At 64.0% G+C, this 52,807-nt stretch carries 64 protein-coding genes and 1 riboswitch (1 of these 65 only partly in view); of the genes, 31 read left to right on the top strand and 33 right to left on the bottom strand.

All coding sequences use genetic code 11. The annotated features are described in order from the left end of the window. Window positions 1–221: 221 nt before the first annotated feature. Window positions 222–845, top strand: coding sequence for an outer membrane protein (locus ACWAT4_RS35065; RefSeq protein ID WP_212297080.1), 624 nt, complete (start codon window positions 222–224; stop codon window positions 843–845). Window positions 846–931: 86 nt separating this feature from the next. On the opposite strand, the gene ACWAT4_RS35060 is transcribed toward ACWAT4_RS35065, so the two are convergent. From ACWAT4_RS35060 to ACWAT4_RS35045, 4 genes are all read right to left on the bottom strand, one after another. Next, window positions 932–1,147: a cold-shock protein gene (locus tag ACWAT4_RS35060; protein ID WP_008544396.1), complete on the bottom strand. Its 216-nt coding sequence runs from the start codon at window positions 1,145–1,147 to the stop codon at window positions 932–934. A gap of 250 nt (window positions 1,148–1,397) precedes the next feature. After that, window positions 1,398–2,258 (bottom strand): 23S rRNA (adenine(2030)-N(6))-methyltransferase RlmJ, encoded by an 861-nt coding sequence (locus ACWAT4_RS35055; RefSeq protein WP_212297079.1) that lies wholly within the window; start codon window positions 2,256–2,258, stop codon window positions 1,398–1,400. Window positions 2,259–2,416: 158 nt separating this feature from the next. Further along, complete coding sequence (locus tag ACWAT4_RS35050; RefSeq protein ID WP_212297078.1) at window positions 2,417–3,118, bottom strand: ribonuclease T2 family protein; 702 nt, start codon at window positions 3,116–3,118, stop codon at window positions 2,417–2,419. A 133-nt stretch (window positions 3,119–3,251) separates the two neighbouring features. Beyond that, on the bottom strand, window positions 3,252–3,716 hold the full coding sequence (locus ACWAT4_RS35045) for a hypothetical protein (protein WP_212297077.1): 465 nt from the start codon (window positions 3,714–3,716) through the stop codon (window positions 3,252–3,254). 182 nt (window positions 3,717–3,898) lie between these two features. Between ACWAT4_RS35045 and ACWAT4_RS35040 the strand changes: the two genes are divergently transcribed. Both ACWAT4_RS35040 and ACWAT4_RS35035 read left to right on the top strand, forming a co-directional pair. Beyond that, window positions 3,899–4,204, top strand: coding sequence for a hypothetical protein (locus tag ACWAT4_RS35040; RefSeq protein ID WP_200513004.1), 306 nt, complete (start codon window positions 3,899–3,901; stop codon window positions 4,202–4,204). Window positions 4,205–4,259: 55 nt separating this feature from the next. Then, window positions 4,260–4,790, top strand: a complete 531-nt coding sequence (locus ACWAT4_RS35035) for a DUF3617 domain-containing protein (RefSeq protein WP_212297075.1) — start codon at window positions 4,260–4,262, stop codon at window positions 4,788–4,790. A 179-nt stretch (window positions 4,791–4,969) separates the two neighbouring features. Here the strand turns inward: ACWAT4_RS35035 and ACWAT4_RS35030 are convergent, their stop codons facing one another. The 3 genes from ACWAT4_RS35030 to ACWAT4_RS35020 are packed head-to-tail and all read right to left on the bottom strand — an operon-like array spanning window position 4,970 to window position 7,645. Continuing rightward, the gene (locus tag ACWAT4_RS35030) at window positions 4,970–6,355 is read right to left on the bottom strand and encodes an ATP-binding protein (RefSeq protein ID WP_212297074.1); all 1,386 of its coding nucleotides are present in this window, start codon (window positions 6,353–6,355) and stop codon (window positions 4,970–4,972) included. A 19-nt stretch (window positions 6,356–6,374) separates the two neighbouring features. After that, complete coding sequence (locus ACWAT4_RS35025; protein WP_212447458.1) at window positions 6,375–7,106, bottom strand: response regulator; 732 nt, start codon at window positions 7,104–7,106, stop codon at window positions 6,375–6,377. After that, window positions 7,103–7,645: a MarR family winged helix-turn-helix transcriptional regulator gene (locus ACWAT4_RS35020; protein WP_212297072.1), complete on the bottom strand. Its 543-nt coding sequence runs from the start codon at window positions 7,643–7,645 to the stop codon at window positions 7,103–7,105. The genes ACWAT4_RS35025 and ACWAT4_RS35020 overlap by 4 nt, the downstream gene beginning before the upstream one ends. 339 nt (window positions 7,646–7,984) lie before the next feature. Here ACWAT4_RS35020 and ACWAT4_RS35015 point away from each other — a divergent pair, with 339 nt between their 5' ends. The 4 genes from ACWAT4_RS35015 (at window position 7,985) to ACWAT4_RS35000 (ending at window position 11,743) form a co-directional block, all read left to right on the top strand. Further along, the gene (locus ACWAT4_RS35015) at window positions 7,985–9,067 is read left to right on the top strand and encodes a branched-chain amino acid aminotransferase (protein WP_212297070.1); all 1,083 of its coding nucleotides are present in this window, start codon (window positions 7,985–7,987) and stop codon (window positions 9,065–9,067) included. Between the two features lie 234 nt (window positions 9,068–9,301). Continuing rightward, a complete protein-coding gene (gene hisS / locus ACWAT4_RS35010) occupies window positions 9,302–10,894 on the top strand; it encodes a histidine--tRNA ligase (RefSeq protein WP_449729221.1) in 1,593 nt (530 codons plus the stop codon). Window positions 10,895–11,013: 119 nt separating this feature from the next. Beyond that, window positions 11,014–11,217 carry a tautomerase family protein gene (locus ACWAT4_RS35005; RefSeq protein WP_008144861.1) on the top strand — a complete coding sequence of 68 codons (204 nt, stop codon included), beginning with the start codon at window positions 11,014–11,016 and terminating at the stop codon, window positions 11,215–11,217. A 133-nt stretch (window positions 11,218–11,350) separates the two neighbouring features. Then, window positions 11,351–11,743, top strand: coding sequence for a thioesterase family protein (locus ACWAT4_RS35000; RefSeq protein ID WP_212427295.1), 393 nt, complete (start codon window positions 11,351–11,353; stop codon window positions 11,741–11,743). A gap of 3 nt (window positions 11,744–11,746) precedes the next feature. Here the strand turns inward: ACWAT4_RS35000 and proC are convergent, their stop codons facing one another. Both proC and ACWAT4_RS34990 read right to left on the bottom strand, forming a co-directional pair. Next, a complete protein-coding gene (proC, locus tag ACWAT4_RS34995; protein ID WP_449729220.1) occupies window positions 11,747–12,571 on the bottom strand; it encodes a pyrroline-5-carboxylate reductase in 825 nt (274 codons plus the stop codon). A gap of 179 nt (window positions 12,572–12,750) precedes the next feature. Then, window positions 12,751–13,251, bottom strand: a complete 501-nt coding sequence (locus ACWAT4_RS34990; protein ID WP_212297066.1) for a type III secretion system chaperone family protein — start codon at window positions 13,249–13,251, stop codon at window positions 12,751–12,753. Between the two features lie 401 nt (window positions 13,252–13,652). Continuing rightward, a riboswitch (FMN riboswitch) is annotated at window positions 13,653–13,812 on the top strand. Between the two features lie 74 nt (window positions 13,813–13,886). Here ACWAT4_RS34990 and ACWAT4_RS34985 point away from each other — a divergent pair. The 11 genes from ACWAT4_RS34985 (at window position 13,887) to ACWAT4_RS34935 (ending at window position 25,323) form a co-directional block, all read left to right on the top strand. Next, a complete protein-coding gene (locus tag ACWAT4_RS34985) occupies window positions 13,887–14,456 on the top strand; it encodes a 6,7-dimethyl-8-ribityllumazine synthase (RefSeq protein ID WP_212297065.1) in 570 nt (189 codons plus the stop codon). A 146-nt stretch (window positions 14,457–14,602) separates the two neighbouring features. Continuing rightward, the gene (locus tag ACWAT4_RS34980) at window positions 14,603–15,799 is read left to right on the top strand and encodes an MHYT domain-containing protein (RefSeq protein ID WP_449731306.1); all 1,197 of its coding nucleotides are present in this window, start codon (window positions 14,603–14,605) and stop codon (window positions 15,797–15,799) included. A 330-nt stretch (window positions 15,800–16,129) separates the two neighbouring features. Further along, entirely contained in the window at window positions 16,130–16,993 is an 864-nt protein-coding gene (locus tag ACWAT4_RS34975; RefSeq protein WP_212427298.1) for an FAD binding domain-containing protein, read from the top strand. Between the two features lie 11 nt (window positions 16,994–17,004). After that, complete coding sequence (locus tag ACWAT4_RS34970; RefSeq protein ID WP_449729219.1) at window positions 17,005–17,505, top strand: (2Fe-2S)-binding protein; 501 nt, start codon at window positions 17,005–17,007, stop codon at window positions 17,503–17,505. Further along, window positions 17,502–19,922 carry an aerobic carbon-monoxide dehydrogenase large subunit gene (locus tag ACWAT4_RS34965; RefSeq protein WP_449729218.1) on the top strand — a complete coding sequence of 807 codons (2,421 nt, stop codon included), beginning with the start codon at window positions 17,502–17,504 and terminating at the stop codon, window positions 19,920–19,922. Before ACWAT4_RS34970 ends, ACWAT4_RS34965 begins: the two co-directional genes overlap by 4 nt. 108 nt (window positions 19,923–20,030) lie before the next feature. After that, entirely contained in the window at window positions 20,031–20,897 is an 867-nt protein-coding gene (locus ACWAT4_RS34960) for an AAA family ATPase (RefSeq protein WP_212297061.1), read from the top strand. Next, window positions 20,894–22,102, top strand: a complete 1,209-nt coding sequence (locus ACWAT4_RS34955; protein ID WP_449729217.1) for a vWA domain-containing protein — start codon at window positions 20,894–20,896, stop codon at window positions 22,100–22,102. Before ACWAT4_RS34960 ends, ACWAT4_RS34955 begins: the two co-directional genes overlap by 4 nt. Window positions 22,103–22,113: 11 nt before the next feature. Then, window positions 22,114–22,953, top strand: coding sequence for an XdhC family protein (locus ACWAT4_RS34950; protein WP_449729216.1), 840 nt, complete (start codon window positions 22,114–22,116; stop codon window positions 22,951–22,953). A gap of 6 nt (window positions 22,954–22,959) precedes the next feature. Further along, on the top strand, window positions 22,960–23,472 hold the full coding sequence (locus ACWAT4_RS34945) for an SRPBCC family protein (RefSeq protein WP_212297058.1): 513 nt from the start codon (window positions 22,960–22,962) through the stop codon (window positions 23,470–23,472). A gap of 20 nt (window positions 23,473–23,492) precedes the next feature. After that, window positions 23,493–23,825, top strand: coding sequence for a hypothetical protein (locus ACWAT4_RS34940; protein WP_212297057.1), 333 nt, complete (start codon window positions 23,493–23,495; stop codon window positions 23,823–23,825). A gap of 28 nt (window positions 23,826–23,853) precedes the next feature. Then, window positions 23,854–25,323 (top strand): methyl-accepting chemotaxis protein, encoded by a 1,470-nt coding sequence (locus ACWAT4_RS34935; RefSeq protein ID WP_212297056.1) that lies wholly within the window; start codon window positions 23,854–23,856, stop codon window positions 25,321–25,323. 49 nt (window positions 25,324–25,372) lie between these two features. On the opposite strand, the gene ACWAT4_RS34930 is transcribed toward ACWAT4_RS34935, so the two are convergent. The 8 genes from ACWAT4_RS34930 to ACWAT4_RS34895 form a co-directional block, all read right to left on the bottom strand. Continuing rightward, entirely contained in the window at window positions 25,373–26,407 is a 1,035-nt protein-coding gene (locus tag ACWAT4_RS34930) for a D-alanine--D-alanine ligase family protein (protein ID WP_212297055.1), read from the bottom strand. Continuing rightward, window positions 26,404–27,432, bottom strand: a complete 1,029-nt coding sequence (locus tag ACWAT4_RS34925; protein WP_212297054.1) for a putative zinc-binding metallopeptidase — start codon at window positions 27,430–27,432, stop codon at window positions 26,404–26,406. Before ACWAT4_RS34925 ends, ACWAT4_RS34930 begins: the two co-directional genes overlap by 4 nt. 274 nt (window positions 27,433–27,706) lie before the next feature. Continuing rightward, window positions 27,707–28,660 (bottom strand): ribose-phosphate pyrophosphokinase, encoded by a 954-nt coding sequence (locus ACWAT4_RS34920; RefSeq protein ID WP_212297053.1) that lies wholly within the window; start codon window positions 28,658–28,660, stop codon window positions 27,707–27,709. A 194-nt stretch (window positions 28,661–28,854) separates the two neighbouring features. After that, window positions 28,855–29,475, bottom strand: coding sequence for a hypothetical protein (locus tag ACWAT4_RS34915; protein WP_212427303.1), 621 nt, complete (start codon window positions 29,473–29,475; stop codon window positions 28,855–28,857). A 183-nt stretch (window positions 29,476–29,658) separates the two neighbouring features. Further along, window positions 29,659–30,426 (bottom strand): peptidoglycan editing factor PgeF, encoded by a 768-nt coding sequence (gene pgeF, locus ACWAT4_RS34910; RefSeq protein ID WP_212427304.1) that lies wholly within the window; start codon window positions 30,424–30,426, stop codon window positions 29,659–29,661. Further along, window positions 30,426–31,544, bottom strand: a complete 1,119-nt coding sequence (locus ACWAT4_RS34905; protein WP_212427305.1) for a class I SAM-dependent methyltransferase — start codon at window positions 31,542–31,544, stop codon at window positions 30,426–30,428. The genes pgeF and ACWAT4_RS34905 overlap by 1 nt, the downstream gene beginning before the upstream one ends. Before the next feature lie 21 nt (window positions 31,545–31,565). Continuing rightward, window positions 31,566–32,408 (bottom strand): prolipoprotein diacylglyceryl transferase, encoded by an 843-nt coding sequence (lgt, locus tag ACWAT4_RS34900; RefSeq protein WP_212297049.1) that lies wholly within the window; start codon window positions 32,406–32,408, stop codon window positions 31,566–31,568. Window positions 32,409–32,614: 206 nt separating this feature from the next. After that, window positions 32,615–33,346, bottom strand: a complete 732-nt coding sequence (locus tag ACWAT4_RS34895; RefSeq protein WP_212446537.1) for a dienelactone hydrolase family protein — start codon at window positions 33,344–33,346, stop codon at window positions 32,615–32,617. Window positions 33,347–33,541: 195 nt separating this feature from the next. Between ACWAT4_RS34895 and ACWAT4_RS34890 the strand changes: the two genes are divergently transcribed. The 4 genes from ACWAT4_RS34890 (at window position 33,542) to ychF (ending at window position 36,544) form a co-directional block, all read left to right on the top strand. After that, the gene (locus ACWAT4_RS34890; protein WP_027534243.1) at window positions 33,542–33,793 is read left to right on the top strand and encodes an accessory factor UbiK family protein; all 252 of its coding nucleotides are present in this window, start codon (window positions 33,542–33,544) and stop codon (window positions 33,791–33,793) included. Between the two features lie 258 nt (window positions 33,794–34,051). Further along, entirely contained in the window at window positions 34,052–34,777 is a 726-nt protein-coding gene (locus ACWAT4_RS34885) for a 50S ribosomal protein L25/general stress protein Ctc (protein WP_212297046.1), read from the top strand. Between the two features lie 58 nt (window positions 34,778–34,835). Next, a complete protein-coding gene (gene pth / locus ACWAT4_RS34880; protein ID WP_212297045.1) occupies window positions 34,836–35,441 on the top strand; it encodes an aminoacyl-tRNA hydrolase in 606 nt (201 codons plus the stop codon). Window positions 35,442–35,446: 5 nt separating this feature from the next. Beyond that, on the top strand, window positions 35,447–36,544 hold the full coding sequence (gene ychF / locus ACWAT4_RS34875) for a redox-regulated ATPase YchF (RefSeq protein WP_212297044.1): 1,098 nt from the start codon (window positions 35,447–35,449) through the stop codon (window positions 36,542–36,544). 31 nt (window positions 36,545–36,575) lie between these two features. Here the strand turns inward: ychF and ACWAT4_RS34870 are convergent, their stop codons facing one another. Further along, on the bottom strand, window positions 36,576–37,136 hold the full coding sequence (locus ACWAT4_RS34870; RefSeq protein WP_349629535.1) for an acyltransferase: 561 nt from the start codon (window positions 37,134–37,136) through the stop codon (window positions 36,576–36,578). Between the two features lie 120 nt (window positions 37,137–37,256). Then, a complete protein-coding gene (locus ACWAT4_RS34865; RefSeq protein ID WP_092230128.1) occupies window positions 37,257–37,553 on the bottom strand; it encodes a DUF4282 domain-containing protein in 297 nt (98 codons plus the stop codon). Window positions 37,554–37,712: 159 nt separating this feature from the next. Between ACWAT4_RS34865 and ACWAT4_RS34860 the strand changes: the two genes are divergently transcribed. The 3 genes from ACWAT4_RS34860 (at window position 37,713) to ACWAT4_RS34850 (ending at window position 38,991) form a co-directional block, all read left to right on the top strand. Beyond that, entirely contained in the window at window positions 37,713–38,165 is a 453-nt protein-coding gene (locus ACWAT4_RS34860; RefSeq protein ID WP_212297420.1) for a MaoC family dehydratase, read from the top strand. Continuing rightward, window positions 38,165–38,644, top strand: coding sequence for a MaoC family dehydratase (locus ACWAT4_RS34855; protein ID WP_212427309.1), 480 nt, complete (start codon window positions 38,165–38,167; stop codon window positions 38,642–38,644). The genes ACWAT4_RS34860 and ACWAT4_RS34855 overlap by 1 nt, the downstream gene beginning before the upstream one ends. A gap of 200 nt (window positions 38,645–38,844) precedes the next feature. Next, complete coding sequence (locus tag ACWAT4_RS34850; protein ID WP_167561217.1) at window positions 38,845–38,991, top strand: hypothetical protein; 147 nt, start codon at window positions 38,845–38,847, stop codon at window positions 38,989–38,991. A 43-nt stretch (window positions 38,992–39,034) separates the two neighbouring features. On the opposite strand, the gene ACWAT4_RS34845 is transcribed toward ACWAT4_RS34850, so the two are convergent. The 6 genes from ACWAT4_RS34845 to ACWAT4_RS34820 all read right to left on the bottom strand — a co-directional run bounded on the left by ACWAT4_RS34845 (window position 39,035) and on the right by ACWAT4_RS34820 (window position 42,823). Beyond that, entirely contained in the window at window positions 39,035–39,172 is a 138-nt protein-coding gene (locus ACWAT4_RS34845) for a hypothetical protein (RefSeq protein ID WP_212297040.1), read from the bottom strand. Between the two features lie 314 nt (window positions 39,173–39,486). Further along, window positions 39,487–39,915, bottom strand: a complete 429-nt coding sequence (locus ACWAT4_RS34840; protein WP_212297039.1) for a hypothetical protein — start codon at window positions 39,913–39,915, stop codon at window positions 39,487–39,489. 172 nt (window positions 39,916–40,087) lie between these two features. Beyond that, a complete protein-coding gene (locus ACWAT4_RS34835; RefSeq protein ID WP_449729215.1) occupies window positions 40,088–41,014 on the bottom strand; it encodes a hypothetical protein in 927 nt (308 codons plus the stop codon). A 223-nt stretch (window positions 41,015–41,237) separates the two neighbouring features. Beyond that, a complete protein-coding gene (locus ACWAT4_RS34830; protein ID WP_212297037.1) occupies window positions 41,238–41,678 on the bottom strand; it encodes a nuclear transport factor 2 family protein in 441 nt (146 codons plus the stop codon). 187 nt (window positions 41,679–41,865) lie between these two features. Next, window positions 41,866–42,144, bottom strand: coding sequence for a hypothetical protein (locus ACWAT4_RS34825; protein WP_212297036.1), 279 nt, complete (start codon window positions 42,142–42,144; stop codon window positions 41,866–41,868). A gap of 229 nt (window positions 42,145–42,373) precedes the next feature. After that, entirely contained in the window at window positions 42,374–42,823 is a 450-nt protein-coding gene (locus ACWAT4_RS34820; RefSeq protein ID WP_449729214.1) for a nuclear transport factor 2 family protein, read from the bottom strand. A gap of 184 nt (window positions 42,824–43,007) precedes the next feature. On the opposite strand from ACWAT4_RS34820, the gene ACWAT4_RS34815 reads away from it, so the two are divergent. The 3 genes from ACWAT4_RS34815 (at window position 43,008) to ACWAT4_RS34805 (ending at window position 44,286) form a co-directional block, all read left to right on the top strand. Continuing rightward, on the top strand, window positions 43,008–43,253 hold the full coding sequence (locus ACWAT4_RS34815; protein WP_212297034.1) for a hypothetical protein: 246 nt from the start codon (window positions 43,008–43,010) through the stop codon (window positions 43,251–43,253). Window positions 43,254–43,531: 278 nt separating this feature from the next. Beyond that, window positions 43,532–43,918, top strand: coding sequence for a hypothetical protein (locus tag ACWAT4_RS34810; protein ID WP_449729213.1), 387 nt, complete (start codon window positions 43,532–43,534; stop codon window positions 43,916–43,918). A gap of 5 nt (window positions 43,919–43,923) precedes the next feature. Then, window positions 43,924–44,286 carry a hypothetical protein gene (locus tag ACWAT4_RS34805; RefSeq protein ID WP_449729212.1) on the top strand — a complete coding sequence of 121 codons (363 nt, stop codon included), beginning with the start codon at window positions 43,924–43,926 and terminating at the stop codon, window positions 44,284–44,286. Window positions 44,287–44,393: 107 nt separating this feature from the next. Here ACWAT4_RS34805 and ACWAT4_RS34800 read toward each other — a convergent pair whose 3' ends face one another. The 6 genes from ACWAT4_RS34800 to ACWAT4_RS34775 form a co-directional block, all read right to left on the bottom strand. After that, window positions 44,394–44,675, bottom strand: coding sequence for a hypothetical protein (locus ACWAT4_RS34800; protein WP_449729211.1), 282 nt, complete (start codon window positions 44,673–44,675; stop codon window positions 44,394–44,396). Window positions 44,676–44,683: 8 nt separating this feature from the next. Continuing rightward, the gene (locus ACWAT4_RS34795) at window positions 44,684–44,878 is read right to left on the bottom strand and encodes a hypothetical protein (protein ID WP_449731305.1); all 195 of its coding nucleotides are present in this window, start codon (window positions 44,876–44,878) and stop codon (window positions 44,684–44,686) included. Window positions 44,879–44,950: 72 nt separating this feature from the next. Continuing rightward, window positions 44,951–47,890: an excinuclease ABC subunit UvrB gene (gene uvrB / locus ACWAT4_RS34790; protein WP_212427315.1), complete on the bottom strand. Its 2,940-nt coding sequence runs from the start codon at window positions 47,888–47,890 to the stop codon at window positions 44,951–44,953. 92 nt (window positions 47,891–47,982) lie between these two features. Next, window positions 47,983–48,213, bottom strand: coding sequence for a hypothetical protein (locus tag ACWAT4_RS34785; RefSeq protein WP_212427316.1), 231 nt, complete (start codon window positions 48,211–48,213; stop codon window positions 47,983–47,985). Between the two features lie 90 nt (window positions 48,214–48,303). After that, window positions 48,304–48,531 (bottom strand): hypothetical protein, encoded by a 228-nt coding sequence (locus tag ACWAT4_RS34780; protein WP_212297027.1) that lies wholly within the window; start codon window positions 48,529–48,531, stop codon window positions 48,304–48,306. A 173-nt stretch (window positions 48,532–48,704) separates the two neighbouring features. Then, the gene (locus tag ACWAT4_RS34775; RefSeq protein ID WP_212446525.1) at window positions 48,705–49,619 is read right to left on the bottom strand and encodes a LysR substrate-binding domain-containing protein; all 915 of its coding nucleotides are present in this window, start codon (window positions 49,617–49,619) and stop codon (window positions 48,705–48,707) included. A 311-nt stretch (window positions 49,620–49,930) separates the two neighbouring features. Here ACWAT4_RS34775 and ACWAT4_RS34770 point away from each other — a divergent pair, with 311 nt between their 5' ends. The 3 genes from ACWAT4_RS34770 (at window position 49,931) to ACWAT4_RS34760 (ending at window position 51,757) form a co-directional block, all read left to right on the top strand. After that, entirely contained in the window at window positions 49,931–50,710 is a 780-nt protein-coding gene (locus ACWAT4_RS34770) for a TSUP family transporter (protein ID WP_212297025.1), read from the top strand. Next, a complete protein-coding gene (locus ACWAT4_RS34765; protein WP_212427317.1) occupies window positions 50,707–50,937 on the top strand; it encodes a hypothetical protein in 231 nt (76 codons plus the stop codon). Before ACWAT4_RS34770 ends, ACWAT4_RS34765 begins: the two co-directional genes overlap by 4 nt. Before the next feature lie 121 nt (window positions 50,938–51,058). Continuing rightward, window positions 51,059–51,757 carry a glutathione S-transferase family protein gene (locus ACWAT4_RS34760; protein WP_449729210.1) on the top strand — a complete coding sequence of 233 codons (699 nt, stop codon included), beginning with the start codon at window positions 51,059–51,061 and terminating at the stop codon, window positions 51,755–51,757. Window positions 51,758–51,773: 16 nt separating this feature from the next. Here the strand turns inward: ACWAT4_RS34760 and ACWAT4_RS34755 are convergent, their stop codons facing one another. Continuing rightward, a complete protein-coding gene (locus ACWAT4_RS34755) occupies window positions 51,774–52,253 on the bottom strand; it encodes a hypothetical protein (protein ID WP_449729209.1) in 480 nt (159 codons plus the stop codon). After that, window positions 52,250–52,807: the 3' portion of a hypothetical protein gene (locus ACWAT4_RS34750; RefSeq protein ID WP_249154535.1), read on the bottom strand. 12 nt of this gene lie beyond the right edge of the window; only the last 558 of its 570 coding nucleotides appear in the window; its start codon lies beyond the right edge, outside the window; its stop codon occupies window positions 52,250–52,252. The genes ACWAT4_RS34755 and ACWAT4_RS34750 overlap by 4 nt, the downstream gene beginning before the upstream one ends.

Here is a 52,807-nt window from a genome sequence, read left to right as displayed (position 1 = left end):
AGTTCCGGCGGTACTGCGCGCACAGGCTGGCGCCCGCAGTTCCCGGTAACGCTTCCTTAAGTCTGTTAACAGCGCGGTAACGGGTCTTAACAGGCCTTTAACTTAAAACTCTCGATAAATCTTACGCGAAAAAGTGGTGGTTCCGTAACCATGCGGTCCGGCCTGGCGCGGCGGCGCAGCCATGGCACCCGGGTTACGGCAAGTTGCGTTGGAGAGTACCGATGAGGGGGTTCGTTGTGGGCGCGGCTGCGCTGGTCGCAGCCGGCTGGACAGCTTCGGCAGAGGCCGCCGATCTCAATTACGGCCAGCGTGCGCCCTATACCGTCAATCAGCCGCTCAATGCCTATAGCTGGGCCGGCCCGTATCTCGGTGCCAATCTCGGCTATGAATGGGGCTCGGTGAGCAACACCTCTGTGAAGCCCTCCGGCTTCGTCGGTGGCGTGCAGGCCGGCTACAATTTCCAGAACGGCCCATGGGTGTTCGGCGTCGAGGGCGACATCCAGGCTGCCGGCGCCGACGATACCTTCGCGCCGTGGAAGTTCTCCAATCCCTGGTTCGGCACGCTGCGCGGCCGCGCCGGCTATGCCTTCAGCAACGTCCTGTTCTACGGCACCGCCGGCCTCGCCTTCGGTGAGTTGCGTGCGCAGACATTCGGCTGGACGGAGTCGCACACCACGGCCGGCTGGACCGCCGGCGTCGGCGCCGAAGTCGGCTTCGCGCCGAACTGGAGCGCGAAGCTCGAATATCTCTACATCGATCTGTCGTCGAGCCAGTTCGCAATTACAGGCGTGTCAAACGGCTATAGCGCCAGCGTTGTTCGCGCAGGCGTGAACTATCACTTCTGATAGCCAAATAAGAGAATACCGGACTAGAGCCTCCCGGCCGCTTGCGGCCGGGATTTTTTTTGCGGCAGGTTGTCGGGTCAGGTCAGCTACGAAAGGATCACTAAATTGACCGCCTTCGGCCCCTTCCCCTTCTTGTCCGGTTCGACTTCGAATGTGATACGCTGTCCTTCGGCAAGGTCCTTCAGTCCTGCCCGCTCCACAGCGGTGATGTGAACGAAGACATCGCGACCGCCGTCATCCGGCTTGATGAAGCCGTAGCCGCGCTCGCCGTTGAAGAACTTAACCGTTCCCGTCATGGCCATCGGGAAACTCCCCCTCATTGCTCCTCCGTCGCGACGCAGACGCACGTCACGACATGACCGGGCATCACGAAGCCCGGGAGCTGGCCATCCTTGGGCAGACCATTCGGTCCGACCGGATCTTTATTAGGCCTTCACTCCGCCGCAACCATTCGCGGAAGCGGAACGCAAAGCCAGTCACAGAAACAGCATAATACGGTTCTCTGCAGATTGACTACCGCTCCTGCATATTTTTCCCAAGAATGCCGGAGTGTTACGGCCTCGGCACCTCTAATCGGAATCTGGCAGCACCACCCTGGCCGAGCGGCATTTCCAGCTCCGGCAGGATCGTCTTGAGCTCGCTTTGCAGCGTGTACGGCGGATTGACGATCAGCAGTCCAGTCGAGGTGAGTGCTGCACCGTCGACTTGCGGCGCGACGCTGAATTCAAGCCGCAGGCATTTGCCCTGCGGTTTTGCTGCAGCTGCGGCCCGCGCCACAAGTTGCGCCAGCGTGTCCGTGGCGCGTCGGCTCTTGGCTGGGTACCAGATTACATAGATACCGGTCGGCCATTTTGCGAAGGCCGTGGAGAAGGCCTCGCCCAGTCGTTCGAACTCGTCTTTCGCCTCGAACGGCGGATCGATCAGCACCAGCCCGCGCCGCTCCTTAGGCGGCACGAAAGCTGGCAGCGCCATCCAACCGTCGAGATCGACCACGCGGGCCTGTTCGTCGCGCCGCAGCACGTCGATCAGTGCCTTGCGCGCCTTCGGCTCGAGCTCGCAGGCCACGAGCCGGTCCTGCGGCCGCATCAAGCCGCGCGCGATCAGCGGCGAGCCCGGGTAAGCCTTGAGTTCACCCTTGGGATTGAAGGCGCGGACGATGTCGAGATAGGGCTTGGTCAGCGCGACGCTCTCATTGGAAAGGCGCGCCTGCATCAGCCGCGCGATCCCGGTCAGCCACTCGCCGCTGCGGCGCGCTTCGTCGCTATCGAGATCATAGAGGCCGGCGCCGGCATGGGTGTCGATGACGCGGAAGGCGGCTGGCTTGTCCTGCAAATAAGTGAGGATGCGCGCCAGCACGATGTGCTTGATGACATCGGCGAAGTTGCCGGCGTGAAAGGCGTGGCGATAATTCATGGCGGAGAGTTACGACATCGCGCATGAAAAGTAACTGTCATCATTCCGGGCCGGTGCGCTAGCACCGAACCTGGAATCCATTTCGCCACCGAGAATGCCGAGCGATGGATTCCGGGCTCGCACTTTGCGCGCCCCGGAATGACGACCTCGAGGGCGTACTAACCACCCCTGATCGGCGGCATCGTCACCTGGTCGCGGCGGCAGGCGCGGCGTTCGATCTCGTCGCAATCGCGGAATTGCAGGTCCTTGCTCAGGCAGATGCGGACTTCCGACAGGCGTGTCCGGTTGCAGGTGACCGAGACGGCCGCGTTGCTCAGGCCGGGATTGGCCTTGATGAAGGCTTCTTCCACCTCACCCGGCGCCACGGTCTTGGCCTGCGACAGGTCGAGATATTCGGCCGGTATCTTGATTGCGGCGCGCGCCTTGCGGATCGTTTCGAAGTAATTGCGGCCGTCGAGCCCGGAACAGGTGCCGTGCTTGTCCCATTCGTTGAAGATCAGCCCCGGCGCCGGCATCAAATCGAGCATCGAGGAGACGATGTTGCGGTTCAGCCGCGGCGACGGCCGCTGGCAATATTCCGGAAAGCCGCTCTCATATTGCGGCCACAGCCCGTGCACCACGAAGGAATAGGGCCGTCCCTCGCACTGGATGTTCGAGCTCTTGCTGCTACGACCGCGCTCGGCCGCTTCCTCGCAGAAGGATGGCGACCACGACAGCGACAGCACGTAGAAATCGAATTCCCCAGGTGCGTTCTGTCGCTTGTCCTGCGCCTTCGCGCCGCCGGCCAGGGAGATCAGACCTGCGGTAAGAGTCAGCGAGATCACGAGACGGGCGAACGAATGCAATCTAAAATGAAACATGGCAACGCCTCTCAACTAGACTGTGCAAAGAGCCTAGCAGGCAATAAGAACATTTCAAGAACAAAATTCGGGCGATGCCGGTTGACCGCTTGATCGATCCGAATCGGGGCTCTTCAGATCAGGGCTTGTCAGATCAAGGCTTGGCGGCGCGGCAGGCCGGATTGTAGGCCCAGTTGCGGTCGAGACCGACCACGCACCATTCCACGCCCTGATCGTAACCCGCGAAGCCGCCATCCTCGATGATCGAGAAGTGCACCTTGCGTACCTTGCCGTCATTGAGCATGGCCTCGCCGGTGCAGTAACGGCGCGGAATATTGTCGGACGCCCAGGGCCGGAAGGCGGTCTCGCGAACGGCCGCGAAGCCCGTGATCTTCAACGGCGAATTCCAGAACGAGCTTTCCTTCTCGCCGAACTGGTAGGCGATCGTCGGCAGCGCCTTGTCGCAATCGGCAACCCTGCCGTCATAGCGCGGCCCGCTCAGCCAGAAGTTCATCTCGAGCGGATTGGCGGCCCTGGCCTCACCGAGCGACAGCGCCCCGAACATGAGGCCGAGACCGGCGGCAAAACCGAGCGATTTCAGGGAGGTCGAGGCGCGCATGGGCAATCCAGACAGAATGATCTGCGAGGTTCGGACGGTGCCGCGAAGGGCGGGGGAGGTCAAGTGCAGCGCGGCAACACTTGGCCAGGAGTTGATCACAACGTCGCAGTCAGCCGGTCTTCCGTTCTTTTCACCGCCGCGCCGGCACCGTAAACTGATGCCAACCAATCGGAGTGACGGGAATGCGAATCATTGCGGCCGCGGGCCTTCTTGCCAGCCTGGTTGTCTCGGGGATGATGGCGAGCCAATCAGCGCGCGCCGACATCCTGCCGGTGCCGCCTTTCAAGGGCAACGACACCGGCGGCATCATCGCCTATTCCATGGCAACACAGACCGATGCGCGCCAGGTCGCGGTCGATCACTGCGCGCGCTACGGCAAGGTGGTGAAATTCCTCGCGGTGCAGGCCTATGAGGGCGGCTACATTTCGTTTGCCTGCCGCTGGGTGCCCTACGGTGCGGCCGACCGGCCGATCCGCACGCTCTACTGAGGCGTTTCGGAACGCCAAGATCAAGGCCACGACATCTCAGCGGGGAGTCTCTCCTATGACGCGCAAGCTTGCTTTGCTCGGATCGGTCGTTTGCCTCGCGTTGTCGACGGGATATGCCGTCGCTGACGATCTGCCGGTGCGTAAGGCTGGTCTCTGGGAATTGAAGATGGTCAGGACCGGCTCGGCGATGCCGGAAATGACCATGCAGCATTGCACCGACGAGGCCGTCGACAAGGAGATGAACAACAACGTCTCGCCGATGGCCAAGCAGGTCTGCTCCAAGCAGGACGTCAAGAAGACGGCGACCGGCTATGTCAGCGATTCCGAGTGCAACGTCGCCGGCATGTCCACCACCTCGCATGCCGAGATCACCGGCGACTTCAATTCGGCCTACACGGTGAAGACCACCTCGCATGCGCAAGGCGGCGTCGCCGGCGCCGCGGGGCGCGACACCACCATGACGCTGGAAGCGAAATGGCTCGGCGCCTGCAAGCCGGAGCAGAAGCCCGGCGATATCGTGATGCCCGGCGGCTTCAAGATGAACGTGCGCGACGTCGACAAGCTGAAGGCGCTGCTGCCGAAGTAGGCGCCGTCGTTGCGGGGAAATCGGTGCGCCCCCTCGCCCCGTTCTTACGGGCCGCGAGCTTCGCTCGCGCTGAAAGGGCTGGGGTGAGGGGCATCTCTCCGCGCATGAGATTGTCGCGAGACCTGTACCCCGTCACCCGAATTCGATCTCTCCCCGCGAGCGGGGCGAGGTAAGGAAAGCTAGACCGGAATCCGCACGCTCGCCCTCAGTCCGCCCATCGGGCTGTCGCCGAGCGTGATGTCGCCGCCATGCGAGCGGGCGATGTCGCGGGCGATGGCGAGTCCCAAGCCCGTGCCGCCTTCATCCTGGTTGCGGGCGTTGTCCAGCCGCAGGAACGGCTTGAACACCTCTTCGCGCAAATGCGCGGGAATGCCGGGACCGTCGTCGTCGACCGTGACGGTGAGATAGCGGTGATCGCGCTGGCCGGAGATGGCGATGGCCTTGCCGTAGCGCGCGGCGTTGGTGACGAGGTTGGCGAGGCAGCGCTTGAACGAGGCCGGCTTCACCGTCACCACAGGCAGGCCGCTGAAGGTCACCGTCGCGGTGTGGCCGTGGCGCTCGGCGTCGCTGCGCAGCTCCTCGAGCGCCTGCGCCATGTCGGTCGGCTGCGATTGCTCGCCGGAATCGCCGCGGGCAAAGGCGAGGTAATCCTCCAGCATCATCGACATCTCGTCGACGTCCTTGCGCATCCCCTCGAGCTCGGGGCTGTCGCCGATCAGCGCCAACTCGAGCTTGAAGCGGGTCAGGATGGTGCGCAGATCGTGGCTGACGCCGGCGAGCATCGCCGTGCGCTGCTCCATGGTGCGCTCGATGCGCGACTTCATCTCGAGGAAGGCGCCCGCCGCGCGCCGCACCTCGCGCGCGCCGCGGGGGCGGAAGTTCGGCGCCTCGCGGCCCTTGCCGAAACTTTCGGCGGCATCCGCAAGCCGCAGGATCGGCTTGATCTGGTTGCGTAGGAACAGCACCGACACGATCAGCAGGATCGAGGACGTGCCGACCATCCAGAACAGGAAGATCTCCGAATTCGAAGCGTAGGCGGCACTGCGCGGCGCGAAAATGCGCATCACGGCATCGTCGACCTGAACGCGGATCTCGACCTGATTGGAATTGCCGACAGTGTCGATCCAGAACGGGCGATTGAGCTGTCGTCTCAATTGTACTGAGAGCGTCTGGTCGAGCAGCGAGAAGAACGGCTTTGGTCCGGGCGGCGGCATGTCGCCGGGAGGAAGGAAATCGACCACGAACTGCATGCGTACGGCGATGCGGCGTAGTTCCGTGCGGTCCTTGTCCTGGGGATATCCCTTGTAGACATCGACGAGACTGCCGACGTCCTGCGCCACTGCTTGCGACAGCCGCCGCGTCACCGTGTTCCAGTGCCGCTCCATGAACACGAAGGCGACCACGGTCTGCAGGATCACCATCGGCACGATCATGATCAGCAGCGCGCGGGCATAGAGGCCGGTCGGCATCCAGCCCTTGAACGCATTGCCCATCCAGCCATTGACGGCAGAGACGCGCCCGGCGGCGCTCTTCAAAAGCGTCAAGCCGGTATCGATCGTGCTCATCGGTCGCGCTTCACTGTTCTTACGGCGAGGCCACGAGCCGGTAGCCGATGCCGCGCACCGCCTGCAGGAACAGCGGATTGGCGGGATCGGTCTCGATCTTGCGCCTGAGGCGATTGATCTGCACGTCGACGGCGCGCTCGTTGACGCTGCCATTGCCGGTCAGTGCGCTGCGCGGCACGGTCTCGCCCGGCGCCTCCGAGAGAATCCGCAGCATCTCGCGCTCGCGGTCGGTAAGGTGGATGACCTCCTCGCCCTGGCGGAGCTCGCCGCGATCGAGATGGTAGACGTAGGGACCGAATGCGATCTTCTCCACCGCCGGGGCCTGGATCGGCGGCGCGGCGCGCTTGAGGATGTTGTTGATGCGCAGCGCCAGCTCGCGCGGCTCGAACGGCTTTGCGACGTAATCGTCGGCACCGATCTGCAAGCCCTCGATGCGGGCCTCGGCCTCGTGGCGCGCCGTCAGCATCACGATCGGCACCGAGGAGGATGTGCGGATGAACCGGGCGAGATCGAAGCCGGTCTCGCCGGGCATCATGACGTCGAGGATCAGCAAATCGAAATGCAAGCCAAGTAATTTTGCGCGGGCATCGCCGGCGCTGGCGGCGGTGGTGACGCGATAGCCTTCGGCCGCGAGAAAGCGCGACAAGAGATCGCGGATGCGGCGATCATCGTCGACCAGCAAGAGATGCGGGGCGTCGTCAGCCGGTTGCACCGGCGGGCGGGCGAGCGTGGCAGCGAGCGGCACGGTCACTCCTTTGAGTCTTGATGGACGGTGGCGAAGATCGTCTCCAGCACCTTGTCCGGATCGTCGCGGTCGATCATCGCGCGCAGGAAGCGCTTGACCGTCTCGGCATCCTGCGGCGCCATCTCGGCGAGCGCCTTGGTGATACGCGTGGTTTGGAGGCCGGCGAGCTTCTGCACCAGCGCTTCGCCCTTCGGCGTCGCGTAGAGCAGGCGCTGGCGGCGGTCATTGTCGCCGGTCTTCTGCACGATATAGCCCTCGTCCAGCAGCTGCTTGAGCACGCGGCCGAGCGACTGCTTGGTGATGCGCAGGACGTCGAGCAGGTCCGCGACCTTCAGCCCGGGATAGCGATAGACGAAATGCATGACCCGGTGGTGAGCCCGGCCGAAGCCGAACGCCTCCAGCTCCTGGTCGGGATCGCCGACGAAATCACGATAGGCGAAGAACAGCAGCTCGATGATATCCCAGCGCAAATTGCCTCCATCGCCTGCTGCCGGCCGTGGCTCGGCAGCGTCTTGAGAGGAAGTCGCGAAATTTATGTCAGGCATATTGACGTATCTTGGTTTCAATGTTACAAAACGATCAGCCCGCACGAAATTTTAGATCGCTTCGCGTCGGGTGGCATTTCCAGGAGCGGCCGGAGTGAGCCGGACAGGCGGCAACGGCCGGATCAGATCTACCGTGCGACTGTCGAGCGGCATTTCGGCAAAACATACTGGACTTCCGCCTTCCGCAAAAGCATGTCCTCGGAAGACATGCTGGCCACGGAAACCGGCCGTAACAAGGCTGGCGGTGGTCCGGCCAGAAACCACATCAAGCCAGCCGAGCCCGAAAACGGGCAGGCGGGCGCCAGAACAGCGCCGCCACCGGCAGCGGGAGGCAAGGACATGAGCATGAAATTCGACATCCAGCCCGCAACCAATCCGACACCCGAAAAGGACCGCGTCGCCAAGCTGGTGGATCCCGGCTTCGGACGCGTCTTCACCGATCACATGGCGATCGTCCGCTACAACCAGGCCAAGGGCGGCTGGTACGAGGCGAAGATCGAGGCGCGCGCCAACTTCCAGCTCGATCCGGCCGGCGCCGTCCTGCACTACGCCCAGGAAATTTTCGAAGGCCTCAAGGCCTACAAGCGCGACGACGGCGGCGTGAATCTCTTCCGCCCCGACGCCAATGCGCGCCGTTTCAGGGACTCCGCCGACCGCATGGCGATGGCGCAACTGCCCGAGGACGTCTTCATCGAGGCGGTCGAGCAGGTCGTGCGCATCGATCGCGCCTGGATGCCGGGCGGCGAGGGCAGCCTTTACCTGCGCCCCTTCATGATCGCGAGCGAGACCTTCCTCGGCGTGAAGCCGTCCGCCGAATACATCTTCGCGGTGATCGCTTCGCCGGTCGGCTCCTATTTCAAGGGCGGACCCGCCCCGGTCTCGATCTGGGTGTCGGAGAATTACACGCGCGCCGCCGTCGGCGGCACCGGCGCCGTCAAATGCGGTGGCAATTACGCGGCGAGCCTGCGCGCGCAGGCCGAAGCGATCCAGCATGGCTGCGATCAGGTCGTCTTCCTCGATGCGGTCGAGCGCCGCTACATCGAGGAGCTCGGCGGCATGAACGTGTTCTTCGTGTTCGACGACGGCTCGCTGTCGACGCCGCCGCTCGGCACCATCCTGCCTGGTATCACCCGCGACTCCATCATCGCGCTCGCCCGCGACGCCGGAAAGACCGTGCGCGAGGAGCCATATTCGCTGGACCAGTGGCGCAAGGATGCAGGCTCCGGCAGGCTGAAAGAAGCGTTCGCCTGCGGCACCGCCGCCGTGATCTCGCCGATCGGCAAGGTGCGCTCGGTGAGCGGCGATTTCGAGATCAGCGGCGGCGCCGCCGGTCCCGTCGCCATGGGTCTGCGCAAGCAGCTCGTCGATATCCAATACGGCCGCACCAACGATCCGCACAACTGGATCCGCAAGGTGCTGTAAGTGCTCATCTTCCCGTCGTTTCGGGAAGAGGCGCTTTCTTCCCTTCTCCCCTTGTGGGAGAAGGTGGCGCGAAGCGCCGGATGCGGGGTTCTATCCGCGCCTACGAATTAGAGTTGCGTGCCGCGGAGAGAACCCCTCACCCGGCATCGCGTGCCGCGAAGCTACCCTCTCCCACAAGGGGAGAGGTGCACCATCCGGGTTGCGGCACTGTTCATCGGTTGATAGCAACGTCCCATGAAAGACAAGGCCAAAAAACCCCAGAAACTGAAGGCGCGCCTGCCGCGCGGGCTCGAGGATCGCGACCCCGCCGCGATCCGGGCGACGCGCGAGATGGTCGAGAAGATCCGCGCCGTTTACGAGCTCTACGGGTTCGAGCCCGTCGAGACGCCGGCGATGGAATACACCGACGCGCTCGGCAAGTTCCTGCCCGACCAGGACCGCCCGAACGAAGGCGTGTTCTCGTTCCAGGACGACGACGAGCAGTGGATCAGCCTGCGCTACGATCTGACCGCGCCGCTCGCGCGCTATGTCGGTGAGCGCTACGGTACCGACGGTCTGGTCCTGCCCTATCGCAGCTACCGCGTCGGCTACGTCTTCCGCAACGAAAAGCCCGGCCCCGGCCGCTTCCGCCAGTTCATGCAGTTCGATGCCGATACGGTCGGCTCGGCGACGCCGGCTGCGGATGCCGAGATCTGCATGATGGCCGCTGATACGATGGAGGCGCTCGGCATTGCGCGCGGCCAATACGTCGTGAAGGTGAACAATCGCAAAGTGCTCGAAGGTCTCCGTGAGGCGCTCGGAGTACCGCATCCCATTAGCGACAAGCAATGGCTTACGGTGCTACGTGCGATCGATAAGCTCGATCGCCTTGGTCAAGGGGGAGTAGTCGAGCTTCTCACGGCAGGCAGAAAAGACGAGAGTGGAGACTTTACCAAAGGTGCCGAACTAAGTTCTGAGCAAGCCGATAATGTAATGCGGTTCCTCGGCTACACCTATAATGCCGAGAAGGGCTACATTCCGGAATGGTCTTCACTCGACATCTCCCCTAGTGCCGGCAATGAAGAGCGATTGAATTGGTTCACGGAGAGTGTGGCCCTTGGGCCGACGGGTCTTGAGGGTGTTGCAGAGCTACGTGAAATTGCCCGGCTCGCAAAGGCGTCAGGCTACGATGAATCCCAAATCCTTATCGATAGATCCGTCGTGCGTGGCCTCGAATATTACACAGGCCCCGTCTATGAGGTCGAACTTCTGCTTGAGACGAAGGACGAGAAGGGCCGCCCCGTGCGCTTCGGCTCGGTCGGCGGTGGTGGCCGCTATGATGGTCTCGTCTCGCGCTTCCGCGGCGAGCCGGTTCCAGCGACCGGTTTCTCCATTGGCGTCTCGCGGCTCCAGGCCGCGTTGGCGTTGCTCGGCAAGCTCGATACACGGCCAGAGGTGGGGCCTGTGGTTGTGACGGTGTTCGATCGTGATCGCGTCGCGGATTACCAGAAGATTGTTGCGCTGTTGAGGAAAGAGAAAATTCGAGCTGAGCTATATCTCGGAAACCCCAAAAATATGGGCAATCAGCTCAAATATGCAGACCGGCGCAACTCACCCTTAGTAATTATTCAGGGTTCGGATGAACTTAACGATCCGGATGGACCGCAAGTAATCATCAAGAACCTATGGGTGGGGTCTACGGTGAAAGACGTAGAGAAAGATAGAGACCGCTATCTACAAGCGCAGAAGTTGATACAGCAAAAGGTGCCTGTTTCGAGGATCGTCGAAGAGGTGAAAATGGCCTTCAGGTGGCACGGTATCGATCCATCTGATGATAGCTCTGCATGATGCGAGCACCAAGGTTGTTTCTGCGCAGGCTTGTCCCGGACATTGACCTTTAGTTTTATAGCGAAGACGTAGACGGCCGGGACAAGCCCGGCCGTGACGACAACAGCAGGGAGAAGACAATGCCTGAGATCACCGTCAGCATGGCCGAAGGCCGCACCGACGAGCAGAAGGCCGGCATGATGCGCGACATCACGCAGGCACTGGTGAAGAATCTCGGCGTCGACGCCGATGCCGTCGTCATCCAGATCAACGAAGCCCCGCTCCGCCACAAGATGAAGGGCGGCAAGACGTTCGTGGAGCGCGCAGCGGCGGCGAAGAAGTGACGCGTTAGCGTCATTCCGGGGCAGCCCGACGGGGCTGAACCACAATGCGCGAGTGCGCATTGGGGAATCCCGATCGACAATCTCTGGATTCCGGGTTCGCGCTTGGCGCGCCCCGGAATGACGAGCAAGAACCATGGACGCTCGCGACTTCATCAAAATCGGCATGAGCGCCGAGCGCACGCTGGTAGTACCGGCCGAGCGCACGGTCGGGCATTTCGTGCCCGGCATGCCGATGGTCTATGCGACGCCGATGATGATCCTCGAGATGGAGATGACGTCGGGCGATGCGATCCGCTCAGTGCTGCAGCCGGGCTGGGTCACCGTCGGCACCGAGGTCGACATCCGCCATCTCGCCGCAGCGCTCGTCGGCGCGATGGTGCGGACCACCGCGAAGGTGATCGCGGTCGAGCGCCGCGTGATCCGCTTCGAGGTCGAGGCCTTCGAGGGTACGCGCAAGCTTGGCGAAGGCCGCCATGCGCGCGGGCTCGTGAATGTCGCGATGTTCAACAAGCGGTTGGGCGCGTAGCCGCTACTTCGCCAATTCCTTCGACCGCTTCGTCGCCGCGGCAATCGCGCGGACCATCAGGTCGTGCAAGCCCGGCTCGCCCATCAGCACGCCGAGCGCCGCCGCCGTGGTGCCGCCAGGCGAGGTGACGTTCTGGCGCAACGTGCTGGAGGGAAGATCCGACTGGTGCAGCAACTCACCGGAGCCCGCGACCGTCTCGCGCGCAAGCTTCGTCGCCAGCGCTTCGGGCAATCCGGCTTCGACACCGGCCCGCGCGAGCTCTTCGGCCAGCAGGAACACATAGGCCGGGCCGGAGCCGGAGACGGCGGTGACCGCGTCCATCAGGTGTTCATCGTCCACCCATTCGACCGAGCCGGTGGCGCGCAGCAAAGCATCGGCCACCGCGCGCTGCGCGGCACTCACGTTCTTTGCCGCGACTGCGACGGTGATGCCGCGGCCGATCGCGGCCGGTGTGTTCGGCATCGCGCGCACCACGGCGCCGCCACAGATCTCCTCGAGCGATGCGATCGTGGTCCCCGCCATGATCGAGACCACGGACGTCTTCTCCGACACGAACGACTTCAGCCTGCCGCCAGCCTCGCGGAACATCTGCGGCTTCACCGCGACGACCATCGTCTCGACAGGGCCTGCCGCTTTCACGTCGGGATTGAGCGCGACGCCCTTGGCGGCCAATGCGGTCATCTCGGGCGAGAGATGCGGATCGACCACCGCGAGGCGGCGCGGATCGAGGCCGCCCGCGAGCCATCCGGTCAACATCGCACCGCCCATCTTGCCGGCGCCGGCGAGCAGGATGGTGCCGGTGATGTCTTGGAGAGTGCTGCTTGCCACTGTGGTCACCAAATCCCGTCGTCCTGGCGAAAGCCAGGACCCATTACCCCGACTGGTTCTAGTGGATGGAGGGCAGAGCAACAAGCATCGCGGGTGAGCGAGAGAGCTCGCGGTATGGGTCCTGGCTTTCGCCAGGACGACGATGCGGAACTAGCTTTGCACTCCTCGCGCAGCGGACCCTACGCCTCGCCCACCGTATCGAACATCGCGGCGTCCATGGCCTGCGCGGTAGTCTTGCCTGCCCACACCACGAACTGGAAGGCCGGGAAGTAACGCTCGCAGGCGTGGATGGCGCCGGCGAGCATGGCTTCGCATTGTGCGGTCGAGGCGGTGAGGCCGCCCGGCAGCACCAGCGCCTGACGATGCATGATCATGCCGGTGTTGGTCCACAGGTCGAAATGGCCGACCCACAACTGCTCGTTGATTGCGGCAACCAGCCGCTGCACTTCGCCGCGGCGCGCGACCGGAATCTTCATGTCGAACGCGCAGGCCAGATGCAGCGCCTCGATCTCGCCCATCCAGGTGAAGGAGATCTGGTAGTCCGTCCATTGTCCCTTCGAGACAATGGTCAGTTCGTCTTCGCCGGAGCGTTCGAACGGCCAGTTGTTGCTGGCAGCGATATCCTCGACCACCGCGAGCGGATGGCTTCTGGAATCGATAGCGCCTTCGAGCAGGGACATGCCGTCTCGACCTCTTGCCTTCTTGTTGTCTTTGATACGCACGCGGTTGGGTCCGGCGCGCGCTCCCTAACGTCGTCGATCTCGGGATTTGCTTTCGCGATCTCCCCGGAACCGGCGCGGCCTGTCGCGGATCAACTGATGTGATTTGCGGAATCTGCGCAACTGGGTCCCGAGTCCGTCCACAAGCCAGGACTCGTTCGTCCACAGCTCATCTCGGACACAATTATTAATTTGAGAACAAATCGGAATCGGATTGAGTCGCCGGGTTCAATCGTTAATTCCGTCGCCCGGGGCTGCATCGCCATGGCGGCATGGGTCCATGCGGTTTTTGCTGCGGAACACGCTTGCTTGCGACCCCGGACCGGCGTCATATTTGCGGCAGGTCGCTCATCCCGGGCGGCCGATGTTCTCAGGGCGGGGTGAAAGTCCCCACCGGCGGTAAGGGCCGAAAGGCCTAAGCCCGCGAGCGCCTTCCCCAAGGATTTTTTCTGACGGGAAGGGTCAGCAGATTCGGTGTGACTCCGAAGCCGACGGTTAAAGTCCGGATGAAAGAGAACGGTCGGTGGCAGACGCATCGCAAGGTGCGGCTGTTGGTCGTTCCGTGTGCCCTGATTCTGGTCCTTTGAAGGAAAGCCATGAATCAGATGTTGCAAGATCCCCAAGTTCAAACTTCCAAAGCCGAAACGCCCCAAAGCCAGCCACCGGTTCCACAGGATCCGGTGAAGGAGCATCCGCGCTTCGCAAAGCCGCAGCGGGTGGCCTTCGTGCAGGCCTGCTGGCACCGCGACGTCGTCGCGGAGGCCCGCATCGCCTTCATGAAGGAGGCCGAGGCGCGCCACCTCACCCATGTCGACGTGTTCGAAGTGCCGGGCTCGTTCGAGATCCCGCTGCATGCGCAGGTTCTCGCCAAGACGCGGCGCTATACGGCGATCGTCGCGGCCGGCCTTGTCGTTGACGGTGGCATCTATCGCCACGAGTTCGTCGCCGACACCGTGATCAAGGCGTTGATGGACGTGCAGCTCCGCACCGAGGTGCCGGTGTTCTCGGCGGTGCTGACGCCGCAGCAATTCCACGAGACCGAGGTGCACTACGATTTCTTCCGCAGGCACTTTGCGATCAAGGGCGTCGAGGTCGCGGCAGCCTGTGCAGAGACATTGCTCGGCCTGGAGCGCCTGCGCGGCCAGGTCGCGGCGGGAATTGTGTGAGGAAGTAGGGCTCTCACTCCTCATCCTGATCAGGATGACGGATGAAACAGCTCTTCACACGCCGCTGATTGTCAATCCCGCCGCCGTCCCTATAAAGTCGGCGGCGGGAGGAGGCCGTGCCGTGGAGACGGGCGGTCGGCAAGATCATGTTCGAAGGACACGATCCCTATCTCGTCGCGCTCTCTGTGGCGGTCGCGAGCCTGGGTGGCTATACCGGCTTTGCGCTTGCGGCTCGCATCCGCAACACGCCCGGCGTCAGTAACCGGCTGCTGCTCGCGGGTGCGGCTGCGTTTCTCGCCGTCGGTATCTGGACCATGCATTTCGTCGGCATGCTGGCCGCGCCGCTGCCGTCCGACACCGTCTATCTGGTGCTGCCCACCATCATCTCGTTCCTGATCTGCGCGCTGGTGGTGGGCATTTCTCTTTTCTTTGTCTCGATCGGTGAGCCCGCGCTGAAGCGCGTGGCCTCGTCGGCCGTTCTGCTCGGGGTCGGTATCGCGAGCATGCATTATGTCGGGATCCACGGGCTCGCCGGGTCCTTTGCCATCACGCATGACAAGACCATGGTGCTGCTGTCGGTTCTCGTTGCGATCGTCACGGCCTATGGCGGCCTGCGCGCCTTCCTGGCGCAGCAGGAAGGCGTTCGGCTGATCGTCAGTTCGATTGTTTTCGGCATGGCCGTCTCCGGCATGCATTACACCGCGATGCTCGGCATGCATTTCGAGCCACTGACGGGCGAGGCGCATCACCATGCCGGCGGCGGCCTCGCCGCGTCGCAACAAATCCTGTCGATCGTCGTGGCAGTGCTGTGCTTCGTCATTGCCGCCGGATTCTTGCTGTCGCTCGTCCCGGATCAACGCCGGCAGGCTCCGGCCAGCGTGGCCGCCGATCCGGTTGCCCCGTCCGTCGCGCCGGCTGAACCGATTGCCGCGCCTGCCATATCGCCGCGCCCGGTGGCGCCGCTCGGGGGCCTCGGCCAGCCGCCCCGTGCGCCGGTCCCCCGATTGCCGGTCGAAAGCGCCGACGGGACGCATTTCATCGACACCGCCAATGTCCGCAGCGTCCGGGCCGATGCGCACTACACCCGCGTCCACGACGGCACCCGCGAGCGGATGTGTCCGTGGTCGATCTCGGAGGCCGAGGCGCAGCTCGATCCCTCGCTGTTCCTCCGGGTGCACCGCAGCCACATCGTCGCGATCCCCCATGTCGCGCTGGTCCGGAAAGAGGGCGACGGCGCTGTGCTTGAGCTCGACGGCCCGTCGCCGCACCGGGTGCCGGTGAGCCGCGCCAAGATCGCCGAGGTGAAGGCCCGGCTGGGGCTGGCGAGCCGGCGGCAGGCTTAGTTACAGAACTCCGCTCTTTCACTCCCTCGCCCCGGTCTGAACATCTTCGCCGGGAGAGGGTGGGGTGAGGGGCCTCTCTCCTCGCATACGACTGTCGAGACACCTGTACCCCCTCATCCGGATTGCATCTCGCGATGCAATCCGACCTCTCCCCGCAAGCGGGGCGAGGTGAATGGTCTCCGCCCCTGACGCAATTCGTGCGTCTCCACCCGCAATTCGTGCAAAAAGCCCATCTTTGTGCCCGAACGATTGCGACTTGCCCGGTCCGGAGAGACCGTCCCCTCCAACGTCCGCGCCCTCAAGCGCCAAGGACGATTGTGGGAGGAGACGATGATCCCGGGACCATTCAGCTATCACCGGCCGGCGAGTGTCGCTGACGCCGTCAAGCTTTTATCCGACCTCGGCGAGGATGCGCGGCCGCTGGCCGGCGGGCACAGCCTGGTGCCGATGATGAAGCTTCGGCTCGCCACCCCCGCCCATCTGATCGATCTGCACGGCATCGCCGCGTTGAAGGGCATCAGCCGCAATGGCAACAATCTCGTCATCGGCGCCATGACCACCCAGCACGAGCTGCTGGCCTCCGACGACGTCGCCAAATCGATGCCGATCCTGCACGAGGCGGCGCTGCTGATAGCCGATCCGCAGGTGCGCTACCGCGGCACGATCGGCGGCAATGTCGCCAATGGCGATCCCGGCAACGACATGCCGGCGCTGATGATGACGCTGGGCGCGACCTACCGCCTCGAAGGCGCCAGTGGCGCCCGTGACGTTCCGGCCGCCGACTTCTATCAGGGCGCCTATTTCACCGCGCTCGAGCCGGGCGAGATTCTCACGTCCGTCTCGGTCCCGGTGCCGGCGGCCGGCCATGGCTACGCCTATGAAAAGCTCAAGCGCAAGGTCGGCGACTACGCGACGGCGGCTGCCGCCGTCGTGCTGACGATGTCCGGGGGCAAGGTCGCGACCTGTACGATCGGCCTGACCAATGTTCACGAGACGCCGCTGCTCGCCGCTGATGCCGCCAAGGCCGTGATCGGGACCGGCCTCGATGCGGCGACGCTGAAGAAAGCGGCCGCGGCGGCCGAAGCGATCATGGCGCCGGCCGCGGATGCCCGCGGGCCCGTCGAATACCGAAAACATGTCGGCGGCATCATGGTGACGCGGGCGCTGCAGCGCGCAGCCAGCCGAGCGAAGTAAGGGAGGGACTGATGACCAAAACACACGTCACCATGAAGGTGAACGGCGCCGAGGTCGAAGGCCTCGTCGAGCCGCGCACGCTGCTGGTGCATTTCATCCGCGAAAATCTGCAGATGACCGGCACCCATATCGGCTGCGAGACCACGCATTGCGGCGCCTGCACCGTCGACATCGACGGCATGTCGGTGAAGTCCTGCACGATGTTCGCGGTGCAGGCGCAAGGCAGCGACATCATCACGGTCGAAGGCATGGCCAATGCCGACGGCACGCTCTCCGCGCTGCAGGAAGGTTTCCGCATGATGCACGGCCTGCAATGCGGCTTCTGCACGCCCGGCATGATCATGCGCGCGCATCGGCTGTTGCAGGAGAATCCATCGCCGAGCGAGCAGGAGATCCGGATGGGCATCTCCGGCAACATCTGCCGCTGCACCGGTTACCAGAACATCGTCAAAGCCATTCAATACGCGAGCGCCAAGATCAACGGCGTGGAATTCCGGGAGGCCGCAGAATGAACGACATGACTCCCACGCGGGAACAACGCGAAGCCGCACTCGAAGGCATGGGCTGCAAGCGCAAGCGCGTCGAGGACATCCGCTTCACGCAAGGCAAGGGCAATTACGTCGACGACGTCAAGCTGCCGGGCATGCTGCACGGCGACTTCGTCCGCTCGCCGCATCCGCATGCACGCGTCAAAAAGATCGACGACAGCGAGGCATTGAAGGTGCCGGGCGTGCTCGCGGTCATCACCGCCGAGACGCTGAAGACCGTCAACCTCGCCTGGATGCCGACGCTCGCCGGCGACGTGCAGATGGTTCTGGCCGACGGCAAGGTGCTGTTCCAGAACCAGGAGGTTGCCTTCGTCGTCGCGACCGATCGCTATGCGGCCGATGACGGCATCAACAAGGTGATCGTCGAGTACGAACCGTTGCCGCCGCTGGTCGATCCCTTCAAGTCGATGGACAAGGATGCGCCGGTGCTGCGCGAGGACCTCGTCGGCAAGATGTCCGGCGCGCATGGCCCGCGCAAGCATGACAACCACATTTTCGAGTGGACCGTCGGCGACAAGGAGCTTACCGACGCGGCCTTCAATAAGGCCGAAGTCACGATCAAGGAGATGATCTCCTATCACCGCACCCATCCGTCGCCGCTGGAGACCTGCCAGTGCGTCTGCTCCTTCGACAAGATCAAGGGCGAGTTGACGATCTACGGCACGTTCCAGGCTCCGCATGTGATCCGCACCGTGGTGGCGCTGATCGCGAAGCTGCCCGAGCAGAAGATCCATGTGATCGCGCCCGATATCGGTGGCGGTTTCGGCAACAAGGTCGGTGCCTATCCCGGCTACATCTGTGCGGCGGTGGCCTGCATCGTCACCGGCAAGCCGGTGAAATGGGTCGAGGACCGCATCGAGAACCTGACCGCGACCTCGTTTGCGCGCGACTATCACATGACCACTGAGATCGCGGCGACCAAGGACGGCAAGGTCACCGGGCTTCGCGTCCACGTGCTCGCCGATCACGGTGCGTTCGACGCCTGCGCCGACCCGTCGAAATGGCCGGCTGGCTTCTTCAATATCGTCACGGGGTCCTACGACTTCCCGACCGCGCACCTGGCTGTCGACGGGGTCTACACCAACAAGGCGCCCGGCGGCGTCGCCTATCGCTGCTCGTTCCGCGTCACGGAGGCCGCCTACTGCATCGAGCGCGCCATGGATATTTTGGCGCAGAAGCTCAAGATGGATCCCGCCGAGCTGCGCCTGAAGAATTTCATCAAGCCGGAGCAGTTCCCGTATCACTCGGCGCTGGGCTGGGAATACGATTCCGGCGACTACCACACCGCCATGCGCAAGATGATGGAGACGACGGGTTACGCCGCGCTTCGCAAGGAGCAGGAAGAGAAGCGTGCAGCCTTCAAACGCGGGGAGACCCGCGAGATCATGGGCCTCGGCGTCTCCTTCTTCACCGAGATCGTCGGCGCCGGCCCGTCGAAGAATTGCGACATCTTGGGCATCGCGATGTTCGATTCCTGCGAGATCCGCATGCATCCGACCGGTGCGGGCATCGCGCGCATGGGCACCAAGAGCCAGGGCCAGGGCCACGAGACCACCTGGGCCCAGATCATCGCGACCGAGATCGGCATTCCCGCCGACAACATCATGGTGGAGGAGGGCAACACCGACACCGCGCCTTACGGGCTCGGCACCTACGGTTCGCGCTCGACCCCAGTGGCGGGTGCTGCGATCGCGATGGCCGCGCGAAAGATCAGGGCCAAGGCGCAGATGATCGCCGCCTACAAGCTCGAGGTTCACGAGGACGATCTCGAATTCGACATCGACGGTTTCCGGGTGAAGGGCCTGCCGGAGAAATTCATGTCGATGAAGGATATCTGCTGGGCGGCCTACAACTCGGTGCCCCCTGGCATGGAGCCCGGCCTGGAAGCAGTCAGCTACTACGATCCGCCCAACATGACCTATCCGTTCGGTGCCTATCTCTGCGTGATGGACATCGACGTCGATACGGGCGTGTACAAGGTCCGGCGCTTCTACGCGCTCGACGATTGCGGTACCCGCATCAACCCGATGATCATCGAGGGGCAGGTGCATGGCGGCCTGACCGAGGCCTTCGCCATCGCGATGGGCCAGGAGATCCGCTACGACGACGTCGGCAACGTCGTCACCGGCTCGTTCATGGACTTCTTCATGCCGACTGCGGTGGAGACGCCGCATTGGGAGACCGACTTCACCGTCACCCCGTCGCCGCATCACCCGATCGGTGCCAAGGGTGTCGGCGAAAGCCCGAATGTCGGCGGCGTGCCGGCCTTCTCCAACGCGGTCAACGACGCGTTCTCGTTCTTAGGAAGCACGCACATCCAGATGCCGCACGATTTCTGGCGCAACTGGAAGGCGGCGAAGGAGCTGGGAGCGGTGGCGTAGTCTGGCCGTCATTGCGAGCGAAGCGAAGCAACCCAGAATCCCACCGCGGATGCAGTCTGGATTGCTTCGTCGCTTCGCTCCTCGCAATGACGAGGAGAGAATGAGCGCATGAAGAACCGTGACGAGATCGCGCAAGCGCTGGCTGCATCGGGTTACATCGCCGATGCGGACCTCGCGACCGCGATCTCGCTGATGCAATTGCTGCGGCGCCCGCTGTTGCTGGAAGGCGAGGCGGGCGTCGGCAAGACCGAAGTGGCGAAGGCGCTGGCAAAGGTGCACGCGACCGAGCTGATCCGGCTGCAGTGTTACGAAGGGCTCGACCAGTCCTCCGCACTCTATGAGTGGAACTACCAGCGCCAGCTGCTGGCGATCCAGGCTCATCGCGGCACCGACAGTATCGAGGACCAGGTGTTCTCGGAAAAGTACCTGCTGGAACGTCCTTTGCTCGCCGCGATCCGCCGGCCGCAGGCGCCGGTGTTGCTGATCGACGAGATCGACCGCGCCGACGACGAGTTCGAGGCGTTCCTGCTGGAGCTGCTGTCCGACTTCCAGGTCTCGATCCCCGAGCTCGGCACCATTCCCGCCGTCACCATCCCGCATGTGGTGCTGACCTCGAACGGCACACGCGAACTCTCCGACGCGCTGCGCCGGCGCTGCCTCTATCACTATGTCGACTATCCCGATGTAGACCGCGAGACCCGCATCATCCTGGCGCGCGTCGCAGGCGCCAGCCCGTCGCTCTCGCTCCAGATCGCGCGCATGGTCGAGGGCGTGCGGAAGGAGGAGCTGCGCAAGGTGCCTGGCGTCGCCGAGACGTTGGACTGGGCGGCCGCGCTGGTCGGCCTCGACATCCGCGACCTCCACGATGCGCCCGAGACGGTGCATGAGACTTTGATCTGCTTGTTGAAAACCCATGAGGACCGCGCGCGCGTTACCTCTGAAGTAACGCAGCGCCTGCTGGGGAAGGTCGCATGAGCTGCTGCGGCTCCAGCCCCGGATATGACGATCTCAACGAGGTCTCCCGCTTCGTGTCCGCCAGGCTTGCCGCCTTCCTGCGCACCTTGCGCGATGCCGGCTTTCGCGTCGGGCTCGCTGAGGGACAGGATGCGGCGACGCTGATGTCGGCGGGCTATGCGGCCCGGCCCGGTCTGCTGCGCGCGGCGTTCAAGCACCTGTTCTCAGCGCGCAAGTCCGACTGGGACAAGTTCGACGGGCTATTCGACGCGTTTTGGCTCGGCAAGCGTGTGCGATCGCGCTCCCGCACAATTGGGTCGACGCCAGGCGCCAGCAATCCGTCACTGAAGAGCTTGCAAGAACAGTCAGCGGAGCAGGGTAGCGGCCAATCCGTCACCGACCAGCTTCCGTCATCCGACGATGCGCCGGAAGGCCGCGCCGGCGAGGGCCGCATGGAAGGCGCCTCGCGTGCGGACAATCTCGCCGAGGTCGATTTCCGAAAGCTCAGCGATCCCGACCAGGTCGCGCAGGCCCATGAGGCTGCGGCACAGCTCGCCAAGGCGATGCGTACGCGCTTGACGCGGCGCGATCTCGCGCGCCGGCGCGGCTACCGGCTCGATCTCAGGCGGACCATCCATCGCAACATCAGCCATGGCGGCGTGCCGATCAGCTTGGTGAAGCGCCAGCGCAAGAACAAGCCGCTGCGGCTGATCGTGCTGCTCGACGCCTCCGGTTCGATGGGCATGTACACGTCCGTGTTCCTGCGCTTCATCCACGGCGTGCTCGACCAGTTCCGCGAGGCCGAAGCATTCCTGTTCCACACGCGTCTTGCGTATGTCTCCGATGCGATGAAGGAAAAGGACGCCGGCCGCGCGCTCGACCGGCTCTCGATCATGGCACAAGGCGCGGGCGGTGGCACGAAGATCGGCGAAAGCCTCCAGACCTTCAATCGCTGGCACGCCGCGCGCGTGATCCATTCGCGCAGCTGTGTGATGATCGTGTCTGACGGTTACGAGACCGGCGATGCCGCGTTGCTCGGCCGCGAAATGGCGGCACTGCATCGCCGCTGCCGCCGCATCGTCTGGCTCAACCCGATGATGGCGTGGGAGGGCTATGCGCCCGAGGCGCGCGGCATCAAGGCCGCATTGCCGCATGTCGATCTCTATGCGCCCGCGAATTCGCTGCAGAGCCTGCGCGCGCTCGAGCCCTATCTGGCGAAGCTTTAGGGGAGGCGCTGATGACCGCTCATGTCGAGGTGTTGGATCTGGTGGCGCAAATGAAGGCCGCTGAGCGGGCCTTCGTGCTCGCGACGGTGGTGCGGACGGTATCGGTGACTGCGGCGAAGGCTGGCGCCAAGGCGATCATCGCGGCCGACGGCACCATCGTCGCGGGTTGGATCGGCGGTGGCTGCGCCAAGGGCGCGGTGTTGAAGGCGGCGCGCGAGGCGCTTGCCGACGGAGAGCCGCGCATGGTCTCGGTACAGCCGGAGAACCTGCTGGCCGAGCTTGGCGTCAGCACCGGCGAGAGCCGCGACGGCATCCGCTTTGCCAGCAACATGTGCCCTAGCAAGGGCACGATGGACGTTTTTGTCGAGCCGGTGCTGCCGCACCCTTCGCTGGTCATTCTCGGCTCGAGCCCGGTCGCGCTGTCACTTGCGGCGCAGGCGCGCGTGCTCGGCTACCACGTCACGCTCGCTGCCCCGGCGGCCGAACTCGCGGCGCCGCCGGATGCCGACACGATCATCGACGGCTATCAGCTCGGCGAGTTCCACGACGCCAAGCGCTTCGTCGTGGTCTCGACGCAAGGCAAGGGCGACGAGGCCGCTCTGCGCGCAGCAATTGCAACCAAGGCCGACTATCGCGCCTTTGTCGGCAGCCGCCGCAAGATGGCTTCGCTGCGCGCAAGGTTCCTTGCAGAAGGCGCAAGCGCGGCTGCGATCGATGATTTCAAGGCGCCGGCCGGGCTCGATCTCGGCGCCATCACGCCGGAGGAGATCGCGATGTCGATCCTTGCCGAGATCACCAGGGAACGGCGCCGCGGCCAGCGCGCCGTTAGTCAAACAGCCAGCAGAGAGTGACCGATCATGCAGATGAACGACAGCCAGCATATCCCCGCGTCACGCGAACAGGTGTGGGCGGCGCTGAACGATCCCGCTGTGTTGAAGCAATGCATCCCCGGCTGCCAGTCGCTCGACGTCACGGCGCCGAACGAGATGACCGCCACAGTGGTGTTCAAGGTCGGCCCGGTGAAGGCGACATTCAGCGGCAAGGTGACCCTGTCCGATCTCGATCCGCCCAATTCCTATCGCATCTCGGGCGAGGGCTCCGGCGGCGTCGCCGGCTTTGCCAAGGGCGGCGCCGTGGTACGGCTGGAATCCGAGAGCGCCGATGTCACGGTGCTGCACTACGAGGTCGACGCCCAGATCGGCGGCAAGCTCGCCCAGCTCGGTGCACGCCTGATCGATTCCACCGCAAAGAAGCTCGCCGGCGAGTTCTTTGCGTCGTTCGCGACGGTAGTTGGTGGTCCGGCAACGTCTTCCGTGGAAGTAGGTGCTCGCGAAAAGGGTTGGTTGAAGCGGTTGACCGGCGCTGGCTAGCCTACTTTTGTGGACAAGGCATGGAACAGGGAAATGCCTCCCAGCATCGCAGCGCTTGGCTGAAGGCAATTGCGCTGCTGGTGGCCAGCTGGATTGCTGTTGCGGCGCTGTCACTCCAGGTCCGGCCGGGGGGAGACGTGGTCGCAGCCGCCTTCCCGCCATGGTGGGGCACGCAACAGGCCCTCGCCGCCGCCACTTCGGCTGAGGCCTTGATCGTCAGGATCACGGCAATTCCGTCGCTTCTTGTCGTGCGCCCAAGCGAGAAGGACGGGTTGCGACGACTGCGCCAGGCGGGCGTTTGGCTGATCATGGACCCGCAGGCGGTCGCTGCCTGCATTTCGAAATCGAACTAGTTTTTTGCTGACATTGGGGGATACGGGAATGAGCATCAAGGGCGATGATCTCGCAACCTTGCGTGAGACCACCAGCAAGACCTTGCTCGTCGTGCTTTGGCTCCATGTTCCGATCGCAGTCGCCGTCGGGGTGATGCGCGGCGCCGATTGGTTGATGCCGGCGACTGTCATGATCGGGATGGCGCTGGCTGCGACAGCGTCTTGGCGCGCATCGGGCAGCGACCTTTCGACCCGGCTGATCTTCGCAGTAGCTTTGATGGGTGGCGTGTCGGTGTTTGCATTCCAGCTGGCTGGTCATACTTGGCAGATCGACATGCACATGTATTTTTTTGCTGCGTTGGCCTGTCTTGTCGCCTATTGCGACTATCGGCCGATCATCGCAGCCACGGTGGCGGTCGCGCTGCATCACTTGGTGCTCAATTTCCTTCTGCCGTCGGCGATCTATCCCGGCGGCGCCGATTTCGGACGCGTGGTCCTACACGCGGTCATTCTTCTGATTGAGGCGGGTGTGCTCAGCTGGCTCGCGTTCATGCTCTCGCGCCTGTTCGAGACTGCTGCGCAGAAGACGGCCGAAGCTGAACACGCGAATGCAGCCGAAGCGCGTGCCAATCAAGAGCGTGCCGAAGCCGAGCGCAAAGCTAAGCAGGATCGTGACGCGACCAGGTGCGAGCTCGCAGCCGGGTTTGAACGCAAGGTCGGGGTCATCGTCGAAGGGGTCGCGGCGGGAGCGAGCGAGATGCAGGGCGTGTCTTCCTCGATGAGCGTCAGCAATGTCGAGACCATGCAAAAGGCCGCAGCGGCCGCGGAGGCGTCCATTCACGCGTCAGCAAACGTGGCAACGGTTGCGTCGGCGACAGAAGAACTCTCGGCCTCGATCGGCAGCATCTCGCATCAGGTCACGCGGTCGGCGGAGATCGCGGCCAAGGCGGCCAAAGAAGCGCGGCGGACGAGCCGGATCGTCGAGAGTCTCGCTGCAGGAACGCAGAAGATCGGCGAGGTCGTGACATTGATCCAGGGCATTGCGAATCAGACCGACTTGTTGGCGCTCAACGCGACGATCGAGGCCGCGCGGGCGGGCGAGCACGGCAAGGGATTCGCCGTCGTAGCCAGCGAAGTTAAGGCCCTGGCCAACCAGACCGCAAAGGCAACAGAAGAGATCTCCGCACAGGTCCAGGACATCCAGAGCGCCACCGGCGAAGCTGTCAATGCCATTCAGGCAATCAACGGCACTATTGTGGAAATAGACCAAATATCCAACGAAATCTCGGCGGCCATCGACCAGCAGAGCGTCGCAACCCGTGAGATCGCGGGTAGCGTCCAGCAAGCTGCTAACGGAACGCGCGAAGTCAACAACAATATTCTCAGCGTCAATCAGGCATCTGAAGAAGCGAGCCGATTGGCGACAAGGCTGCATGATGCTGCAAACAGCCTGTCATTCCAATCACAACGGATGAGGGCGGAGGTCAAGGAGTTCCTCGAGTCCATGAATGTGGCTTGATTTGGCGGGCGTGTGCCCGCCGCCCAGGAACTCGCGGCGGCCTCTGCCGTCAGCCCAGAGACACGCCCGCCTTGGCACGGCTGATCCCAAGCGTCAGGATGCGATGCAGGAGCTCCCTGTATTTGAGCCCATCATGTTCAGCCGCCGTGGCGAACTCCTGGCTCTTGGCGATTTCCGGGTTCGGGTTGGCTTCGATGAAATACGGCGTGCCGTCGGCGGCGAGACGGAAATCGATGCGCGCGTAGCCGTCGAGGCCGAGCGCCCGGTAGATGCGCTTCGCGGCTCGCTGAATGCGCGCGGTGACTTCGGGCGCAAGGTCTTTCGCCGGCCCGTCGACAATGCCGACGCGCTCCTGATAATCGGTGTCGTGCTTGGCCCTTTCGGTCGCGATGTGGCGTGACCTGCGCCCGCCCATGTTGCCGAATTTCAATTCCCAGACCGGCAGCACGCGCAGCCGGTTGTTGCCGAGCACGCCGACATAGAGCTCCCGCCCCTCGATGAATTGCTCGGCGATGGCGGCGGTCTCGACTCGCTCATGGATGAAGGCGACCCGTTCGGCGAGCTTCTCGTCCGTGTCGACGATGGAGGCCTGCGAGATGCCGAAGGACCCATCCATGTTGAGGGCCTTGACGATCAGCGGCAGCGCAAGACGCGTTGGTCGTTTCACCTTGCGCCGCATCGGGAAGACGGCAAAGGCCGGCGCGGCGATGCGGCGGTGATGCACCAGCGTCTTGGACAGGTCCTTGCCGCGCGCCAGGATCAGGCCGCGCGGATTGCACCCGGTATAAGGCACCTTCATCAGCTCGAGATAGCTGGCGATGTGCTGGTCGTAGGCGACGTTGTTGTGGAATTCCTCCAGCAGCGTGAAAACAACGTGCGGCTTGAACTCTTCGATCGCTTCGCGGACCGGCCTGATTTCTTCCTGCGCGCCGAGTGCGCGGACCTCATGGCCGGACGCGCGCAAGGTGCTGACGACGTCGTATTCCGTTTTCCAATTGTTGATCTCCTGCGGAGTGTATCCGTCCGAAGAGTCGGGCGGCATGAAGTCCGGATGCATCAGCACGAGAATTCGGAGTCGTCTCATAGCGCGATCCATTTGCGCCGAGACGGGCCAAACAGCGCGTGCATCGTCTTGGCGGTCACGAGGACAGTGAAATCGAGAACGAGCTTCTGTTCGGGGCCCACGGCGCGCAGGTCGAGCTCGCGGCAGCGGGAGATCATGTCGTCAAGCACGGCATCGAGCGTGAGCTGATTCTCGCCCGTCCATCGCGCGACCAGCTGTCTGATCTGGGCGCGGTGCCGCCGGATCAGGCTCGAAGCGGGCTTGGACCGGTGATGCCGTGGATCGGCGGAAAATAGCCGGGAGAGGTCGCGGTCGTAGGTCTTCGGTGGCGTGAAGGCGTAGAACGCCTGCTTCTTCTTGTAATGATCTTCGAGCGTCTGGCTGAGCCTGTTCAGTGGATCGACGCGTTCCCGCGTCGTGATTAGCGGTCGCTCTCCCGCGATCTCGCCCATCAGCTCGTCGACATATTCGAGCTTCTTCAGCGCCGGCCAGCCGGCGTATCGCGTCCGCCAGTTCGAGCGCGGCCGCAGCCATACCGCAAAGGTCTCGGCAAAGTCTTCGTCGGGGTGGCTCTGTGCGTACCAGAGCCGGAGGTGCTGGACGTATCGCCGGCTCGCCGGATTGGGACGGTAGTAGCGGGGATAGTGTTTCGACGACGGCCCGAACAATTGCTGCCAGCGCCGTCGCCGCTGCAACTGGAAGCCGTGCTGTATGGCATGGCCTGCCTCGTGACGGAGGATGGCCATGCACTCGCGCCAGGTTCCGCCCTCGACGTCGAACATCATCTTCTTCTCGAGCTTCATCAGGCGGGGATGGGCGAGATAGAAGGGGATCGCGATCCCGGGCACATCTCCCGGACTGAACCATTCGCTTGAGATCCATGTGTGCGGCCGCAGCCGGATCCCTTGCTCTTCCATCTCCTCATGGAGCGTGGCGACGCAATCCTCGAGCCAGGTGCCTTCGACCGTAACCTTCAGGCTGGACAGGCGCTGCTTGAGCAGCTCGTCATCCGACAGCTTTTCCCAAGCAAATTTCCGGCGTGGCATCAGGCATCCAGAGGGCAGAGATGACTCGAAACCTGGATGATGTCATGGGCGGGAGCGGGCAACAACCCGTGGGGGTTGGGACGTGCTGCGGTGCCTCGGAGTGAGGGATGGGAGACGCGCGCGCTCCCTCGCCCCGCTTGCGGGGACAGGGTGGGGTGAGGGGGAGTCTCTACGGGGACGGTGACAGTTGGACTCGCGGAGAGTCCCCCTCACCCGGAATTCAAGCTTCGCTCGAATTCCGGCCTCTCCCCGCAAGCGGGGAGAGGCGAAGAAATCAGTCGAACAGGCTCGACACCGACTCTTCAGCGGCGGTGCGCGCGATCGCATCCGAGATCAGGCTGGCGATCGGCAGCGTACGGATGTTTGGCGCCTTGGTCACGGCTTCCGTCGGCAGGATCGAGTCGGTGATGACCAGCTCTTTCAGCCTCGAGCCGGCGATGCGGGCCGCGGCGCCGCCGGAGAGCACGCCGTGGGTGATGTAGGCGTAGACGTCCTTGGCGCCCTTGGCGATCAGCGCGTCGGCTGCGTTCACCAGCGTGCCGCCGGAATCGACGATGTCGTCGACCAGGATACAACTGTAGCCGGAGACGTCGCCGATCACGTTCATGACTTCGGATTCACCCGGACGTTCGCGGCGCTTGTCGACGATCGCGAGCGGGGTGTTGATGCGCTTGGCGAGGCCGCGGGCGCGGGCCACGCCGCCGACGTCGGGCGAGACCACCATCACCTTGCTGAGGTCGAAACGTTCGCGGATGTCGCGCACCATCAGGGGGGCCGCAAACAGATTGTCGGTCGGGATGTCGAAGAAGCCCTGGATCTGGCCGGCATGCAGGTCGAGCGTCATGACGCGGTCGACGCCGGCATGGGTGATCAGATTGGCGACGAGCTTGGCCGAGATGGGTGTGCGCGAACCGGACCGGCGGTCCTGCCTGGCATAGCCGAAATAGGGGATCACTGCGGTGATGCGGCGCGCCGAGGAGCGGCGCAGCGCGTCGGTGATGATCAGCAACTCCATCAGATTGTCGTTCGCCGGAAACGAGGTCGACTGGATGATGAAGGCGTCCGAGCCGCGGATGTTCTCCTGAACCTCGACGAAGATCTCCATGTCGGCGAAGCGCCGGACCACCGCTTTGGTCAGCGGCATGTCCAGGCCCTGCGCGATGGCCTGGGCGAGAGCCGGATTGGAGTTGCCGGAGACGAGCTTGATGGAGCCGTTCTTGGCCGACATGGACGCTTCCTCCCGCGCTTTGCTGGATACGACGTTCAACATCTAAAAATACCCGCTGGCAGCACGGTTACGACGGGCGAGGAAATATCAGGCGAGAGGCCGCAATGGCAACCCGGGATGCTACGTTTTCCCTCCGAAAATCCTGAGTCGGGCCAACGGCTTGGCTGGCAACTGAGCCCGTGGTTTAGCGGGGGTTATTGCTGGGCATAGCCGAGCGCCGTGGCCGGCATCTCCGGCACCGGAGCGTCCGGCGTCACGCTTGCCACGGCGGGGCCGCGCAGGCCGGGAACCGAGCCCGGCGCATCGGCCGGCCCACCGTTGATCATATTGGAAAGTCCGCTGAATCCGGCCTGGGCGATCTTCCGCAGCACGAGGTCGTCGGCGGCTTGCCACGGATCCTTTCCGCCCTTGGCCGCGGTCGGTTCCTCGCCGGAAAGGCGCAGTGCCCGCTGCTGGTTGGCGTCGTAGACGTCCCAGACCCAGGCGATCATGGTCTTGCCGCGCACGACTTGGGCGGAGAGGTAGCTGCGCACGCGGTAGGCAGCCGTCCCCTCGCGGGAGACGACCGAGAGGCTGCGCAGCTTGGATTCGCTGTCGAGCACGCCGACCATGCGATCGAACACCTGCGGCGGCGGTCCGTCGATCGACTCGAAGGCGACCGTCGCGCCGGAGCCGGCGCTCGGCGCCGCCATCGCGTAGGAATTGGCAGGGGCGTTGCCGCCGGCGCAGCCGGCGAGCGCAGTCGCTGCCGCCAGCAGCATGACCGCCAGCACGCGCGAGCCCGCACGGCGCAGAAAAGATGACGCTTCCCTCATTGAGGGCAGCGATATCGTTAAAATCGATTAAGGTCTAGGGCAGAGGCGACACAGGCCACTGTCATCGTGGCAGGGCATCATCGTGGCAGGGGCGATGCAAAGCATCGAACCCGGAATCTCGAGATTCCGGGTTGGGCTCTTCGAGCCGCCCCGGAATGACCGTCCTTAATGTTGCCTGTGTGTTCACCCTTCGAGCGCGATCGCGTGAACATGACGGCCGTAGTCCGGCTCCTTGCGATGCACTGAACGGCGATAGCTGAAGAAGCGTTCGTCCGCATATGTATCCAGGCCGAGGTCGTCGATCATCAGAATGCCGGCGGCTTCCAGCCGCTTGCGGATGAAGCCGGCGAGATCGAACATTGCGTGGCCCTCGCGCACCGACGGGATGAAGAACATCTTGTTATCCGCATCGGCCTCGATGAAACGCGCGACGAACTCGTTGCCGACCTCGTAGCTGTCCTGCCGGATCAAGGGGCCGATCGCGGCGATGATGCCGCTGCGCGTGGCGCCGAGTTTCTCCATCGCCAGAATCGTGGACTCCAGTACGCCGGTCAGCGCTCCCTTCCAGCCGGCATGCGCACCGCCGATGACGCGCGCTTGGGGATCGACGAACAGCACCGGACCGCAATCGGCGGTGGAAACGCCAAGTGCGATGCCGGGCGTCCTGGTCACCAGCGCATCCCCCTTCGGCCGCGGGCCGCTCGGCCAGGGCGTAGCGGCGACGAGGACGTCGGGCGAATGGATCTGATGCAGGCTGACGAAGCGGTCGGCTGCGACGCCGACATGCTCGGCCATGCGGCGGCGGTTCTCCGCGACGAGAGCCTGATCGTCGTTCGAGCCGAGCCCGCCGTTCAGCGCGGAATAGATTCCGTTGGAGACGCCGCCCTCACGCGTGAAGAAAGCATGGCGCAGGCCGGGCACCGCCGACAGCAGTGACGAGGTGAGCGTCATCAATTCCCTCCGGCCTGTTCGAGATCGCTGAGGCCGGCAATGCCTGACAGCCGCGGCTCGGAGATGCAGAGCACCTTGAACATCGCGCCCATGCCGCTGCGCCCCGTATCGGTGAGCCGCTTCAACGCCACGGAAATGTCGGTGGCGACCTCCGGTGTCGCCTTCTGCATCAGTGCCGCCGCGCGCGTGTCGATGCCGACGCGCTTGAGAAAGTCACCCTGTGTGACCGGTCCGTGCACGCGGGCGCCTACGTCCTCGGCGGCACGCGCCAGCGCCTGGAAGTCGACATGGGCGGTGACGTCGGCCTGGCCCGGCGCCTTCAGGGGATCGGTGAAGGAGTGGCGGGCGATAGCCTGAAAAGTATCGCCGGCATCGCTGCGCATATGGCCGTAGTCGATGATCAGTGCCGCGCCGTCCTGGTCGCGCACGCGCGTGGCGAGCTTCATGATCTCGGTATCGGGCCGCCATTCGAACACGGCGCCGACTGGTGCCGCCCGCACGAGAGACGGCAGCAGCACGTCGAAGCGTGGCGTCGGCTCGGATGCCGCGCCGAACTGGAGGTTACCGTTGGGATCGATCTCGATCACGCGTTCGTGCCAGCCGCCTTCGCGCTTCACCATCTGGTGGATCGGCAGCACGTCGAAATATTCGTTGGCGAGGATGATGCTAGGTCCGTCGGGCACGTCGTCGATGCTGTCGTGCCAGGCGATGTTGTTGCGTACGCCCGATAGCGTTGCGTTCTGCCGTTCGCGCAGGACGGGATTGACCTCGACCATGTGGATGTGAAGCGCCTGATAGAGCGGCGGCAACACGCGAAGCGCGCGCAGCGCATCCGCCATCATGGTGCCGCGGCCGGGGCCGAGCTCGATGAGCCGCAGGAATTGCGGTGAGCCCATCTGCTTCCAGACCGAGGCGGTCCACAGGCCCAAGAGCTCGCCGAACATCTGGCTGACTTCGGGCGAAGTGGTGAAGTCGCCTTCTCGCCCGAGCGGATCGCGCGAGACGTAATAGCCATAGCGCGGATGCATCAGGCACAATTCCATGTACCGCCAGACCGGCATGGGGCCTGAGGATTTGATCAGCGCCTTGATCTCGTCGAGCAGTGGCTGTTCGGTCACGATCTGTCTTCTCGAAATGAATTAACGAATGGCCTCGAGGGGCTTCGGCGCACCGCGCCTGACTGCCAATACAATAAGTACGCCGCCGACGATAAGCATCGGGATCGACAGCAGCATCCCCATGGTTAATCCGCCCCAGAGGTAGCCGAGCTGGACGTCCGGCTCGCGGAAATGTTCGCCGATGATCCGGGTCAGGCCGTAGATCAGGATGAAGCTGCCGAGGATGAGGCCCGGCCGCTTCAAGGCGCCGAGGCGGATCAACACCGCGAGCACGGCGAAGAGCAGGAGGCCCTCCATGCCCGCTTCATAGAGCTGGCTCGGATGGCGCGGCACGTCGCCGCCGGTCGGGAAGATCATGGCCCAGGGCAGGCTAGGGTCGGCGGGGCGGCCCCATAATTCGCCGTTGATGAAGTTGGTCAGCCGCACCAGGAAAATTCCGATCGGCGCGACGCCGCAGGTGATGTCGCCGAGCGACAGGATCGAGATGCCGTTCTTTCGGGCGAACCACATCACCGCCACGACGCAGCCGAGAAAGCCGCCGTGGAACGACATGCCGCCTTCCCACAATTTGAAGATAGCTGCCGGATGCTCGACGAAGAAGGGCAGATTGTAGAACAGCACGTAGCCGGTGCGGCCGCCGAGGATGATGCCGAGCGTCACCCATAGAATGAAGTCGTCGATCTGCACCAGCGAGATCGGCGCCGGCCCGCCCCACAGGCGCTGGTTCTTCAACAGCGAGCGCGCATAGAGCCAGCCGAAGGTGATCCCACAGATATAGCCGAGCGCGTACCAGCGGATCGCGAACGGGCCGATCTCGAGCGCGATCGGACTGAAGGATGGAAAGTCGATGAGCAGAAAGGGCATCGCGCCTTGGTTTCAAGAAGTGAAGTTTGGTGTGTGACCAGGACGAAGGTGCGCTCCCTCCCCCGCTTGCGGGGGAGGGTAGGGGAGAGGGTGCTTCCGCCGAAAGATTCCCAGCGTGGCGAGAGCCCCCACCCGGCGCTTCGCGCCGACCTCCCCCGCAAGCGGGAGAGGTGCACCGAGTTCGCGGATGCGCTGATCCATACTGCTCACACAAGATTGCGGCGATAGAGCGCCAGCAGGCGCTCCCAATGCCGTTCGGCGGCGTCGCGGTCATAGACCGGACGCTTGGGGAAGGCGAAGCCGTGATGGGTGCCGGGATAGATCTCGACCTCGGCCTTGGCGCCTTTCATGCCCTCCTTGACCTTCTCGATAATCTCCGGCGGCGCGTAGATATCGGTCTCGGCGCAGGCGAAATAGAGCTCGGCCTTGGTCTTGCCCGCCGCGAGATGCGGGCTGTCGTCCTGATCGGTCGCGAGCTGCACACCGTAGATCGAGGCGGCGGCCTTAACGCGATCGGGGAAATGCGTGGCAGCGTTGACGGCGTAGCGGCCGCTCATGCAATAGCCGACGGCGCCGACGATTTTTGTGTTCGCGGCCGTCTGGCCCTCGGCATATGCGAGCAGCGCGCGCGTGTCGTCCATGATCAGGGGAATAGTGAGCGAGCTCATCAGCGCGAACATGCGCTTGCGCTCGGGCGCGTTCGGGTCGGCCGGCAGTGCGCCGAGCTCCATCACGCCAGAGCGATAATAGAGGTTCGGCAGCATCACGTAATAGCCCGACGTCGCGAGCCGGCGCGCCATGTCGCGCAGCTCTTCACGGATCGCCGGCGCGTCCATGTAGAACAGGATGACCGGAAACGGTCCGCCGCGCTCCGGATGGACGATGAAAGTCGCGGTGTGGCCGTCCTTGGTGGGAATTGCGATCTGCTGCTCGATCATGTCTTGCGTTCCGCCTTGTGATTCTTGTTATGCAGGGACGTTGAATACGATTGCAAGGAAACCGGGGCATGACAAGGATACCGCCGCGTGGCCCTTGAACCGGCCTCCGCGGATTGCCATTGTCTTTTCGCGCGTTCGCGCAAAGTTTATCGAGGCCGCCAAGGGACCGATAAAGAGACCGATCAGGAGACCGACATGACCCAGACCACCAACCGGTTTTTCGACGAGATCGGCCGCATGATGAACGATGCCGCCGGTGCGGCCCAGGGCGTCAAGCGCGAGTTCGACACGGTGATGCGGACGCAGGCGGAGAAGTTCCTGCGCGACATGGATCTGGTCAAGCGCGAGGAGTTCGAGGCGGTCAAGGACATGGCCCGCCTGGCACGCGAGGAGAACGAGGCCCTCAAGGCGCGCATCGCAGCGCTGGAGGCCAAGCTCGGGGGGTAGGTTTCTTTGGTGTCATTCCGGATCGATGCGCAGCATCGAACGCGGAATCCGGAGATTCCGGGTTCGGCCGCTATCGCGACCGCCCCGGAATGACGGCAAACCCGGTCCACCCGGTAGCCCAATCTCCTTGTCATTTCCGCATCTTCCGGGTAAAAGCCCGCCAGTTCGTGGCCCCCGCACCCCTGGAGGCTTGCTGCGAACGATGCCATGGGCCGCGCTGCGGCCCATTAACTTTTGCAAAAACAAGGACTTAACGACATGGCGACGACCGTCAAGGAATTGAAGGCGACCGCACGTCCGAAGAGCGGCAAGGGGGCCGCCCGGGCTGAGCGTCGCGCCGGGCGAGTGCCCGGAGTGATCTATGGTAACAACCAGCCCCCCGTCACGATCTCGATCGAAGATCGCGAGCTGCGCCAGCGCATCCTTGCCGGCCGGTTCCTGACCACGCTGGTCGACATCGACCTCGAGGGCAAGAAGCACCGCGTGATTCCGCGCGATTACCACCTCGATCCGGTCAAGGACTTCCCGATCCACGTCGACTTCATGCGTCTCGGCGAAGGCGCCACCATCCGCATCAGCGTTCCGCTGCATGTGGTGAAGGCCGAAGGTTCGCCCGGCGTGAAGCGCGGCGGCACCGTCAACATCGTCGCCCACGCCATCGAGCTCGAATGCGGCGTCGAGAACATCCCGCAATACATCGAAGCCGATGTCGGCTCGCTGGAAATCGGCCACTCCTTGCATCTGTCGGACGTCAAGCTTCCGACCGGCGTCAAGGCGCTGACCCGCGAGGACGCGACCCTCGTCACCATCGTGCCGCCGTCCGGCTACGCCGAAGAGCAGAAGGCTGCGGCTGCGGCTGCTGCTGGTGGCGCGGCTCCGGGTGCTGCGGCTGCTCCGGCGGCTGGCGCTGCGGCTCCGGCCGCGGGTGCTGCTGCTCCGGCTGCGGCCGCCAAGGCCCCCGCCGGCGGCGACAAGAAGAAGTAATCTCTCAAAGCTGGCGCGCGGTCTCTGATCGCGCGCCGAGCGAGGGGCGCGCCGCGTCATGCGACTCTTTGTTGGGCTCGGCAATCCCGGCGCGAAATACGCACGTAACCGGCACAATATCGGCTTCATGGCCGTCGACGAGATTGCGCGGCGTCATGGCTTTGCGCCGTGGCGTCGCCGATTTCAGGGCGAGACCTCGGAGGGCACGCTCGGCACTGAGCGCGTGATCCTGCTCAAGCCCACGACCTACATGAACGATTCCGGCCGCAGCGTTCAGGAGGCTGCGAGCTTCTTCAAGATCGCGCCGGGCGACACCACGGTGTTTCACGACGAGCTCGAGCTGCCGCCGGGCAAGGTACGGGTGAAGATCGGTGGCGGCATCGCCGGCCACAACGGCCTGCGCTCGATCTCGGCGCATATCGGCAACGACTATCGCCGGGTACGGCTCGGCATTGGTCATCCCGGCGTCAAGGAGATGGTGCACGGCCATGTCCTGTCGGACTTCGCCAAGGCCGACAATGAGTGGGTGACGACGCTCTGCGATGCGGTGGCTGAGCACGCCGCACTGGTCGCCAAGGGCACGGACGCGACCTTCGCCAACAGGGTGCATCTTGCGATGCAGGCGAAGGGATTTTTGACCAAGGACGAGAACGGCAAGGAATAACGCTCGTGGGATTCAAATGCGGAATCGTCGGATTGCCCAATGTCGGCAAGTCGACCTTGTTCAATGCGCTGACCGAGACGGCCGCGGCGCAGGCCGCGAACTATCCGTTCTGCACCATCGAGCCGAATGTCGGCGAGGTCGCCGTGCCAGATCCGCGGCTCGACAAGCTCGCGGCGATCGCCAAATCGGGCCAGATCATTCCGACCCGGCTGACCTTCGTCGATATCGCCGGCCTCGTGCGCGGCGCTTCCAAGGGTGAAGGCCTCGGCAACCAATTCCTGGCCAACATCCGCGAGGTCGACGCCATCGCGCATGTCGTGCGCTGCTTTGAAGATTCCGACATCACCCATGTCGAAGGCAAGATCGCTCCGCTCGCGGACATCGAGACCATCGAGACCGAGTTGATGCTCGCCGACCTCGACAGCCTCGAGAAGCGCGTCGACAACCTGACCAAGAAGGCCAAGGGCAACGACAAGGACGCCAAGGAGCAGCTCGACCTCGTCAACCGCACGCTGGTGCTCCTGCGCGAAGGCAAGCCCGCGCGCCTCGTCGAGCGCAAGGTGGAAGAGGAGCGCGCGTTCGGCATGCTCGGCCTGTTGTCGTCGAAGCCCGTGCTCTATGTCTGCAACGTCGAGGAAGGTTCGGCCGCGACCGGCAACTCGTTCTCGAAGGCGGTGCAGGAGCAGGCCGCCAAGGAAGGCGCGGTAGCCGTCGTCATCTCCGCCAAGATCGAATCCGAGATCGCCACCATCTCGCGCGAGGAGCGCGCCGACTTCCTGGAGACCCTGGGTCTGGAAGAGGCCGGCCTCGACCGCTTGATCCGCGCCGGCTACACGCTGCTCGACCTCATCACCTATTTCACGGTGGGTCCGAAGGAAGCGCGCGCCTGGACCATCTATCGCGGCACCAAGGCGCCGGGTGCGGCCGGTGTGATCCACACCGACTTCGAGAAGGGCTTCATCCGCGCCGAGACCATCGCCTATGAGGATTACGTCGCGTTCAACGGCGAAGCCGGCGCCCGCGATGCCGGCAAGCTGCGGCTCGAAGGCAAGGAATACGTCGTCGCGGACGGCGACGTGATGCATTTCCGGTTCAATAACTAGCGCGTCGACGGCAGCGCCTATTCGTGCCTGCCTATTCGTCGTCGCGGAACTGCTTGACGACAGCCGCCGGGTTTCCGGCGACGACCAGGCGCGGGGCGATGTCCTCACGCACCACCGTTCCGGCACCCACGACCGAGTGGTCGCCGATCGTCACTCCCTTGAGCACGATTGAACGCGCGCCCACCCACACGTTGTCCCCGATGTGCACCGGCGCGATGGCCCGAGCAACCGCGGGCTCGTGCCGAAGCCGCGGGGGAAGGTTGTGAAAGTCCGTGTCGACGATGTCGCAGTCGCTGATCAAGCAGAACGACCCGATGTCGACCTTCTGCTCGCAGCCGATCCAGCAGCCGTTGAGCAAGGTGTCATTGCCGACCGTCACCTGGCCACGCCCGGTGATGAGCACGCGCTTGCCGATCCGGCAGTTCGCGCCGATCGACACCCGGACCCCGCGACCGAGCACCAGCCGACCTTTGAGCACGATCCCGGGTCCGAGCTGGAGTCGGCGCCCGTACCTTACCGTCAGCCAGGCGCGCCGACAGGCGAAGAACAAGAGCGCACCGGCCCGCAGCACCGGGTTCTCGATCTTGCGCACGACATTCGCTCCTGCCCCTTGTGGCGCACCGCGCCTCTTATGTCGGGCCGAGCCTGTCACCCGCGCGTAAATACGCGGTGAACAACGACGAAGGAAGCGTGCGTCGACGGCACCTGCGTCCTATCGCATCCCGCCGCCCTGATCCCGGATCGCGCCGAGATGCTCGTTGATGCGGAATACGATCAGGATCAATTCGGCGGCGATGCGTGAGAACACCACGCCAACGACGACGCCCGCGATCGATTCCAGCACCACCAGGAAGCCGGCGAACGGGCTGATCGCCATCGCGGTGAGACCGGCAAAAATTCCGGAGAGTCCGAACAGGCAGATCACGCCGATCACCAGCCAGTAGAAGGTCTTGATGATCGTCGGCGTGATGAAGCGGTCCCACTGAAACAGATCGCTGAATGAAAACATCTCTCTCCCCCGGGCAAATCGCGCCCCCGGCCGCGTCCATCCGACAATGAGGCAGGTCCGGCCCGACTCGCCGAATGTAGCATGAGCCATGCGGGCCGGCGGGTTGAGATTGCCGCAAAGTGCGGCCACAATCTGTCCTTCCCGCAAAGCTTTTCCAAGATGACCCTGACATTCGAAGATTTCCCGACCGGCCGGTATGGAACGTTCGGCCCGCGCCACGTCACCCGCGACGAGATCCTGGCCTTTGCCGCCGAGTTCGATCCGCAACCGATGCATCTGGACGAGGAGGCCGCCAGCAAGAGCATGCTGCGCGGCCTGTCCGGCTCGGGCTGGCACCTCTGCTCGCTGATGATGCGGATGATGGCCGATGGTTTCATTACCCGCGCCGCTTCGCTCGGATCTCCCGGGGTCGACGAGGTGCGTTGGCTCTCGCCGCTGAGGCCTGGTGACGACCTGACGCTCGATGTCGACGTGCTCGAGGCGCGCACGTCGAAGAGCAGACCCAACCTCGGCATCGTCAAGTTCAGATGCACGGTGCGCAACGCCAAGGGCGAAGCGCTGTGCGAGATGACCTCGCCGATCCTGATCGAGCGGCGCGCGGGAGCGGTCTGATGCGGTTCTTCGAGGATATCGAGATCGGCCATCGCCGCGAGATCGGCGCCTATCATTTCACGGCGGACTCCATCAAGACTTTCGCCGCCAAGTTCGATCCGCAACGTTTTCACCTCGACGAGGAGGAAGGCAAGAACTCGCTGTTCGGGGGGCTTGCGGCCTCCGGCTGGCATGTCGGCTCGGCCTGCATGAGCCTCCTTGTCGCCGACGGCCAGCGTCTGGCGCGCGAAGCCGCTGCGCGCGGCGAGGAGGTCGCGGTGTGGGGTCCGTCACCGGGCTTTCGCAACCTGCGCTGGATCAAGCCCGTGCTGGCCGATGACACGATCAGCTATGTCAGCGTCATCATCGACAAGCGCAGTTCCGCCTCGCGCCCAGGCTGGGGCATTCTGACCGCCCGCACCACCGGCACCAACCAGCGCGGCGAGGACGTCTATTCCATTACCGCCAGCGCCTTCGTGCCGATGCGGAAGGGCGCTTAGACCAGTTCCAGAATGAACGGACGAAAACGGGCGCGAGTGTTGCTCGCGCGCTATGGACGCGATTCAGGACGGCTGCCATAAGCCTCCCCGAGATGGCTGGCGCTCACGAAGCAGCTGCCGGAACCATCGAGTTGCTAACCAATTATGAACCTGTCGCTGTCTATTTGAACGAACTGGGCAGAGGACAGGGGACGAGGACAATGGCAGATCGCGGCGCACTCAAGCTGGTCGGATTTATCTTCGCTACCGCGACGCTGGCCGTGATGCTGGTGGCCGGCATGGTGGTGAAGGGCTATGCCGACGGCGCCTACACCCTGGAAGCCTCAGTGGTCGATGCGAGCCGTTAAGGGCTCGTTAATTCCTTAAGAGGCCGCAGCGCGGCCTCCGCCCTCAGCGGCTGTAGACGAACGCCAAGATCGCGACCGCAACAGCCAGCAGCCCGACAAAGCGCAGCATGATGGTCCCGAACTGGTTCGGTGCGGACCGCAGCGGTATCGGGTCCGCGTTATCGGGCCGAATGCTTTCCATTTGAAAATGTCCCTGAGGCCCGGCTGAAGGAAGCTGCGGGCGCTTGGCATTGGTCGCCGGGGCGGGGTGGAGGGTTCAACCCGCACTCTCTTCGCGGCCGCATCCAGCGCTGTCCTGCCCCGGCTTGACCGGGGCATCCAGTACGCTGCTGCGCCTTGGCTCAACCACAATCGTCTCTGGAATACTGGATCACCCGCTTTCGCGGGTGATGACACCTGTGTTGGCGAGACAGCGAGCACCCGTCACGCCCCCAGAATCAAAACCGCCGCGCCCCTTGCGGATCGCGGCGGCCGGGTGGTGCTTGGTGCGTATGATCAGCTGTTGCGCAGGCCGTCGGCGGCGCGCTTCCACTGCGCGACGTTGTCGGCGATCATGCGAGTCGACTTCATCGCGGCCTGGCTGAGCTGGGCGTAGCCCGAGATCTCGCGCTGGACGCGCTGGCCTTCGGCATGGAGCAGGTCGCGCAGGCTCTCGAGCTCGGAGATCAGATTCTCGATCTCGGCGAGCGAGGTGCCGGCGACGCGCTGGATCAGCGAGTTGACGTTGGTGACGGTGGCTTCCGCGCTCGGATCGAGCGGCGGCGCGTCGGTAGTGGTCGCCGTTGCCGGCCGGCGCAGATAGGCGATGTCGTTGCGGACGAAATCGCGGATGCCGGCCTCGACTTCAGTCACGGCGGCGAGGTTGCTGTCGACCGTCTCGGTCTCGGTGGCGGCTTCGGTCTTTTCCGGACGCATGGCGTTCATCGTTGTTCCCCTGTTCGCGTTGAGCGCAGCGCGAGTGTCCCCCGCACGACGATGTGTGTCAGCTCGGTGCATCTGTGCGTCGGATTTTGACCGCAACGGGGCCGAGATGCGGCAAGGGCGGACCATTCGGGGGTTTTGCCGTGGCGTATGGTTACGGGAGTCTAAAGAAAGCTCACCAGCTCTTCTTGAAGCCCGCCGTCAGGCTCTTGTTGATCGCGCCTTGCGAGGTTTCGCCGACCGAGCCGGAGACGGTGACGTTGTCGAACAGCTTCTGCTCGGCGCCGACCTTGCGCAGCCATTTGTCGTCGCTGGTCGACATGGTCTGGCCGGCGCTGATGCTGGTGCCGGTGTCGGTGATCTCGACCTTGGCGGATTGGTCGGTCCCGTAATTGCGGGTGATGTGCCCGCCGACGCCGGGCAGCGCCGTGGTGCCCTGCTGATTGACGCTGTAACCGTTCTGGAGCGTCAGCGAATAATCGCTCGACAGCGGCACCGATTTGGTCAGCGACGCTCCGAGCTTGCTCTGTTCAGAGCCGGGATCGACGCGGGCTTCGACCGCCGTCTTGTCCCAGATCGCGCCCGCACCCGGCGCGGTCGCCGCGGCCCAGGCGCTGCCGGAGGATTGCGGCAGGTTGCCGCCATTTTCGGCCTTCTGCGCCAGCAGCTCCGACATCGTGGTCGGCTCTTTTGCCACCGTCATGTCAGCGCCGACGCGGGTGTCCCAGAACGAGGAGACCGACTGCTTCACCGTCACGGCCGAGGAGCCGTTGGCGTTGGCATTGGACGACCAGTTCATGCCGTTATTGGCGGCGGCCTGCGCGCGCTTCTTGGCGGCGATGATGTCGTTCAGCGTGCCGGCGTCGATGGCAAGCTGGCTCCAGTCGAGCTTGTCGACGTCGATACCTTTGAGCACGTCGGCGTCATTGACGTCGGGGGCCTCGGCGACCTCGGCCTCCTCATCGTCCGGCGTGGCCGCAGCGGGGGTGGGGGCGGGGGAGAAGGGCGGAATGATCTGCGCCTGGGCCGTCAGCGCCGAGCCGAAAATGAACACGGCCGCCAGCAGCAGCCTGCTCCAGCCAAAACCTGTCGTGAATTCCATTGCCTTGCCCGCAAGCCCAGTTCGCGCACAGGATGCGGCGCTATCGTTGCAAAATTGTGGCGCCGGCACCACTCCAGATAACGAACCAACGGGCCGCGCGGGAAAGCGCGCGCCCGATGACGAGCATCTCCGCGACGGCATCCGGCGGGGCTGGAGGCCAGGACAAAATCGCGGGAGCATCGATCGATCGGCCCCGAACTCTCGGAGCCCGTTGGTGTCCCCCTCAGCCGACGCTGGTCATCTTTGGCAGATGAATGGCGCGGCCGAGTGCCTGTTCGACCAGATCGAAAGTGTCGATCAGCACACGCATGTTGATGAGCCGGTCCGCTCTGAACTGGGCGAACTGCGCGACGCGCAAGCTGATCGGCTTGTCGGAATCCAGCGCCGTGAGCGAATAGCGCAGCATCGACGAGGCGGAATCGATGCCCAGCATGATGCTCTCGCGGTCGAAACGGCGGACGTGGAAATTGTCGGCGAGCTGGCGGATGACCTGGAGCACCGCCGCCTTGCCCTGGCGTGCGCCCAGGAACGGAAACATGTCGATCGGGCCGTAGACCGCCCAGTCGACGTCCTCGTCGATCAGGGCCTCGATATCCTCGAAATGCCGGTCGTTGATCGCGCGGTGCAACGCGCGCGAGAAACGCCAGAGGCTGTGCTCTGTCATTTTGGGCAGTCCTGAAGCTGGCTAGCGGAAAAAACGGAAAACAACCCCATGCACCGTAATGTGCCCCGGGGCCGCTGAACTCATTTGTATGCGAACAAAGTACGGGATTTCGGCCAAAACGCAATTCACGTTTTCGCAATGCACAAGTGAGCGCAAAGTGTGAGATTTACAATAGAACCCCGTAATTTTACCGGTCCCGGCCGCGCGCCGGTTCCGCAGCTTGGGTCCGTTCAATCGCAATGGCGTCGTCGCGTATGGCCAGCAGGCCGAACAGCACTGCGCCCCCGATCCCGCCAATGGCAGCGCCGAGCGGCATGAAGGTGAAGAACACCAGCATGGCGCTATAGCCCTCGAAACTCGTGGTTTGCGCGATCTCGACCCAGGCAAGCCCGGCGCCGATGCCGAGCGCGGCTCCGCCCAACGCCCCCAGGAACAGCCCCAAGATTGCAAGCAACGCGACTTTCATCGGCACACATCACCCTGCCGGCGTGCATAACGCCCCGTGGATGGGTCTGGAGAGGGGCGAGGGAGGTTCACGTCCGAGGTCGCGCCAAATCCTCGCTGTCGTCCTGGCGAAGGCCAGGACCCATAACCACCGCCCTCGCTCATGGGCAGGCTGGTAGTCGGCAGGTGCGCGCCAAATTGGCATTCGGGTAATGGATCCTGGCTTTCGCCAGGACGACGCTGGGAGAGCCTTACTCCCCGTCCTTCGTCCCCACGATCAGCGGCCCGATCTCCCGCTCCAGCACCTGCTGCACCAGATCGTAGGAATCGATGATCTCGCGGATCTCTGCGACCTGCCCGTTCCGGAAGGTGTAGAACACCGCCATGTCGAACTGCACGATGCGGCCGTTGCTGCGCTTGGTGAAATAGCCGTGCAGGTAGGTCGCGACCTCGTCGCCGTCGGCGACGACGTGCGGTGCCTTGTAACGAATCTCGGAGTAGCGCGACCAGACCGTCTGCCACAGCTCGCGCAGCTCGGCCTTGCCGTGGCGCGGGGTCATATGCGGCAGCACGTCGATCGGGGCATGGGTGAGGAAGTCGACGTCGTCGGTGCAGCACGACAGCGCGGCCTCGATATCGCCGCGTGCGAACGTATCGAGCAGATGCAGCACGCGTTGCTTGTTCAACGATTCAACCGTCATGCGGCTCCCGCCCGCGTTGGCCGTGGATTGCAAACGCTATCGCGCGGTGTGCTGATCCATCAATCCGCAAAAAATATGGGACCCTCGGCGATTGGTCGTGCTTGACCGTACGGTGGTTCACGAGTGGGGGAACCCAGCCCGCTCCTGGTTCGTTGAGACGCCGACACCGCAGGAGACATCGTCCATGAAATCCCCGCTCACCGCCGTCGCCGTCGCGCTGCTCATGCTGGGCGCGACCTCCGCCGCCAACGCCAAGGGCTGCATCAAGGGCGCCGTCGTCGGCGGCGTTGCCGGCCATTATGCCGGCCATCACGGCGTTCTCGGCGCCGCCGCCGGCTGCCTCTACGGCCGCCACCACGCCAAGGAACAGCAAGAGCAGCGGGAAAGGCAGCAACAGCAGAGCCAGGTGAACGGGCAGGGCAAGCTGTAAGGCATTCCTCGGCCCGCGTTGACGGTCCGCCCCCTTGCTCCGCTCTTCGCGGGGCCGCGACGAGCTTCGCTCGCGCTGAGAGGGTTGGGGTGAGGCGCCTCTCTCCGTGGATGAGATCGTCGATGGACCTGTATCCCCTCACCCGGAATCCGCGCTTCGCGCGAATTCCGACCTCTCCCCGCAAGCGGGGCGAGGTTAACAGCGCCGCGTGACTCATCTCACATCGCGCCTCTCCCGGTCCCGCTAATGTCATCGGCATGTCATGAGGGAGACGTGCCATGGCCGTCATCGCCGCCGCGAGAAAGTCCCGCCTGCGCAACGCGCTCGAAGGCTTTGCGCTGACCACGATCCTCCAGAGCTTCCCGACCTTTGCCACCGCCGCGCTGCTGCTCAAGCTGTGCGGCAACCACGACCTCGTCGGCGACCCCGGCGTCGCCATCTTCGTCGCTGTTGCCTCGCTGGTTCACGCGTTGCTTGCGGTGACTCTGGGCCCGAGCTTCGCGGCACTCTTCAAGACCGTCTACGAACCAACATTCTTTGATGGCAGCCTGTCGCTCTCCGACAAGATCGCGGCATGGCGCACCCACCCCGTCGCCTCGCTGCAACTGGTCGCGATCGTGCTGCTGCTGTCGGTGATGGCGGTGGTGACGGCGAGCGTGGGGTGAGCGCCATGCCCTTCATCACCGCATCGAAATCTGGCCCGCTCAATTGGCTCGAAGGCTTTACGCTCACGACAATCCTTCAGGGCTTCCCAATCTTCGCCGCGACGTCACTGATGGTGAAGCTGCTGGGAGATCACCACGGCAGCAGTCCCGTGCTCACCATCGCGCTGGCGTCGATCTTCTACAGCATCTTCGTCGTCTCGGTCGGCTCGGCCTTCCCGAGGGTCAAGAGCGGCTACGAAGCGCAATTCTTCGACGCGAGCCTGTCCTTCTCCGAAAAGATCGCCCGCTGGCGCGCGAAGCCGGCGACATCGCTGCAGCTCATGGCATCGGTGCTGCTGCTCTCGCTGCTGGTGACGATCGCGGGGTGAGAGAGCTTCGTCATTCCGGGGCGCCGCGAAGCGGCGAGCCCGGATTCCATAGCCACGGACGTCAGTGGCTTGGAAAGCTCCGCAAGACAGCCCGCGAAACACAAACGTCATTCCGGGTGGTGGGCGCCTAAGAATGCCTTCGCCGCATCTCGCGTCGGAAAGCGACCCAGTTCCTCGTAGTCCGGATCATCCTCGGCTTCTTCGGACGAGCGGAGCACAACGAACCCGTTACCCTCTTCCACGATAAGCTCCGTCAAATCCTCACTCTTGAACGGCGTCATGTCGCGGAAGCCGCAGTGCGGGCACTTGTCGTCGCAGGTGCACGACCATTCATCGGTCCATACCTTCCTGCAACGGTCGCAGCGGTAGAAGTTCAGGAACCAGACCATCTCGGACCTCACGTCTTCAAACGGTAGCTGCCGCGAGAAACGAACTCGATAAATCCACGGTCGCGCAGATATTGAAGCTGTTGGCGTATCTTTGGTCTGACATTCTGGTTGCCCGGATAAAGATCGCCGAGATGCCGGTCGAAGGCATAGGCTTCCTCCAACGTGAACTCACGCTTGCCTAGCGACTCCACGCATTTCAGCACATCCAGCAACCAGCCCCGCGCTTCCAGAGACTTGCTTCGCAGGAAGAGCGTCTTCTCATTGCCAGGTTAGCCCTACCTCTTCTTCCACCCACCCCGCCGCCCCGGCGCGCCGCCCGTCGACTTCGGCGCCGGCCCGAACTCCGGCCCCGATTGCCGCGAGTCCGTCGGCTGGATGATCCGGCTGGTGCTGCCGAACGGCTTTGATGGCAGCGCCTGGTTGGCGCGGTAGGGCAGCGATTCCGGCCCGTGCATCTCGTCGAGATGCGGCTTGTGCACCTTCGAGCCGCTGCCGCCGCCGCTCGCTTTCAGCGCGGAGCTCACGGTCTTTTTCTTCATCGCGCTGACCGGCAGATTGGCGGCATCGCCGTATTTCCTGGTGCCGGCATAGGCGCCGGCCTTGCCCGCGACGGTGCGCTGCTTCGCGGTGGGATCGTCGACCACCGCGAGCTCGGTGGCGCGCAGGCGCTTGACTTCGTCGCGGAGGCGGGCGGCTTCCTCGAAGTTCAAATCGGCGGCGGCCTCGCGCATGCGCGTTTCGAGATCGGCGAGCACGGCTTCGAAGTTGTGGCCGATCGAGATGACGTCGTCGGTCATGTCGTGGCCGCCGACCTCGACCAGCACGTGGTCGCGCTCATAGACGGAGTTGAGGATGTCGCCGATGTTCTTCTTCACGCTCGCCGGCGTGATGCCGTTGGCGGTGTTGTACTCGACCTGCTTCTCGCGGCGGCGGTTGGTCTCGGCGATGGCGCGCTCCATCGAGCCCGTCATCTGGTCGGCATAGAGGATCACCTTGCCGTCGACGTTGCGCGCGGCGCGGCCGATGGTCTGGATCAGCGAAGTCTCGCTGCGCAGAAAGCCTTCCTTGTCGGCATCGAGAATGGCGACCAGCGCGCATTCGGGAATGTCGAGACCTTCGCGCAAGAGGTTGATGCCGACCAGCGCGTCGAAGGCGCCGAGGCGCAAGTCACGGATGATCTCGATGCGCTCGATGGTGTCGATGTCCGAGTGCATGTAGCGGACGCGAATGCCCTGCTCATGCAGATATTCGGTGAGATCCTCCGCCATGCGTTTTGTGAGAACCGTAATCAGCGAGCGATAGCCGGCCTGGGCTGTCGCGCGCACCTCGCCGACCAGATCATCCACCTGCGTGCGGGCGGGGCGGATGTCGACGGGCGGATCGATCAGGCCTGTGGGGCGAATGACCTGCTCGACGAACACGCCGCCGCTTTCGTTCAGCTCCCAGCCGCTCGGCGTCGCCGACACCGCGACCGTCTGCGGCCGCATCATGTCCCACTCCTCGAAGCGGAGCGGGCGGTTGTCCATGCAGGAGGGCAGACGAAAACCGTATTCGGCCAGCGTCGCCTTGCGGCGGAAGTCGCCGCGGAACATGCCGCCGATCTGCGGTACGGTGACGTGGCTTTCGTCGGCGAACACCAGCGCATTGTCGGGAACATATTCGAACAGCGTCGGCGGCGGCTCGCCGGGCAGGCGGCCGGTGAGATAGCGCGAATAGTTCTCGATGCCGGCGCAGCTTCCCGTCGCCTCCATCATCTCGAGGTCGAAGGTGGTGCGCTGCTCCAGCCGCTGCGCTTCCAGCAGGCGGCCCTGGTCGTGAAGCTGGTCGAGCCGCTGCTTCAGCTCCGATTTGATCGACTTGATCGCCTGCACCAGCGTCGGGCGCGGCGTCACATAGTGCGAATTGGCGTACATCTTGATGAATTCGAGCTCATCCTGCTTGTGGCCGGTGAGCGGATCGAACTCCTCGATATTCTCGATGGTGTCGCCGAATAGGTTCACGCGCCAGGCGCGGTCTTCATAGTGCGCCGGGAAGATGTCGATGACGTCGCCCCTGACCCGGAAGGTGCCGCGGGTGAAATCGGCTTGCGTCCGCTTGTACTGGAGCGCAACGAGGTCGGCGATCAGCTGGCGCTGGTCGATGCGCTCGCCCTTCTTCAGCGCAAACGTCATCGCGGTGTAGGTCTCGACCGAGCCGATACCGTAGATGCAGGACACGGACGCAACGATGATGACGTCGTCGCGTTCGAGCAGCGCGCGCGTCGCCGAGTGGCGCATGCGGTCGATCTGCTCGTTGATCGACGAGTCCTTTTCGATGTAGGTGTCCGTGCGGGGGACATACGCTTCCGGCTGGTAATAGTCGTAGTACGAGACGAAGTACTCGACTGCGTTGTCCGGGAAGAAGCTCTTGAACTCGCCATAGAGCTGGGCGGCGAGCGTCTTGTTCGGCGCCAGGATGATGGCGGGCCGCTGCGTCGCCTCGATCACCTTGGCCATGGTGTAGGTCTTGCCCGAGCCGGTGACGCCGAGCAGCACCTGCGAGCGGTCGTTGCGCTCGATGCCCTCGACCAGCTCCTTGATCGCGGTCGGCTGGTCGCCGCGCGGCTCGTATTCCGATTTGATCTCGAAGCGCACGCCGCCTTCGGACTTTTCCGGGCGCGGTGGCCGGTGCGGCGTCCACACCTTCAGGGAGCCGTCGTCCTTGCGGAACTCGGGCCGGCCCTCGCGGATCAGCGATTCCAGCGCGTCGGCCGTGGCCTTGACGCCGAGCGCCTCCATCTTGGAGCGCGGCGGTCGCGCCAGCGCCTCGGCATCGTCCTCTTCGGTGGGAAGGCCGAGCTGCCGCGCCAGTTCCGGATCGAGCGTCGGGATCGTGGCCGCAGTTCCGTAATTGGCCTGCGGCGCTTCTTCCAGCCCGCCCCCACCCTTTCCCTCCCCCGCACGCGGGGGAGGGTTGGGGAAATCCCTCGGCGTCGACGCGCGCGCCCGATGCGCGGCGGCCTCACCTCCCGCACGGCGGTCGCGCGAATTGTCCGGTGGCGGCTGCAACCCGGTGCCCGATCCAAGGCCAGCATCACCGCGATTGATCGCGGGGTTCAAAAGTTCGGCCAGCGCCGGCCCGATCGGCTGCACGTCTGGACGGTGCGCCTTCGAGTTCGGTGCCTTGTTAGCAGCCTTGGATTTTGGGGATTTTGGGGGAGCAGGTTTCTTCGCCATGCCCCGAATATGGGACGAGTCCGCCCCTCAGAAAAGGGCGAAGCTACGTCCCTGTGCAGGCTGCTGACAGCAGGTTGGCAGTAGGCTCGGGGCTACGCCGCCGGCAGCGGTCCGTCGCCGTCCACGACCGTCAGGCGCGGCTCGAGGATGTCGAGATGGATCCCGCCGCAATCGGTGCAGCGCATGGTCCAGTATTCGCAGCCGGCACGGCCGCCGATCACCCGGAGCACCGTGAGATCACCCTCGCATTCCGGGCAGATCGCCAGCACCTTGCGTGAATAGATTTTTGGTCGCGCAGCGTCGTCGTAGTCGATGATTGACATGAACCGGTGTCCCCCCTGCTATGCCGCGCTGTCGCTGTTGTTTGAGCATGTCCGGAAAACCGCTTCACACTGTTCCGGATCATGCCGGGCCTATTCGTCGTCGCTGTCGTCGGCGTGCCGGCGGAAGCGGTCGATGTGGTGCTTGGCGTCGGCGATCGCAGCGTCCGGATCGGGCCAGGCGAAGCCGACTTCCATGGTCGGAAACAGCACGCCGTCGATGGCAACCGGGCTGAAATCGGCGCGCCGGATACGGGCGTGCCATAGGCCCTTGCCAGCTTCGAAGGATTCGATGTCAAAGCCGTCGTAAAGGGTCGTCATTGGTAGTCCCCAAATACTCTCGTGTCGGAGGGTTAGAGGACCACGTTTGCGGATTTCGAAATGTGAAGCGGTTCACAAGCGTCCGGCTTTTTCAACCGAACGGTTGAGGGCCAGAGCGCTTTCGAGCGAAGTGGCGACCGGTTCGCGTTAAGAAAACGCGTCAAAACAAGAATCTAGTTCCGTCCGGCGGTACGTCCGAACCGTCGCGGACGGGCCGCAGGTTCCGCTGCCGCCCGCATGATCCAGCGGCGGAACGCGGCAAAATCGCGCTGTTCGGTCTGGAAGCTGCGGTAGAGCAGGTACCAGCGCATGCCCTTGGGCACCGCGAGGTCGAACGGCGCGACCAGCCGGCCGGCGGCGAGGTCGTCGTCGATATAGGGCCGGATGCCCATGGCGATGCCGAGCCCGTCGGCGGCGGCCTGCAGCGCCTGGCCGTAGAACTGGAACTCCGGCCCGCGCGGATTGATGCGGGTGAGGTTCGCGGCTTTCAGCCAGATCGGCCAGTCCTCCGGCGAGTGCTCGACGCGGATCAGGCTGGGGCCCTTGAGGTCGGCCGGACGCTTCAATGAGGTGGCGAGCCGGGGCACGCAGACCGGCGTCAGATCGCCGGCGAACAAGGGCTCGGCCACCAGCCCCGGCCAGTCACCGGTGCCGAGCTTGATGCCGCAGCTCCAGTCCTCGCCGAACGGCACCGACGCGCCGCCGGTCGTGAAGCGCACCTCGATGTCGGGCTCCTCGCTGCGAAATTCCGACAGGCGCGGGATCAGCCAGCGCATCGCAAAGGTATGGCCGACGCCGATGGTGAGCACGCGCACGCCGGAGGGCGCCGTCACCTGCGCGGTGAGGCTGGCGAGCGCGTCGAAAATCGGCGTCAGGCCGCTCTGATAGGCGCGCCCCGCCTGGGTCAGCACCAGCCTGTTGGCCTTGCGCTCGAACAGCGCGACGCCGAGCCGCTCTTCCAGCAGATGCACCATGCGGCTGACGGCGGCCGCCGACACGCTCAGCTCGACGCCCGCCGCAGCAAAGCTGCCGGTCCGCGCCGCCGCCTCGAATGCCTTGATGCCGTTGAGAAAGAGCAGCCGCCGCAAATGAACCGACCCTCAGGAAAGCTGATGCCAGGCCAAGATAACTCAGTTTGCGCGCAGGCGGCAAGCGAGGCACAAACATCAGCGTAATTCGCGCTGATTTGTTGAGCCGGCGGCGGTGCCCTCTTCGCCTCTCCCCGCTTGCGGGGAGAGGCCGGAATTTGCGCAAGCAAATTCCGGGTGAGGGGGTCCTCTCCGCGAGTCCAACTATCGCCTCCCTCGCGGAGACTCCCCCTCACCCCACCCTCTCCCCGCAAGCGGGGCGAGGGAGAATAAGCAGCTTGCGTCCCTTACCTGTCTACAGGAGACCCCTCGTGACGCCCATCATGATCGCTGCCCTTGGATTGCTGATGGTCGCCACCGCGTTCCTGTCGGGGCTGTTCGGCATGGCGGGCGGGCTGATCCTGATCGGCGTGCTGCTGGCCCTGATGCCGCTGCCGACCGCGATGGTGCTGCATGCGATCACGCAGATGGCCTCGAATGGCTGGCGTGCTCTGCTGTGGCGCAAGCATATCCGCTGGCGGCCGGTCGCGAACTATATGGTTGGCGCTGCCGTTGCGCTCGGAGCCTGGTCGCTCACCCGCTACGTGCCGGACAAGCCGATGGCGCTGCTGCTGCTTGGTGCGACGCCGTTCATGGCGCGGCTGCTGCCCACCAACATCAAGCCCGACCCTGATAGACTCTGGCAGGGCACCGTCTATGGCACGATCTGCATGGGCTTGATGCTGATGACCGGCGTCTCCGGTCCGCTGCTTGACACATTCTTCCTCGGCGGCGATTTCGGCCGGCGCGAGAAGGTGGCGACGAAGGCGATGTGCCAGCTCGTCAGTCATTTCACCAAGCTGATCTATTTCGGCGGCATCATCGACCAGGCGGCGAGCCTCGATCCCGTGCTCGCCGGCGTCGCAATTCTCGCCTCGATGCTCGGCACCACGCTGGCGCGGCGCATCCTCGAAGCCATGACCGACCAGCAATTCATCGCCTGGTCGAACAAGCTGATCACCACCATCGCCTGTTACTACATCGCCTATGGCGGCTGGCTCATGGTTCGGACGCCGGTGCTGGCTGCCTTCGACAAGGGAGGTTTGCAATGAGCGAGACGGCCGACCCGCTGGTGCTGGACTTCGTCGAATGGATCGCGCGCGAGCCGCGCGCCTATGCCGAAGTGATCTCGACCTGGAAAACCTCGTGCCCGCGCCTCACCATCTGGGAGGACGCCGCCGATCGCGGCTTCGTCGCACGCGAGGCACTGCCCGGCATCGGCCTGATCATCGCGGTGACGGAAGACGGCGAGCGGCTGCTGCGAGCGAACGGACGCTAGCATCTCTCCACAGAGTCATTGCGAGCGCAAGCGAAGCAATCCAGAATGCATCTGCGGCGACAGTCCTGGATTGCTCCGTCGCAAGAGCTCCTCGCAATGACGGAGCCTGTGGAGACCCTTCATGTCGCTCAAGCTCTACGAACTCGTCGGCACCGATGCCTCGCGTCCCTTCAGCCCCTATTGCTGGCGCACGCGGATGGCACTGGCGCATAAGGGGCTGACGGCGGAATCGCTGCCCTGGCGTTTCACCGAGAAGAGCAGAATCGCGCCGCACGGCTCGGAGCGGGTTCCGGTGCTGCTGCATCACGACAGGCCGGTGGTCGATTCCTGGACCATCGCGAATTATCTCGAAGACAATTTCCCGGACAGCCCGTCGCTGTTCGGCGGCGAGGGCGGCCGCGCCATGGCGCGCATGATCAATGCGTGGGGCGACATTGCCATCGTCGGCGGTATCTTTCCGCTGATCATCGCCGACATTCCAAGGAATCTGGCCGAGGTCGATGCCGCCTATTTCCGTCAATCGCGCGAAGCTCGCTTCGGCGGCAAGAAGCTGGAAGAGATCATGGCGAGCCGCGACAGCGGCATCATCGGATTCCGCAAATCGCTGGAAATCATGCGGCAGACGTTCAAGACGCAGCCCTATCTCGGCGGCGCTGCGCCGAACTATGCCGACTACATCGTGTTCGGTGGCTTCCAATGGGCGCGCGTGGTGAGCCCGTTCAGGCTGCTCGAAGCCGACGATCCGGTTTATGTCTGGCGCGAAAAGCTGCTCGATGCGTTCGACGGCATGGCGCGGAAGTCGCCGGGGTATCCCGTGTGAGGCTGTGCGACTTTTATCACCCGCAGGCTCTTACCGTGACGCGCTCATTCCTCACGACGGTTTCGACCATCTTACGCGCGACGTTGTTCAAGTCAGCGAGCGCGAAATAGCCTTGCGCGTACGCTTCCTGAGTCAGGCGCTCGATGCGCTTGTCCTCGCCCGTCGACCATTGTTTTGCGATGTAGTCGGCACCGGGCTTGCCGAACGTTTCGGGATAGCGCTCCATCTGGTTCTGGCGCTGATAGTAGTATTCATCGATGCCGTTTATGAACTGCTTTCGGCTCTCGCCCGTGCAGCGGGCGCCATAAGGCCGTTCCAGCGTGGCGATGGCGCTCTCACGCCGTCTCACTCTCCCGTCCACCGAATATTTTTCGTTGGTGCCGTATCCCGGGCCGTCGATCGGAGCCGCTGACCGGGTCTTTGGCTCGGGCGCGAACGCCCAGGCCGCGATCTGCCAGATGACGATTGCCCAGACGAAAAACCAGATGCGGTTCATTTGCGGCTCGCCGTCGCGCGTTGCCGCGGCAAGCACACCGGTGATGGATCGGACCACAGGCCCGGACCCGCGAATGCCAGAACCGTAAGACGGATGTCCTCGGGGAAATCCTCTTTGACCACCCCCTTTTGTTCGAAGGCCTCCGCGAGCGCGGCCTTGACGCGCACGTCGAGCGGCGTCGAATATGCCGCGTTGGCCTGGTCGCGCTTCTTCTCGCTGCAGAGCATTCCCATGGCTGGGTTCGGGCAGTCGTAGATCTTGGCGTAGCCGCGCGCATAGGCCGACGTGGCCGCGATGAGATTGGCTTTCATCGTGTCATCGCAAGGCGACATGGCGTAGGCAGTGCCGGCCTGCAACGCGTCCATGCGCAGCGCGTCGAGCTTCGGATTCTTGTCGCTCATCGCGGTGTGCTCGGCCTCCCACATCTTGCGGTCATAGGCCTTGGAGCTTTCGTCGCCGAACGTTGTCGTGAGCGTCGGCCTCAGTTCGGCGATCGAGGAAAAGGAAGTGGTGGGGAATCCGCGCAGTGCCCAAGAGATGCCGACGAAGGCGGA

This window comes from Bradyrhizobium sp. T-1, from assembly GCF_053592855.1.
This window is presented reverse-complemented; position numbering and strand designations above follow the sequence as displayed.

What these genes read in the sequence shown, in the direction of transcription:
- ACWAT4_RS35065 (WP_212297080.1), top strand. Translation starts at nt 222, where the DNA reads ATGAGGGGGTTCGTTGTGGGCGCGGCTGCGCTGGTCGCAGCCGGCTGG.
- ACWAT4_RS35060 (WP_008544396.1), bottom strand. Translation starts at nt 1,147, where the DNA reads ATGGCCATGACGGGAACGGTTAAGTTCTTCAACGGCGAGCGCGGCTAC.
- ACWAT4_RS35055 (WP_212297079.1), bottom strand. Translation starts at nt 2,258, where the DNA reads ATGAATTATCGCCACGCCTTTCACGCCGGCAACTTCGCCGATGTCATC.
- ACWAT4_RS35050 (WP_212297078.1), bottom strand. Translation starts at nt 3,118, where the DNA reads ATGTTTCATTTTAGATTGCATTCGTTCGCCCGTCTCGTGATCTCGCTG.
- ACWAT4_RS35045 (WP_212297077.1), bottom strand. Translation starts at nt 3,716, where the DNA reads ATGCGCGCCTCGACCTCCCTGAAATCGCTCGGTTTTGCCGCCGGTCTC.
- ACWAT4_RS35040 (WP_200513004.1), top strand. Translation starts at nt 3,899, where the DNA reads ATGCGAATCATTGCGGCCGCGGGCCTTCTTGCCAGCCTGGTTGTCTCG.
- ACWAT4_RS35035 (WP_212297075.1), top strand. Translation starts at nt 4,260, where the DNA reads ATGACGCGCAAGCTTGCTTTGCTCGGATCGGTCGTTTGCCTCGCGTTG.
- ACWAT4_RS35030 (WP_212297074.1), bottom strand. Translation starts at nt 6,355, where the DNA reads ATGAGCACGATCGATACCGGCTTGACGCTTTTGAAGAGCGCCGCCGGG.
- ACWAT4_RS35020 (WP_212297072.1), bottom strand. Translation starts at nt 7,645, where the DNA reads ATGCCTGACATAAATTTCGCGACTTCCTCTCAAGACGCTGCCGAGCCA.
- ACWAT4_RS35015 (WP_212297070.1), top strand. Translation starts at nt 7,985, where the DNA reads ATGAGCATGAAATTCGACATCCAGCCCGCAACCAATCCGACACCCGAA.
- hisS (WP_449729221.1), top strand. Translation starts at nt 9,302, where the DNA reads ATGAAAGACAAGGCCAAAAAACCCCAGAAACTGAAGGCGCGCCTGCCG.
- ACWAT4_RS35005 (WP_008144861.1), top strand. Translation starts at nt 11,014, where the DNA reads ATGCCTGAGATCACCGTCAGCATGGCCGAAGGCCGCACCGACGAGCAG.
- ACWAT4_RS35000 (WP_212427295.1), top strand. Translation starts at nt 11,351, where the DNA reads ATGGACGCTCGCGACTTCATCAAAATCGGCATGAGCGCCGAGCGCACG.
- ACWAT4_RS34990 (WP_212297066.1), bottom strand. Translation starts at nt 13,251, where the DNA reads ATGTCCCTGCTCGAAGGCGCTATCGATTCCAGAAGCCATCCGCTCGCG.
- ACWAT4_RS34985 (WP_212297065.1), top strand. Translation starts at nt 13,887, where the DNA reads ATGAATCAGATGTTGCAAGATCCCCAAGTTCAAACTTCCAAAGCCGAA.
- ACWAT4_RS34980 (WP_449731306.1), top strand. Translation starts at nt 14,603, where the DNA reads ATGTTCGAAGGACACGATCCCTATCTCGTCGCGCTCTCTGTGGCGGTC.
- ACWAT4_RS34975 (WP_212427298.1), top strand. Translation starts at nt 16,130, where the DNA reads ATGATCCCGGGACCATTCAGCTATCACCGGCCGGCGAGTGTCGCTGAC.
- ACWAT4_RS34970 (WP_449729219.1), top strand. Translation starts at nt 17,005, where the DNA reads ATGACCAAAACACACGTCACCATGAAGGTGAACGGCGCCGAGGTCGAA.
- ACWAT4_RS34965 (WP_449729218.1), top strand. Translation starts at nt 17,502, where the DNA reads ATGAACGACATGACTCCCACGCGGGAACAACGCGAAGCCGCACTCGAA.
- ACWAT4_RS34960 (WP_212297061.1), top strand. Translation starts at nt 20,031, where the DNA reads ATGAAGAACCGTGACGAGATCGCGCAAGCGCTGGCTGCATCGGGTTAC.
- ACWAT4_RS34955 (WP_449729217.1), top strand. Translation starts at nt 20,894, where the DNA reads ATGAGCTGCTGCGGCTCCAGCCCCGGATATGACGATCTCAACGAGGTC.
- ACWAT4_RS34950 (WP_449729216.1), top strand. Translation starts at nt 22,114, where the DNA reads ATGACCGCTCATGTCGAGGTGTTGGATCTGGTGGCGCAAATGAAGGCC.
- ACWAT4_RS34945 (WP_212297058.1), top strand. Translation starts at nt 22,960, where the DNA reads ATGCAGATGAACGACAGCCAGCATATCCCCGCGTCACGCGAACAGGTG.
- ACWAT4_RS34940 (WP_212297057.1), top strand. Translation starts at nt 23,493, where the DNA reads ATGGAACAGGGAAATGCCTCCCAGCATCGCAGCGCTTGGCTGAAGGCA.
- ACWAT4_RS34935 (WP_212297056.1), top strand. Translation starts at nt 23,854, where the DNA reads ATGAGCATCAAGGGCGATGATCTCGCAACCTTGCGTGAGACCACCAGC.
- ACWAT4_RS34930 (WP_212297055.1), bottom strand. Translation starts at nt 26,407, where the DNA reads ATGAGACGACTCCGAATTCTCGTGCTGATGCATCCGGACTTCATGCCG.
- ACWAT4_RS34925 (WP_212297054.1), bottom strand. Translation starts at nt 27,432, where the DNA reads ATGCCACGCCGGAAATTTGCTTGGGAAAAGCTGTCGGATGACGAGCTG.
- ACWAT4_RS34920 (WP_212297053.1), bottom strand. Translation starts at nt 28,660, where the DNA reads ATGTCGGCCAAGAACGGCTCCATCAAGCTCGTCTCCGGCAACTCCAAT.
- ACWAT4_RS34915 (WP_212427303.1), bottom strand. Translation starts at nt 29,475, where the DNA reads ATGAGGGAAGCGTCATCTTTTCTGCGCCGTGCGGGCTCGCGCGTGCTG.
- pgeF (WP_212427304.1), bottom strand. Translation starts at nt 30,426, where the DNA reads ATGACGCTCACCTCGTCACTGCTGTCGGCGGTGCCCGGCCTGCGCCAT.
- lgt (WP_212297049.1), bottom strand. Translation starts at nt 32,408, where the DNA reads ATGCCCTTTCTGCTCATCGACTTTCCATCCTTCAGTCCGATCGCGCTC.
- ACWAT4_RS34895 (WP_212446537.1), bottom strand. Translation starts at nt 33,346, where the DNA reads ATGATCGAGCAGCAGATCGCAATTCCCACCAAGGACGGCCACACCGCG.
- ACWAT4_RS34890 (WP_027534243.1), top strand. Translation starts at nt 33,542, where the DNA reads ATGACCCAGACCACCAACCGGTTTTTCGACGAGATCGGCCGCATGATG.
- ACWAT4_RS34885 (WP_212297046.1), top strand. Translation starts at nt 34,052, where the DNA reads ATGGCGACGACCGTCAAGGAATTGAAGGCGACCGCACGTCCGAAGAGC.
- pth (WP_212297045.1), top strand. Translation starts at nt 34,836, where the DNA reads ATGCGACTCTTTGTTGGGCTCGGCAATCCCGGCGCGAAATACGCACGT.
- ACWAT4_RS34865 (WP_092230128.1), bottom strand. Translation starts at nt 37,553, where the DNA reads ATGTTTTCATTCAGCGATCTGTTTCAGTGGGACCGCTTCATCACGCCG.
- ACWAT4_RS34860 (WP_212297420.1), top strand. Translation starts at nt 37,713, where the DNA reads ATGACCCTGACATTCGAAGATTTCCCGACCGGCCGGTATGGAACGTTC.
- ACWAT4_RS34855 (WP_212427309.1), top strand. Translation starts at nt 38,165, where the DNA reads ATGCGGTTCTTCGAGGATATCGAGATCGGCCATCGCCGCGAGATCGGC.
- ACWAT4_RS34850 (WP_167561217.1), top strand. Translation starts at nt 38,845, where the DNA reads ATGGCAGATCGCGGCGCACTCAAGCTGGTCGGATTTATCTTCGCTACC.
- ACWAT4_RS34845 (WP_212297040.1), bottom strand. Translation starts at nt 39,172, where the DNA reads ATGGAAAGCATTCGGCCCGATAACGCGGACCCGATACCGCTGCGGTCC.
- ACWAT4_RS34840 (WP_212297039.1), bottom strand. Translation starts at nt 39,915, where the DNA reads ATGAACGCCATGCGTCCGGAAAAGACCGAAGCCGCCACCGAGACCGAG.
- ACWAT4_RS34835 (WP_449729215.1), bottom strand. Translation starts at nt 41,014, where the DNA reads ATGGAATTCACGACAGGTTTTGGCTGGAGCAGGCTGCTGCTGGCGGCC.
- ACWAT4_RS34830 (WP_212297037.1), bottom strand. Translation starts at nt 41,678, where the DNA reads ATGACAGAGCACAGCCTCTGGCGTTTCTCGCGCGCGTTGCACCGCGCG.
- ACWAT4_RS34825 (WP_212297036.1), bottom strand. Translation starts at nt 42,144, where the DNA reads ATGAAAGTCGCGTTGCTTGCAATCTTGGGGCTGTTCCTGGGGGCGTTG.
- ACWAT4_RS34820 (WP_449729214.1), bottom strand. Translation starts at nt 42,823, where the DNA reads ATGACGGTTGAATCGTTGAACAAGCAACGCGTGCTGCATCTGCTCGAT.
- ACWAT4_RS34815 (WP_212297034.1), top strand. Translation starts at nt 43,008, where the DNA reads ATGAAATCCCCGCTCACCGCCGTCGCCGTCGCGCTGCTCATGCTGGGC.
- ACWAT4_RS34810 (WP_449729213.1), top strand. Translation starts at nt 43,532, where the DNA reads ATGGCCGTCATCGCCGCCGCGAGAAAGTCCCGCCTGCGCAACGCGCTC.
- ACWAT4_RS34805 (WP_449729212.1), top strand. Translation starts at nt 43,924, where the DNA reads ATGCCCTTCATCACCGCATCGAAATCTGGCCCGCTCAATTGGCTCGAA.
- ACWAT4_RS34800 (WP_449729211.1), bottom strand. Translation starts at nt 44,675, where the DNA reads ATGGTCTGGTTCCTGAACTTCTACCGCTGCGACCGTTGCAGGAAGGTA.
- uvrB (WP_212427315.1), bottom strand. Translation starts at nt 47,890, where the DNA reads ATGGCGAAGAAACCTGCTCCCCCAAAATCCCCAAAATCCAAGGCTGCT.
- ACWAT4_RS34785 (WP_212427316.1), bottom strand. Translation starts at nt 48,213, where the DNA reads ATGTCAATCATCGACTACGACGACGCTGCGCGACCAAAAATCTATTCA.
- ACWAT4_RS34780 (WP_212297027.1), bottom strand. Translation starts at nt 48,531, where the DNA reads ATGACGACCCTTTACGACGGCTTTGACATCGAATCCTTCGAAGCTGGC.
- ACWAT4_RS34765 (WP_212427317.1), top strand. Translation starts at nt 50,707, where the DNA reads ATGAGCGAGACGGCCGACCCGCTGGTGCTGGACTTCGTCGAATGGATC.
- ACWAT4_RS34760 (WP_449729210.1), top strand. Translation starts at nt 51,059, where the DNA reads ATGTCGCTCAAGCTCTACGAACTCGTCGGCACCGATGCCTCGCGTCCC.
- ACWAT4_RS34755 (WP_449729209.1), bottom strand. Translation starts at nt 52,253, where the DNA reads ATGAACCGCATCTGGTTTTTCGTCTGGGCAATCGTCATCTGGCAGATC.